This is a genomic window from Streptosporangium album (genome assembly GCF_014203795.1).
In the GTDB taxonomy this organism is placed as follows: Bacteria; Actinomycetota; Actinomycetes; order Streptosporangiales; family Streptosporangiaceae; genus Streptosporangium; species Streptosporangium album.
In genome coordinates this window covers 1-57,671 of sequence record NZ_JACHJU010000005.1, presented here as the reverse complement: position 1 = coordinate 57,671, position 57,671 = coordinate 1, and the positions used below count along the sequence as shown (strand labels likewise).

The following is a 57,671-nucleotide window of genomic DNA, read 5'->3' as shown; positions in this document are numbered from 1 at the left end:
GGCGGGCCGGCGACCGTACTCGTCCGATCCGGGAGAACGCGTGGAAGGCCCGGCCGGGCACATGGCGCCGACTTGATTAATTAGGTTAGGCAAAGCTAAGTTGCCTTGCGACGACATTCCCGAACAAAGGCAGCACGATGACAGCCGTCAGCGAGCGGTCCCCGGAGCTCACCGAGGAGATTCCGGCCTACCGCGCCTTCCAGGTACAGGTCCTGCGGACCGCGCGGCTCAGCCCGAGCTTCGTCCGGGTCACCTTCGGCGGCGAGGAACTGTCCGGTTTCGCCGACAACGGGTTCGACCAGCGGATCAAGCTGGTCCTCCCGCTGCCCGACGGCGGCTTCACCCCGGTCGGGGACGGGGCCGACTGGTACCGGCGGTGGCGGGCGCTGCCGCCGGAACTGCGCAACCCGATCCGCACCTACACCGTGCGCGCCGTACGGCCGTGGCAGCACGAGCTCGACGTCGACTTCGTGCTGCACGGTGACACCGGCCCCGCCTCCCGGTGGGCATCCGCCGTCACCCCCGGCCATCGGGCCGTGGTCATCGGCCCCAACGCCGCTCACCCCGGGCCGATCGGCGGCCAGGAGTGGGCTCCGCCGGCCCAGACGACGCACCTGCTGCTGGCCGGTGACGAGACCGCCGTTCCCGCCGTCACCGCCATCGCCGAAAGCCTCTCCGGGGACGTGCGGGCCAGGGTGCTGCTGGAGGTGCCGGAGGCCGCCGACGCCCTGCCCCTGCGCGTACGGCCGGGTGTGGAGGTCGCCTGGCTGCCCCGCGGGAGCGCCCGGCACGGCGAGCTGCTCGTCCCGGCCGTGCGCGACGTCCTCGGCGAGATCACCCCGGCGGGCGCCGGCTCCGCCGGCCCGCTGGAGGACGTCGACGTCGACACCGAGATCCTGTGGGAGATCCCGCGGGTCACGGACGGCGACGGTCTCTACGCCTGGCTTGCCGGCGAGGCCGGGATGGTCAAGCGGCTCCGCCGCCATCTCGTGCAGGAGGTGGGGATCGACCGCTCGTCGGTGGCGTTCATGGGCTACTGGCGGCTGGGACGTCCGGAGGACTGCTGAGCGGGTGCCACACTGGCGACCTCGCGTAATCGACTGTCGTGTATTCGATGCCGTGAGGACTGCCGACATCACCGAATGTAGCTGTCGACGGAGTTCTGGCCGTGGGTCATCCAGCGCCGGGGCGGCGCTTGCATCCTTCCGGAGTGAAGGTGAAAGTGTCGTGGTGATCGCGATGACCGGGTCGTCGATCTGCTCGGCGGGGATCCACTGCCGTGAGCCGAACAGCGCGTGCCCGGCCCCGCTGCGGATGTAGGCCAGGTGGACGGTGTTGATGCCGTTGTCGATGCCACCCGCGCAGCCCATGTGCCGGCGCTTAACGCCCGCTGTGGCCTGGCCCTTCTTTTCCTGCCCGGACTCGCCCAGAGCGCCGACGGTCATGCTGCCAGGCCGGGCTGCGGCGTCCAGGCCGGTGATGGCGAACCGGCGGATGACGCTCATCGCACCCATGGTGTCCCAGCCGGCCCGATCGAGCAGCCGCCGGGTGGCATCGGGCCTGCGGTCTCCCACCCACTCGGCGATGCTCCAACCATTGCGTTTGGGCAGGTCGGACATGACCGCGCGGACGTACTTGACGGCCTGCAGGCGCGGCTCCACCCGTGCGAACACGGGTGCCGGCGCGGTCATCAGTTCGTTCATGCTCCGCTGGACGCGCTCTGCCTCTACGATGAGCGCAGCAGCCGCTCCCGATCTTGTTCTTCTCATACAGACATGATCACGAGCGGCTGCTCTCGTTGGACCGGATTCCCATCACAAGATCACATCGACCCAGGCGGGTATCTGGCCAGCTCACAAGGCGAATGGCGGCTGCCGTACTAAGCATTTCAAGATCAGTAGTTGGCGGCTGAGGACACGTTCGGGAGGAGGAGGCCGTGCTGCGGTGCTTCGACTGCTGTGGTGCTTCGACCGTCTCAACCAAGAGGGCGCCTGGTGACCACAAAACCCTCTTTGCGACCTGGCGGCTTGGGCAGACCGGGCAGGAAGTCCCAGAGTTCGGCGCCGCACCAGCCGCCGGGGTGGACCAGCCGCCGCCCCAGTTCTGACCTCAGCCAAACCCACCGGGACGGCGCGACTGGCGCCGTCCCGGCCCCAGCAGAGACATCCGATGTAACGAGATCATCTGACGACGCTACGCTTGGTCTTCGGGAGTGCCTCGATCATCGACCTCGGGACGTTGAGCGTATCGGCGCTGACTTGCGGCGGAGTGTTGGCCATCCACTGCATCGCTGAAATGTCCTCGAAGAGCGGATTGCGGAACATCTCGAGGAAGACCAGTGGCTCGTTCCCGAGGTTCTCGATGTAGTGCCCGTAAGCGAACGGCACATAGCCGACGTCACCGGCCTGGAAGTTGAACGTCCGCGCCAGGCCCGAGCTGGCGAACACGCCCATCCGGCCGAACCCGGAGATCCAGTACTGCCACTCGTCGTCGGTCGGGTGCCAGTGCAGCTCACGCAGACCGCCCGGCTCCACCTCCACGAGAGCGGCCGAGATGGTGGTGGCCGCCGCGAAGGTCCTCGAGTCGACGATCCGCACCGTGCCGCCGTCGAACCGGATCGGCTCCTGTGCGTGCATCCGGTGCTTGAACGTCCGCGGCACGTCACCCGTGGGGCTGACCACCCGGTCGGACTCCAGGGGAGGCGGCACCTGGCCCTGGAAAATGTACTTCTCCTTCTCCGGCATGTTCTCCATCTGCTCGAGCGTCCAGCCAAAATTCTTCGCCAGGACGCTCTTCGGCGTGTGCGCGAAGAAGTCACTGATCATAAATGTGGAGTTCTCGGAGAACGATCCGTCATCGAAGACCAGCAGGAACTCCACACCCTCCTCGAGTGCCTGGATGTAGTGCGGCACACCCTTGGGGAAGAACCACAGGTCGCCCTTCTGCACGTCGTCGAGGAAGTTGCAGCCCTCCTGGTCGACGGCGCCGATCCGGCAACCGCCCTCCAGGACGTAGGCCCACTCCGCCTCCTTGTGCCAGTGCAGTTCACGGTAGGCGCCCGGGTTGAGGTGCATGTCGACGCCGGCCAGCGTGGTGGCGATCGGCAATTCGCGCGCGGTGACCTCCCTGGTCCATCCGCCCTCCTCGATCCGGGTGTGCGCCATGGAGAAGGAGAATTTCAGGTTGGGCACGGTGCCGCGGTCGGTGACCGGCGGCGTGAGCAGGTCCGGATTCTGAATGTCCAACTCGATGTTCCGGGGGCCCGTGTCGACGCCTCCCTGGCCGTTTCGTTGGGGCTGCGGAATGTTCTTGTACGTACGATCGCGCATGCGAGCTCATCCTTTGTATCGGTGCGATGGACAAATGACGCGGGTGAATGGCATAGGGGCGACTGGCAGCGACTTCCGTGCTGTTTCGGAAGTGAACGGGGGCTTCAGAAAAGGAGCGTGAACGGCAGGCAGGCGCCGAGCGCGGCCACAATCGCGCCCGTCACCCCGGCAATCCGCGTGGTGAGCGGGGCGTTGACGAGCGGGCCCATCAACGCCCGGTCCCGGCAGAACCAGACGAGGAGGAACAACGCCACCGGTACCCCCAGCGAGATCACCACCTGGCTCGCGATCAACAAGCCGGTGAGGGGCACGCCGATGCTCAACGCCAGCACGGACGGCGCCATCGTCACGATCCTGCGCACGTGGGGGGACACCCGCCAGCCGAGGAATCCGTGCATGACCACATCTCCCGCCAGCGTGCCGACCCCGGCCGACGAGATCCCGGAAGACAGTAGTGCCACGGCGAACGCCAGAGCGGCGAAGCCGCCGACCCGGCCGGCCAGCTCGGAGTGTGCATCGATAAGGTCGCCGGTCCACGTCCCGCCCGTCACGGCACCGAACCCGGCACCCAAGGCGATCATCGACACGTTGACGCCGGTGGCGATGCCTAGGGCGAGCACGCAGTCGAGGCGCAGTGCGCGACGTACGAGCCCGGGCTGCCTGCGGGCGGCGTCGGCCGACATCCCGCGGCCCTGGACCAGCGCGGAGTGCAGATAGACCGCATGCGGCATGACCGTGGCGCCGACGATTCCCATCGCGAGGACCAGCGAGCCCGGGCCGTCAAAGCCCGGGACGAGCCCGGCCGCGAGCCCGGCGGCCGACTGGTGGCCCACCGCGACGATGTCATAGCCGACGCCCGCGCCCACCAGCACGAGTGCGGCCGCGCTCATCAACTCGAACCGGCGGGTACGGCCCTGCCGCCGCAGTTGTAGCAGCAGGAGCGACACCGCGGCCGTCACCGCGGCGGAGAGAGCTGCGGGCATCCCGAACAGCAGCCGCATACCGATCGCCGCGCCGACGAACTCGGCCAAGTCAGTCGCGAGCACGACGATCTCGGCCTGGGCCCACAGGAGTCGGGTCCCCCACCGCGGGAGTCGCTCGCGGCACAGTCGCGGCAGACTCTGGCCGGTCGCCATCCCCAGCTTGGCGGCCTGGAACTGGACGAGGATGGCCACGAGGCTGGCGACCACGACCACCCACACGAGCAAATATCCGTGCGTGGCGCCGGCCGTGAGATTGGTGGCGACGTTGCCTGGGTCGACGTAGGCGATGGCCGCCACGAACGCCGGACCCAATATCGGCGCAATCCGCGAACGACGGCCCTCACCCCCCGAGGCGCTGAAGTCCGCCGAAACGGCCGAGGCGCCCGAGATGGCGTCATGGTCGATGGTATTACGAACGATCACTCGCTTTTCCCGTCCAGGTCGATATCCGATAAACCTGCAATTCGGCTCGTACGCCAGAGATGAGAGCCAGAGGGTTCGAGGCACGAATACCCGCGCCTTCGGATACCGACACGGAAAGCCATCCCACAAGTGAGCAAATAGAAGGCAGCGTAACCAGAAACGGCAAATTCTCTCACAAATCCGAATTTATCATCTGCGCATCCTGAGAAATGAGCACGAATGAGGCTGCACAATTACCGCAAAAGCTGTCGTACTGAACCTTTCCGTGTAACCGCTGGTTGCGGTTCGTGATCGCCTTACACGATCCGTCCGTGCTCCAGCTGGAGCAGGACGAGGGCTGCGGCGGCGATTTGGGTGATCCGGCTCGGGTCGAGGCTGACTCGCCGCAAGGCTTTGAACGTGGTCTTGAGCAGGGTGTTTGCCCGTTCGCCGATCCCATGGATGCCCCGTATGAGCTGGTTGAAAGCGCGCTGAGCCTCGGTGAGTTCGCCGTCCTTAGGCTTCTTGAACGGCATCCTGAACACCTCCCTGGCCCCCTCGTAGCCCAGGTCGGTGAGCGTGATCAGGCCGGTCTCGGTCGCGGTGAGCGACAGGTCCTCCAGCAGGCCGTGGGTGCGGGCGCAGGTCATGTCGTGCTCCCGGCCCGGCCGGACCGCCGACACCCAGATCGGCCAGCCGTCCGGCGTGGAGACGACTTGAACGTTGCCGCCGTGGTGCTTGTGCTTGCCCGACCAGTACAGGTCGGCGCCGTTGGGCCCGGAGGTGGAGATTCGGTCGGTGTAGATCAGCGTGCCGTCCAGGTTGAGATGCGTCAGCCCGGCCTTGGCTGCGCTCTCCAACGCGGTCTTCAGGTCCGGGGCCTGCGCCGCCAGGACATCGATGCCCTCGTGCAGCAGCCGGTAGGCCGTCGATCTACCGATGTGGTTGTCACAGGTCAGCTGCTTGATGCGGGTGCCATTGAGAAACCACCGGAGCACCATCACGGCCTGCTTGAAGCAACTCAGCGCTCGCCGGTTCCTGCGCGTGCCGATCATCTGTCGGTGCTGCTGGAGCAGGTGCGACAGGTGTAGCGCGGTCTCCCGGCGGACGTCGAGCACGGCGGTATAGGTGATACTGGACGGCAAGTGAAGCCTCTCGCTGTGAACTTGATCTCTTCGCAAAGACCAGTTCTAGCAGGGGCTTCACCCATGTCCGGGGCCAGGAGGCGAGAACGATCCAGGGGCTACGCAGCGTGATCGACGATCACCGGGAAAGGTTCACTGTATCGACACCTGCCAGGGGATCCGCTACGCATGCATATCGGTCCTGGAGACCCAGGTCGAGGCCGTGACCGTGGCCATCTTGGGGAACGGCTTTGCGCACCATGTACGCGCCCCCGGGCCTCGGTGGAATCCTGACGGCACGTTCAACGGGAACGTTATGCTCGTCATCCCGAAGTCGAGCCGGCCGTCGTGGGCGTGCCGTGCTCGCCGGTCCCACGATGCGCAACATGCTCGGGCGGTCGCCCCTGATGCGAGCCTCCACGAGTTGCCCTACCTCGTCGCGCGGTCCAACAATCACCGCGCCGGACGGCAGGCGCCATCCCGTACCAGACCGAAACGAGCCCGGCGAGCAGCATTGGAATCGGCCGGCGTCCATTGTCCGTCGCGGGAGAGGTGCAGGATCTCCCCGCTAATTACGCCGGAGTACGCGTGGGCGGTCAGCGAGTGGGTACGTTTGTGTTGATTTATGTCGGCTTAGGTTAAAACTGGACGTATGGCGGGGGCGGTGCGTGTAGTGCGGCCGCCGACCACCGGATGAGAGACGGGGGTGACGGATGAGCACTAGCGATGGGCGGCCGGTATGAAGGCCGTCGTCTTCGCCGGCACCCGCTCGGTCGCGGTCGAGATGGTCAAACCCGGGGACCGGGTGGTGATCCCGACCCACGTGTACTGCGGAGTGTGCGTCAACTGCGCGCGGGGACTGTCGGCCGCCTGCCTGCGGGTGCGCCCGGGTGGCTTCGGCGCGGCGTACGGTTACGCGGGCATGGGGCCTTACCGCGGCGCGCAGGCCGAGCTGCTGAGGGTGCCCTTCGCCGACGCCAACTGCATCCCGGTGCCCGGGGAACCGGGCGACGATCGTGAAGACGATCTGGTGTTGCTGGCCGACGCGTTCGTGACCGGGTGGCATGCGACCGAGTTGGCGCAGGTGACCGCGGGCGCGACGGTCGCGGTGTTCGGCGGGCTGGTGGCCTGGCGCCCGGCTGGTCAACCCGACCGGGCATCTGGGCATCATCGGGCCTGCAGAGGGCTGCCGGTTTCCGGGTGCAGGAAGGCAGATTGAGCTGCGTCACCGGAATCGGTTCGCGGGCCTGGGACCGGCTGTTCGCCGGGCCGCGCCCCGTCGAACTACCCCCTTCCGCGAACTGGCCGGACGCGTCCACCGTGCCGTGGCCACACCAGGTGACCTGCTGTTCCGCATCCGGGCCCGCGGCGGCCGGGTGGACGGGGTGGTCTTCCATATGGGTGATCGCTTCTTGGCGCTAGAGAAAGGGCAACCATGAGTGACATTCCCCTCAGCAAGCAGGTCAGGGTCGTCCACCGCGAAGCCCTCGACAGAAACACGACGCAGACTCCTGGGCTGATCCGCGAAGTAGCCTTCGATGCCCGGAACCCGGACGCAGCACATCTTTCGGCGTTCCTGAGCACGGTCAAGCCCGGCGCGGCAACCGGAGCGCACCATCACGGGGAGCAGGAAACCGTCCTGTACGTCATCAGCGGCACGGCCCGGTACCGGTGGGGGGACCGGCTGGAGAACGTGGCGGAAGCGGGACGCGGTGACTTCGTGTTCGTCCCCGCCCATGTCATTCACCAGGAGATCAATGCCTCCGCCGAGTACGAGACGGTCTGGGCAGTTGTGCGGTCCGGCGTGGACCCGATCGTTGTCAACCTCCCTGAGCTCGACAAATACATCGAGGCGCCGGCGGTCGAGTACACCGTCCCGGAATAGACCACTGAGTGGCTATGAACGTGGCCCCAGTTGAACGCTTGGGTTCTAAAGGTGGTCGCAACACCTGACCCCAAGGGGGCAGCTGTCTTGCGGTGGAAGCATCGGTGTGCTCTTGCCCGCGCGCACGATTGCGGCCCTTCCACGAGGCAACCGGCCCCTTCAAGGACCCGCCCGCGAGTGATCTTGCTGCGGTGCTGTGGCGAGCGCCGACTCGATCCAAGGGGAGCTCCTGGCGCTCCCCCTTGCAGGGGAGGCGCCTCCCTCGCTATGGGGAGTAATGCCCGGTGTGCGGCCTCTACTGTCGCAGTCATGGTTGATTCTGATCGCCCACGACGCTGGCCGGCTTACGCGCTGGCGGTCCTGTTCCTCGGGTACGCCGCGGGGAAGGCCGCCTTCGCCCTGCAGGCCCGGCTCGGGTTCCCGGGCGGCCCGCCCGTGTCGGCTGCCGATACCGGAAGCTACTTCATGGACGCGGCCACCGCACAGTGGCTCGCAACCGCGTCCGGCGTGTTGGGTGCGTGCGTCGCCATCGCCACGGTCACGGCGCTGGGGCGCAGGGTGCCGAGAACGTTGATGCTGCTCGTGCTGGTCGGGATGCTACTGGCCGTCGGCGGCGGCGCGGGGATCATGATCGCGGACGGGTTCGTCGGCATCGGTGTGGGCTGGCAGTGGTACCACGGCGTCCTCGGGATCCTTGTGATCGGGCTGTTCCTGGAGATGATCCGGTCCTACGCGGCGGCGACGAGACGTGTCGCGGGCTGATCGGGCGCGGGTGGGCGCGTATGGGGCGGCGGCGTGCGCCGCGGCCTACGGATCGATGAAGCTCGCCCAGGCGCTGGGGGCCAATGCGCTGGCCGACAAGGACCCGTTGCCTCCACAGCTGCGCGAAATGTTGCTCGCACGTGATCCCTTGTTCGTGGCGAGCCACTGGTTGCTGGCCGGTGCCGCGGTGGTCGGTGTCATCGTCGCGTTGGCCACCGTGCGGCCCTGGGGTGTGACCGTCCCGCGCCGGCTGCTGCTCGCGATCGCCTGGACGCTGGGGGTCTTCATGATCGCCCGGTCGATCGGGGGGCTGGGGTTCGGCTTCGTCGGCGACGCACTGCTGCTGACCGGGGTCCGCCCGGCGCCGGTCGAGCACGCCGCGCTGGCTCGCACCTTGGCGCGCTGGGATCTGCTGCTGTGGTCGCCGTTCTTCCTGCTCTGGGGGATGTGCTGGGCAACGGCCGGATGGCGGCTAGGCAGGCGCGGCTCGCTCGCCAACAACAGGCGGCACTTTCGGTGACTCTTAGCCGACCAGGCCGCGCCACCGATCAGGGGTGCCGGCAGTCCCGGCGAAAAATCCAACAGATATACACCTGAGCTGCGGTGATGCGGGGGTCGCAGCCGGACTGTGAGATCACTTCCGCCATGTTCTGCCTGGGTTGTTTCGGCGTGGCGCGTGTCGTCAGGTTGAGTGCAGGGCAGCGAAATCGGTGTGGGCTTGCTCGGCCTCCTCCTTCGGATGTGGCCGGGTTCGTGTCGGTCGGTCAGGTGGTCGGTTTCGTCGACCAGTTCGATCTCGATGGCCAGGACGGGGACCCGCAGCAGACCAACGCCCTGGCCTGGGCGGCAGCCTCCGCGATCTGCGCGACCCGGCCGCCGGCGTACGGCCGACGATCTCGGCCACTTCGGCGAAGGAGTAGCGGAAGACGGGGATTCGATGCCTTCCTGCTGCTGTCGGGACATGGCGTACCAGCGGGCGTAGGTCTCCTGTACGACATCCTCGGCATCGGCCAGGGAGCCCAGCAGCCGGTAGGCCTCATTCAAGGCCGGCCGCGCCGCCTGATTCAGCACGGAACACCAACCGCAACGACTGGGGCGTGAACTGGAACGCCGCGACCGCTGTCCTGGTCAGTCCCGAAGGTGACGCTGGAGTTCGACGTCGCCGCGAACCGGCTGTCCCTGGAGAACACGCCGTTCTTCAGGGACAGCCGGTCACGTATCACCACGTCAAAACCCTCGCTGGGGTCGCAGGTCCCCGGACGGGCGGTCACACGGACTTTCCTTAACCGGCCGGTGCGGGCGCTAGCCCGGCCGGCTCCGGGTAGTGACCGATGTATGACGGTCAGGGGATTCACCGGGCGGGTCGCGGAGTTCTGGACCCGGGCCCGCCACCGCCACGGCTGGCTGGACCATCTGGTCCGCGCCTGTCTGAGCTACGACCAGGTGGGCGGTGGACGGCTGTCGGCGGCCCTCACCTATTATGCGTTCTTCGCGCTGTTCGCACTTGGACTGCTGGGCTTCTCGATCATCGGACACATCCTGAACAGACCGCAGGTGATAAGCACCGTGCAGCTGTATCTGACCGACAACTTCCCCCGTCTCGACGTACGGGCCCTGCTTGACGCCAGGAGCACGGCAGGGGTGATCGCCTTCATCGGTCTGCCGATCACCGGCCTGTTCTGGATGGACACCCTGCGGTCGGCGATCAGGGCGATCTGGCGGATCGAGGAGTATCCGGGCCGCTTCCTGCTCCGGTCGGCCTGGAGATCCTCAAATCACTCGGTCAGTTCTACCTCGAACTCACCGCGTCCAATCCCGCCTACCAGGTCGTGGCCGGCGCCGTCGCGCTCCTCGTCTTCCTCAAGATCCTCAACCAGCTCATCCTGTTCGCCGCCGCGCTCACCGCCACCGGCACCACCGGTGACATCGTCGACCTGGCCGTACGCCGTACGCCGTCCTCTCCGGCGGCACTGATATGACCCCTCCCCCGGCCCAGGGGTCTCCTGAGGAGTACGGGCGCGTCCCGGCGCTCCGCCCGGCGGAGGGCGACGAGGTCACCGGGGTGATGGCCGAGGTGTCGGCCATCGGGCCGTACTTCGCCATCTCGACGGAGACCGCGGAGAGGGCCGGCCCGGTCTGGCGCCCGCTCACCGAACTCCATACCGACGTCGGCGCCCTGCGCGCCTGGACCGGCCACGTCGGACGGCGGCTGGGCACCGGCGAGACCCGGGTCGCCGCCTCGATCCTGTTCCAGGGGCTGGCCGCCCGGCTCTGGTCGCCGGTCGTCGGCGCGGTCGCCGCCCGCGGACTGCTCGTGGACCTGGCTCCGGCGGACCTCCACTGGCGACCCGTCGAGAGCGGCCCGGTCCCCCTGTGGACGGCCCGCCCGACCGGCTGGGAGGTCGCCGGACCGGACCGGGCCGCCGCGCCGGCCTACCGCACCGTGATGACCGGGCTACTCGAACCGCTGGCGCTGGCCGTACAGGAGGTCACCAAGATCGCGCCACGGCTGCTGTGGGGCAACGCGGCCTCGGCCCTGGCCGGGACCCTGCCGGCCATCGCGTGCGAGAGGCCGGACATCGTCCCACGGGCCGCCTCGCTCATCCGCGAGCTGCTGGCTCTCGGGGTGCTGGAGGGGACCGGCGACCTCGCCGAGGCGGCCCCGGGCCACCACTCCTTCGTCCGGCGCAGTTGCTGCCTCTACTATCGGCTGCCCGGCGGCGGCATGTGCGGGGACTGCGCGCTGCCGGCCCCGAAGGCCCGCCACGGCCAGGGGGCGTGATCTCCGCGGCGGGCCGGAGCGGATCCGTGCCCCCCGGCGGTCCTCGGGCTCCTCCCCCGCGCCGATACTGGAACGGTGTTGAGCAGTCACCGCCTCCGGGTTCTCCTGGAGGTCTTCAGGACAGGGAGCATCGCGGGAGCCGCCCGTAGCCTGCGGCTCTCACCGTCCGCCGTGTCCCACCAGCTCTCCAGACTGGAAGAGGAGGCCGGCGTGGGCCTGGTCGAGCGGGGGGCGCAGAGCCTGCGGCTGACCGCCGCCGGGCGGCGGCTCGCGACCAGGGCGCAGGAGGTCCTCGACATCATCGAGGCCGCGGAGAAGGATCTGCTGGCACAGGCCAGGGCCGACGCCGGGCAGCTGCGGATCGGGTTCTTCGCCTCGGCGGGGTATCGGCTGCTGCCGCTGGCGCTGTCGACCTTCACCGCCCGGCACCCCGCCGTGGAGCTCGACCTGGTGCTCGGCCAGCCACACGAGCTCCTGCCGGACCTGGAGCGCGGCGCGCTCGACATCCTGGTGGTCTTCGAGCACGCACTCGATCCCTGGAAGCCGCCGGAGGGGGTCGAGGTCACCCATCTGTTCGACGAGCCGCAGCTTCTCGTCGTGCCGCCGGGCCATCCGGCGGGGCAGCAGCGGCGCGTACAGCTCTCCGACCTGGCCGACGAACCGTGGATCACCACCTACGGCACCGACACGCCGGTCTCGGTGCTGGAACGGGCCAGCGCGCTGGAGGGGTTCAGCCCGACGATCCGGTGCCGCAGCGACCACTACGAGGTCACGCTCGGCCTGGTCAGGGCCGGGCTGGGGGTGGCCCTGGTGCCCAGCCTCGGCGCGCAGGGCGCCTCGGGCATCCAGGTGTGCCGGTTGGACGGGCCCCGCCTCTACCGCAGGATCGGCGCCGCCACCCGCCCGACCAACCCCAACCCGGCGCTGCGCTCCTTCATCGACTACCTGCGCGACGCCTCGGCCCAGCTCCGCAACGCCCTTCGCTGAGGCCTCGGCGCCCTCAGCGGGGGCCGTCGGGCAGGCCCGCCAGGCGGCCGATGGCCAGGCCGGCCTGCCGTACCCTCTCCACCAGGGTGTGCTCGGCCCCGGCGGGGCCGTTGGCCAGCACGGCGTACCCGATCCGGCGGCCGGCGCCGACCATCACCCCCACGTCGGCCCGCACCCCGGTGTCGGTGCCGGTCTTGTTGGCCGTCCAGACCGTCCCGGCGGGAACGGAGAGGGGCACCTGCCGCTCCTCCGGCTCGTGCGGCAGCAGGGCGGGGACCAGGCTCCGGTCGGTGTTGTGCGCCATCCAGCCGAGCAGGAGCCGCTCCCACTCCCGGCGGCCGTCGAGCCCCGCCGCGAACCGTGCGAGCTCGCCCGCCGTACCGACGGCGAACGTGGGCGGGTGCGCGGGCAGGCGCGGCTCGCGGATCCGGTCGAGGATGCGTGTGCGTACGAACCCGAGTTCGGCGGCTCCCTCGGCCACCCGGTCCAGGCCGAGCCGGCGGAGCAGCGCGTTGGTGGCGGTGTTGTCGCTCACCGACGCAGTGAGCACGGCGAGGTCCCCGATGGCCCAGTGGCGGCCGGAAAGGATGCCGAGGAGGCCGGAACCACCGCAGCGGTCGTCCTGCAGCAGCTCCACGGTCTCGGCGGGATCGAGCGTCCCCGCGGCGATCTCCCGCGCCACCACGGCGAGCAGCAGCAGCTTGCCGGTGCTCGCCAGGGTCAGCTCGACGTCTTCGTGGAGAGAGATCAGCCCCGGCACCGAAACGGCCACCGTGCACGCGCCGCCCTCGCCTCGCGCGTTGAGTTCTGTCATCGCCGCATCCTCCCAGAGGCCGCGATCACGGCCGATCGCGGGATCGTCGTTCACGTGCGCAGCACCGTCCCCGGCCGGGCGCCGGTCGCGGCTCCGTCCCTGACCACGGTCTCGCCGGCGACGATCACCGAGTGGATCCCCGACGGGGGGACCAGCGGGTCGGCGAAGGTCGCGCCGTCGGTGATCGAGCCGGGGTCGAAGACGACCAGGTCGGCGTGGGCGCCGTCCCTGATCACACCCCGTCCGGCGAGCCCGAACCTGGCCGCGGCCATGCCGGTCATCTTGTGCACCGCCGTCTCCAGGCTCAGCAGGCCCAGCTCCCTGACGTAGCGCCCGAGGACACGGGGGAACGTCCCCGCCCAACGGGGGTGGGGACGGCCGCCGGGCTTGGGCACGCCGTCGGAGCCGATCATCGAGTAGGGCGCGGCCAGTACCCGCCGCACATCGTCCTCGATCATGGAGTGGCTGATGATCGTCACCTCACCACGCTCGGCGACGAGCAGGGCCGCGGCCACGTCGAGGGGGTCCTGCCCGCGCTCGGCGGCCAGCTCGGCGACCGTGCGCCCCTCCGTCTCGGGGTGACGTGGCGCGCAGGCGATGGAGATGCGGTCCCAGCCGCCGTTGCCGACGGTGTTCTCCCAGCCGGGGACGCCTTCGGCGATGGCCCTGCGCATCCGATCGCGCTGGTCCGGGTCGGCCAGCCGCGCCGTCAGCGCCGAGACCCCGCCGTCCGAGGCCCAGGGCGGGAGCATCGCGCCCAGCGCCGTGCTTCCGGCGGTGTAGGGGTAGACGTCACAGGTCACGTCCATGCCCTCGGCGCGTAGGGCGGCGATCCTGGGCAGGGTGCGCTCGGTGCGCCCCCAGGCGTACTTGCCCGCCGTCTTGTGGTGGGAGACGTGCAGCGGGGCGCCGCTCCTGCGTGCGATCTCCACGGCCTCCTCCAGCGCCTCCTGCACGCGGGACATCTCGTCACGCAGGTGGGTGACGTACGGCTTGCCGTGCCGGGCCGCGACGGCCGCCAGCGCGACGACCTCGTCGGTGCCCGCGTAGGTGCCGGGGGTGTAGATGAGCCCGGTCGAGAGCCCTGCCGCGCCCGCCGACAGCGCCCGGTCCAGCAGCGCGCACATGGTGTCCAGCTCGCCGGGGGTGGCGGCGCGGTCGACGGGGCCGATCACCCCGGCGCGGAGCGTGCCGTGCCCGACCAGGGAGGTGAGGTGGTTGGCGCGGGGCACGGCGGCGTGCGCGGCGGCGAACTCGGCGAAGCCCTCGTACATTCCGACGTCTCCGCCGAAGGAGATCCGGCTCTCCGCGCGCATCTCGGCCAGCCGTTCCGGCTGCGCGGGGAAGAGGCTGGAACCGCAGTTCCCGCAGATCTCCGTGGTGACCCCCTGCAGGACGGCGGCCCGGACCAGGTCTCCGCCCCGTTCGCCGTCGATCAGGGTGACACCGTCGGAGTGGGTGTGCACGTCGATGAAGCCGGGGGTGACGGCGAGGCCGGCCAGGTCGGCGGTCTCGCGCGCGACGGCGGGGGCTCCCGGGGACAGGAGGGTGAGACGGCCGGCGAGGACGCCGACGTCGGCGTGGCGGGAAGCGCCGGGGCCCGCGGTGCCGTCGACCACCAGGCCGCCCCGGAGCAGCAGGTCGAAGTGGGTCACAGGACCTGCCCGAGGAAGGCGCGGAAGCGTCCGTGGCGCGGGTTGGCGAGCACGTCACGGGGGTGTCCCTGCTCGACGATCACCCCGCCGTCGATGAAGACCAGGTGGTCGCCGACCTCGCGTGCGAAGCCCATCTCGTGAGTCACCACCATCATCGTCATGCCGCTGGCGGCGAGGTCCCGCATGACGGCGAGCACCTCCTGGACCAGCTCGGGGTCGAGCGCGCTGGTCGGCTCGTCGAAGAGCATCAGCTTGGGGTCCATCGCCAGGCTGCGGGCGATCGCGACACGCTGCTGCTGGCCTCCGGAGAGCTGGGCGGGATAGTGGCCGGCGCGGTCCGCCAGGCCCACGCGCTCCAGCAGGCGCAGCGCCCTCTTCCTGGCCTCGCCCCTGGAGACGCCCTTGACGACGACCGGGCCCTCCATGACGTTCTCCAGCGCGGTGCGGTGCGGGAAGAGGTTGAAGCGCTGGAACACCATGCCGATGTCCTGCCGCTGGCGGCAGAGCCGGGCGGGGCTCAGGTGGTGGAGCCGGTCTCCCTGTTCGGCGTAGCCGATCAGGTCACCGTCCACCCAGATGCGGCCCGAGTCGATGGTCTCCAGCCGGTTGACGCAGCGCAGCAGCGTCGACTTACCGGACCCGGACGGGCCGACGACGCAGATCACGCCGCCTTCCGGCACGTCCAGGCTGATGCCCTTGAGCACCTCGACGGAGCCGAAGCACTTGCGCACCGAGCGGATCCTCACCATGGGTTCGGCCATCACACGTTCCCCCTGCTGAACGGCCGCAGGTTGCGGCGGACCCTGACCTGCAGCGCGTGGTGTCCGCGCTCGAACCGCTTCTCGACGAAGTGCTGGCCGACGCTCGCGACGGTGGTGAGCACGATGTACCAGATGGAGGCGACGATCAGCATCGCGATCACTTCGAAGTTGCCGAGATAGATGCGCTGGGACACGGTCAGCAGCTCGGCTCCGGCGATGACCGAGACCATCGAGGTGGTCTTGAGCATCGAGATGAACTGGTTGCCGGTGGGTGGGATGATCACCCGCATCGCCTGGGGCAGCACCACCCGGCGGAGCACCTGCCGGTGCGACATGCCGATCGCCTCGGCCGCCTCGCGCTGGCCCGGGTCCACCGAGCGGATGCCGGCGCGGACGATCTCGGCCATGTAGGCGCCTTCGTTGATCGCCAGGCCGAGCAGGGCCGCGGTGAAGGGGGTGATCAGCTCGTTGGCCTGCCATTCGACCAGCTTGGGGCCGTCGAACGGCACGCCGATGCCGAAGGTGGGGAAGACCAGCCCGATGTTGAACCAGAAGATCAGCTGGACCAGCAGCGGGGTGCCGCGGAAGAACCAGGTGTAGAGCCCGGAGGCGCCCCGCAGCACGGGGCTTCCGGACAGCTGCATCACCGCGGCGAGGACTCCCAGTGCCAGGCCGATCACCATCGACAGCACGGTGAGCTGGATCGTGACCCACAGGCCGCCGAGGACTCTGCCGTCCGTCAGATATTCGGCGATGACGTCCCAGTGCAGGTTCTCGTTGACGATGACCGTGTACGCCAGCCAGACGAGGACGGCTCCGGCGGCCGTGGCCACGATCCACCGGCCGGGCCGGGGCGGGCGGACGGCGTCGATGGGAAGCTCCGGGGCCTCGACGGCCCCGGGGTCCTTGGTCACTTCCATGGCGTGGTGTTCACCGTCACCTCGGGCACCGCGTTGCTCGCCACGCCGTACTTCTCCAGGACCGCCTTGTATCCGCCGTCGGCCGCCAGTTCCTGCACGGCCTTGGCCACGGCGTCGCGCAGCGCGGTATTGCGGCGGTCGACCGCGATGCCCCAGGGGCCGGCGTCGTACTGCTCGGGCAGCACGTCGTATTTCCCGGTGTCCTTGGCGTACATCGCCGCGACGGGTGAGTCGACGATGGTGGCGACGGCGCGTCCGGAGTCGATGCTCAGCAGGCCGGTCGGCGCGTCCTCGCTCTGCATGATCTGCATCTTCTTGGCGCACTTCTCGTCCTGCCGCTGCCCGATCGCGAGGTTCGAGCTGCCCTTGGCCAGCACGACGGCGCGGCCGCACAGGTCCTGGAGGGTCTTGATGCCTTCGGGGTTGCCCTTCTTGACCATGATGGCGCCGCCGGCGTTGAAGTAGTCGACGAAGTCGACGGCCGCGCGGCGCTCCTCGGTGTCGCTCATCGAGGACATCACCACGTCCCACCGGCCTGCCTGCAGGCCGGGGATCAGACCGTCGAAGGCCGCATTGGTAATCTTCACCTTCAGGCCGAGCTTGGCGGCGATGGCGGCGGCGAGGTCCGGGTCGACGCCGGTGAGGTCCTGGGTGCCCGGCTTGTACATCTCCATGGGCGGGTAGCCCTCCGAGGTCGCCATCCGGAGTTCGCCCGTCTTCCGTACGGCCTCGGGCACCAGGTCCTTGGCGGACTTGCCCTGCGCGGCGGCGGCGCCCGCGCCGGCGTCGGTTCCCGACGAGGAGCGCCCGCAGCCACCGGCGAACGCCGAGACCGCCAGCGCGACAGCAAGGACCGAATACAGGCGCTTTGTCATAGAACCTCCCGGTTTGCGAATGATGAGCTCATGGTTTCGGGAGGAGGTAACAGCCCCAACGCACGTGAATGCTTGCGAGTCTCAGCCTCGAAAACTTTGACGCTAAGACTGGACAAAAGCCATCAAGCTCTACCTTCGACCCCATGAACCTGGTGATCGAGAACGGCTGGCCGCGCACCACGACGTGGACCGGCGGGGAACTGCGCATCGGCGGCGTCGGCGTGCGGGAGCTGGCCGCCGAATTCGGTACGCCCGCCTACGTGCTCGATGAGGAGGAGTTCCACAGCCGCTGCGCCGAGTGGCGCGACGCGCTTCCCGGCGGGGAGGTGCACTACGGCGGGAAGGCCTTCCTCTGCTCCGAGGTGGTGCGCTGGCTGGACGCGGCCGGGCTCTGCCTCGACGTGTGCACCGGGGGCGAGCTGGCCGTGGCGATGGCCGGGGGCATGGACCCGGGGCGGGTGGTCTTCCACGGCAACAACAAGTCGGTCGCCGAGCTGCGCCGCGCCGTCGCCTGGGGCGTCGGCTGCGTGGTCGTGGACTCCTTCGCCGAGATCGAGCGCCTGACCACCGTGGCGGCCGAGGCGGGGGTACGGCAGCGCGTGATGGTCCGGGTGACTCCCGGGGTGGAGGCGCACACCCACGAGTTCATCGCCACCGGGGGCGACGACTCGAAGTTCGGGTTCTCGCTCGCCGCCGGACTGGCGGCCGAGGCGGTCCGCCGGGTCCTGGAGGCCGCTTCCCTGGAGCTGGTCGGGCTGCACTCCCACATCGGCTCCCAGATCACCGACCTGGGCGGCTTCACCCTGGCCGCCCGCCGGATGGCCGGGTTCCTGCGGGCCTGCGAACACGAGCACGGCGTGACGATCCCCAAACTCGACCTCGGCGGCGGCCTGGGCATCGTCTACCGGCCGGGTGACCCGGTGCCGCCGAGCCCTGCCGAGGTGGTCGCGGCGCTGCGCGAGGTCGTGCCGGCCCGCCTGCGGCTCGCCGTGGAACCGGGCCGCTCGATCGCCGGGCCCACCGCCGTCGCCCTCTACGAGGTGGGCACCGTCAAGGAGATCCCCGGCGTCAACACCTACGTCAGCGTGGACGGCGGGATGAGCGACAACCCGCGCCCCGCGATGTACGGCGCCGCCTACACGGGCCTTCTGGCCTCGCGCGTCTCGGATGCCCCGCTCCGTGAGGTCACCGTGGTCGGCAGGCACTGCGAGAGTGGTGACGTGCTCGTCCGCGACCTGCCGCTACCCGCCGACGTACGGCCCGGAGACCTGCTGGCGGTGCCCGCCTCAGGCGCCTACCAGCGATCGATGGCGAGCAACTACAACCATGTGACGCGGCCGCCGGTGGTCGCCGTCCGCGACGGATCGGCCCGCGTGATCGTACGCAGGGAGACCGAGGAGGACCTGCTCCGTCTCTACGTCTGAGCTCTGCGTCTGAGCTCTGCGTCTGAGCTCTGCGTCTGAGCTCTACGTCTGAGCTCTACGTCTGAGTGCCGCGGGCCGGCATGGGGAGGCGGCCCGCGAGAGAACTTCCGGGCTGCCGCACCGCCCTGCCCGGCGGCGCGGCGCGGAGAATCACACTCCGTACTCGACCGTGAGCACCGCGCGGGCCAGCGCGTGGTAGTTGACCGTCCCGCTGAAGACCGCGGCCGTCTGGTCCGGGGTGACCTCGATGCTTCCGACGCCGAGGGCGTGGACGGCGAAGACGTAACGGTGGGGCGGCCCGGGAGGCGGCGCCGCCCCCCCGAAGTCGAAGGTGCCGTAGTCGTTGCGGCCGTGCAGCGCCCCCTTGGGGAGCCCCTCCATCGTGCCGCTCCCGGCGCCGCGCGGCAGCTCGGTCACCTCGGCGGGGATGTCGACCAGCAACCAGTGCCACCAGCCGCTGCCGGTGGGCGCGTCGGGGTCGAAGCAGGTGACCGCGTAGGCCTCCGTCCCCTCCGGGGCACCTGACCAGCGCAGATGCGGGGAGAGGTTGCCCGCTTCATAGACGTGCGCGTCAGGCAGGACGCCACCGTCGGCGAGATCCTCGCTTATGACGGTGAACGCCGGAACCTGGCGCAGGTAGTCGTAGGGCAGCGGTGCGCGCTCAGCCATCATTCCCCCGGATTGTCGATCGGGAACCACTCATCCCCTCCGGGAGGTATCCCGGCAGCAGTGGATCATGATGCCTTTCCCATTCCCTGTCAAGGGTTGACGCTGAGTCATTGTCAGCAACCGGCGTTCACGCTGGGTGACAGCTGCTTGTGAGCTTGCTCCCGGTGGAAGAGGACGAGCGCCGCGGCGACGATACCGCCGATCTTCCAAGGGCACTTGCTGACGTTCCGCAGTGCCTTGAACCGCATCTTGAGCTGGGCGTTCGCTCGTTCGGCGAGGGCTCGGAGCGCACCGTGGACCTTGTTGTACTGGATCTGATCGTCGGTGAGTGTGCCACCCCGAGACCTCTTGTACGGCAGGCGAAACCCCATACCCGCATCGACGTAGCCGAGGTCGGCCAACGTGATCAGCCCGTCCTCGGCGGCCTTGGCCAGCGGGTCGAGGAGGCCGTGCAGGCGGGCACAGGTGAGATCGTGTTCACGGCCGGGCCGTACCTCAGAAGTCCACAGCGGGTCGCCGCCGGGGCTGGACAGGACCTGAATGTTGCCGCCGTGCTGCTTGTGTTTTCCACTCCACCACAGGTCGGCGCCGTTCGGGCCCAGGGCGCGGCAGCGGTCGGTTTCGATCAGCGTGCCATCCAGATGCAGGTGGGTGTAGCCGGCGGCCTTCGCCGCCGTGAGCGCCTCCTGTAGCGTCGGCGCCTGGGCCTTCAATACGGTGACCCCTTCTTCGACGTACCGATCACAGGTCGCGTGCGAGATGGCGTTATCGGCGGCCGGCCGGGCGATCCGAGCGCCGTCCACCAGCCAGCGGATGATCAGAACGGCCTGCTTGAACTCGCCCAGCGCCCGAGTGCCCGCGCGGGTGCGGCGCCGTACCCGCTCGGCGCGCAACAGCCCGGCCAGAAACAGCACAACCTCGCGCGGCATGTCCAACTCGGCTGTGTAGGTGATACTGGAGGTCACGTGAAGCCCTTGTGTGCGGTGCGGTGGATCCTTCGACAAGACCCACCCCTACCAGGGGCTTCACGCTTTTCTCTACTTGATCACTCCCACGCCCGCCGTGATCGGCTACACACGGTCATCGACCGTTGCTGACAACGTCTCAATGCGAACTGGACCGACATGCGTCCCCGCAGCCTCCCGATGCCCTGAACGGCCCCGGAGCCCCCCGCACGCGCAGACGCCGCCTCCTTCGCGAGCCGCGTTCACAGCATGTCGCTTTTCTGCCTGGCTGAGCAGAATGGCCTTCATCGGTTCTTTTATCATATTGTTGTGCCCTGAATCTGGAGATTCCGTGAACCCGCTTTCCTTCAGAAACAACCTGGCCGAACTGTTCGAGGCGAGGGTGGCGGCGGCTCCAGACGCCGAAGCGGTGGTCAGCGGCCAGACCCGACTCACCGCCGCCGAACTGAACGGACGAGCCAACGCCCTGGCCCGCAGACTGACAGCCGCCGGCGTCGGACCCGAAACCCCGGTCATGGCACTCCTGCAACGATCAGCCGACGTGATGGTCACCCTGCTCGCGGTCATCAAAGCCGGCGGCACCTACGTCCCCCTCCACCCCGACCTACCCCTGAGCAGAATGCGCTGGATCGCCGAAAAGACCGGCGCCCCCGTCATCGTCACCGACACCACCCACACCACCCACGACCTGATGCACCACCTCCAGGCCGAGACCGGGGGAACCGACACCACCCACACCACCCACGACCTGATGCACCACCTCCACACCATGGTCGTCGGGACCGAAAGCGACCCCGAGAACCTGAACCTGGACATCGACCCACACCGGCTGGCATACACGATGTTCACCTCCGGCTCCACCGGAGAACCCAAAGGCGTCGCCGTCACCCACCGCAACGTCGCCTCCTTCGCCGCCGACCACCTGTGGAACAGCCCCCACCAGCAACGCGTCCTGTTCCACACCGCCCCTCCTTCGACGTCTCCATGTACGAACTATGGGTCCCCCTCCTCAACGGCGGAACCATCGTCGTAGCCCCACCCGGCGTGGTCGACACCTCCGTCATCCAATGGGCACTGAAAGACGAACAGGTCACCGCGATCTTCCTGACCACCGGCCTGTTCAACGTCCTGGCGGAGGACTCCCCCGCCGCACTCGCGAAGATCCCGGAGCTGTGGATCGCCGGCGAAGCCGCCTCTCCTGCCACCGTCGAACGCGTCCTGCTCGCGGGCGGCAACATCCACAACGGCTACGGCCCCACCGAGACCACCATCTACGTCACCGCCCACCACATCACCGAACCCGGACCCCTCGTCCCGATCGGCCGCCCCCTCGACAACACCCGCGCCTACATCCTCGACCAACACCTCCGCCCCGTCCCCCAAGGCGCCCCCGGCGAGCTCTACATCGCCGGCGACCATCTGGCCCGCGGCTACCTCGGCCGCCCCGACCTCACCGCCGAACGCTTCGTCGCCTGCCCCTACGACGAACCCGGCTCACGCATGTACCGCACCGGCGACCTCGCCCGATGGCTCCCCAACGGCCTCATCGACTACCTCGGCCGCGCCGACGACCAAGTCAAAATCCGCGGCATCCGCATCGAACTCGGCGAAATCGACACCAACCTCGCCCGCCACCCCGCCCTCGCCCAGAACACCACCCTCGTCAGAGAAGACCAACCCGGCGACAAACGCCTCGTCACCTATGTGGTCCCACACCGGCCCGCAGATGACGCCACCACGAACACCGACCTCACCGCACAGCTACGACGATTCGCCGAAGAGACACTGCCCGCCTACATGGTCCCCTCCGCCTTCGTCGTCCTGGACGCACTACCCCTCAACCACAACGGCAAGATCGACCGGCGCGCCCTGCCCGCACCCGCATGGCAGGAACCCACCACCGCGCGACAGGAGCCCCACACCGAAGCCGAGGAACTGGTCGCCGAGATCTGGACCGAAGTGCTCGGCCTGGACCGGATCGGCGTACACGACGACTTCTTCGCCCTCGGCGGCAACTCACTGCTGGCCATCAGGGTCGTCTCCCGGATCAGAGCGGCCGTGGACCTGCAGATCCCGGTGGACGCGGTCTTCACCAACCCCACAGTCGAAAGGCTGGCCGACGCCGTCGAGGCCCTGCTGATCGCGGACATCGAAGAACAGACCTCCTGACCTCCTGAGCAGAGCCGATAATCCCCTAGGAAGGAAAAGCCTCGGATGACCGAGCAGCTGTCAGAACGGGCCGTCGCCCTCCCGGCGGACAAACGCGCACTCCTGTCGCAGCGACTGCGTGGCCGGGCCGCGAGCGCCACCGTTCAGCAACGCCCTGAGGGGACCGATCCGCCGCCGTCCAGCGGGCAGGAACGGCTGTGGTTCATGGAGCAGCTGGCTCCAGGGAACACCGCCTACACGATCCCGCTGACCGTGCGCCTCACGGGTCCGCTGGACACCGCCCTCCTGCAGGAGGCGCTGACGGCGCTGACCGCCAGGCATGAGGCCCTGCGGATGCGGTTCCCCACCACCCAGGACGGGCAGCCGAGGGTCGTCGTCGACGGGCCGGGGCCCGCCGTGCTGAAGGTCATCGAAGCGGACGGCGCCGAGCGGGCCTCGGAGCTCGTCGGCGAGGAGCTGAGCCGCCCCTTCGACCTGGCGACCGACACGCTGCTGCGGGCGGTCCTGGTCCGCGTCGGACCCGACGACCACGTGCTCCTGCTCGCCGTCCACCACATCGTGAGCGACGGCCAGTCCCTGGAGATCATGCTCGGTGAGCTGCTCAGGCTGTACGGCGGGCTCCGTGAGGGCACGACGGCGACGCTGCCCGAGCAGACCGTCCAGTTCGGCGACTTCGCCGTGTGGGAGCGGGAACGGCTGGCGGGACCCGACGTCGAGCCCGACGTCGCCTTCTGGCGCGAGCAGCTGGCCGGGCTGTCCGACCTGGAGCTGCCGACCGACCATCCGCGCCCGGCCGAACAGCGCTTCGACGGCGCGGTCCACACCTTCGCCTGGGACGCCGAACTGATCGAGGCCGTGCGCGAGCTCGGCAGGGCGCACGGCGCCACCCTCTACATGACCCTGCTCTCGGCCTACCAGGCGGTGCTCGCCCGGCACGCGGGCCAGGACGACTTCGCGGTGGGCTCGCCGGTGGCCGGACGGCCCTACCGCGAGCTGGAGGACGTGGTCGGATCCTTCGTCAACATGGTGACCCTGCGCAGCCGTACCGGTGACGACCCGACCGTCGCCGAGCACCTGCTCCGCACCAGGGAGACCGTGCTCGGCGCGCTCGCCCACCAGGGCTATCCCTTCCACCAGCTCGTCAACGACCTGCGTGTGGAACGGGACCCCGGCCGCTCGGCGATCTTCCAGGCGACCTTCACGCTCACCAACCTGGTGGAGCGTGAGGAGTTCCTCGGCGGGCTGGGCGTCGGCCCGTTCGATCCGCCGCTCGCGATCACCCAGTTCGACCTCGCGCTCTACCTCACCGAGACCGACGAGGGGGTGGACGGCCTCTTCACCTACCGCACCGACCTGTTCGAGCCCGCGTCGATCGAGCGGATCGAACGCTCGATGCTGCGGTTCCTCCAGGAGGCCGTCTCCGACCGCGACCGCCGTCTGTCGGAGGTGTCGCTGCTCGGCGACGGGGAGCGCGAGTCGCTGCTGGGCGCCTGGGCGGGCACCCGCATCTGGCGGCCCGCGCACCGCACGCTCGGAGAGATGGCCGAGGCCCAGGCGGCACGGACCCCGGACGCGCTCGCCCTCGTCGCCGGGGAGCGGTCGCTCACCTTCGCCGAGCTGCACCGCCGGGCGAACCGGCTGGCCAGGCGTCTACGGGATTCCGGCGTCGGCCCCGACTCGCGCGTCGCGATCTGCCTGGACGGGACCGTGGACGCCGCCGTCGCGATCCTCGCGGTGCTCAAGGCGGGCGGCGCCTACCTGCCGCTCGACCCCGAGCAGCCCCGTGACCGGCTGGACTTCCTGCTCGCCGACTCGTCGGCCGTCGTGCTGGTCACCGACTCGGCGCTGCGGGACCGGACCGAGGGTTTCACCGGTCCGACCGTCGAGCTGGACCGGCTGGACGAGGGCGACGACACGCCGCTGGAACCGCTCGCGGGCCCCGGTGACCTCGCCTATGTGATCTACACCTCCGGCACCACCGGGCGGCCCAAGGGCGTCGGTGTGCAGCACCGGCACATCGTGGCCTACCTGGAGTACATCCGCGAGGAGTACGACATCGTGCCCGGTGCCGCCTTCGGGTTGCTCCAGTCGCTCGCCTTCGACTTCAGCATGCTGATGTTCTATCTGCCGCTCACCGGGGGCGGCACCCTTCACCAGCTGCCCCGCCGCGGCTCGGGACCCGAGCTGGCCGAGGCCCTGCAGGACCTCGACTACCTGAAGATGCCCCCCTCCCACCTCGCCGCGCTGGGCGCGGAGGTGGAGCCCGAGCGGCTGCTGCCACGCCGCGCGCTCGTCCTGGCGGGCGAGGCGTCGCCGACCGCCTGGGTCCGTGACCTGGCCTCCCGTGCGGGCTGCGCGATCTTCAACAGCTACGGCCCGACCGAGACGGTCGTCGCGGTGACCACCGAGCGGGTGGACCCCGCCGCGCCCGCGCCCGGTACGGCCTGGCCCATCGGCCGGCCGCTGCCCGACGTCCGCGTCTACGTGCTGGACCAGGCGCTCCGTCTGGTCCCGCCGGGCGTCGCGGGAGAGCTCTACATCGGCGGCGACACCCTGGCCCGCGGCTACCTCGGCCGTCCGGCGTTGACCGCCGAGCGTTTCGTCGCCGACCCGTACGGCGCGCCGGGAACGCGGATGTACCGTACGGGCGACCTGGTCCGCAGGCTCGACGACGGGCGGCTGGAGTTTCTCGGCCGCACCGACCACCAGGTGAAGATCCGCGGCTACCGGGTGGAGCTCGGCGAGGTCGAGGCGGCGCTCGGCACGCTCCCCGGGGTCGTCCAGGGCGTCGTGGACCTGCGCGACGACCGCCTCATCGCCTGGCTGGAGAAGGAGCCGGGCGCGGAGGAGAGCCCGGTGGCGGAGCTGCGGGCGCACCTGCTGGAGTTGCTCCCCGAGTACATGGTCCCCGGCCGGTTCGCCTGGCTCGACCGTTTCCCGCTCCAGGCCCACGGCAAGGTCGACCGGAAGGCGCTGCCGGACCCCGAGCCCGAGCGTCTGGACCAACGGCCCGGTCACATCGCGCCGGACGGTCCGATCGAGGAGGCCATCGCCGGCATCTGGGCGGGTGTCCTCGACCTCGAAAGGGTCGGCACCGGCGACAACTTCTTCGACCTGGGCGGTCACTCGCTCCTGGCCACCCAGGTCGTGGCGAGGATGCGCAAGGCCTTCCCCGAGAGCAAGCCGCCGATCGGCGTGCTGGAGATGTTCAAGCATCCCACGCTCGCCGAGCTCGCCGAGCTCGTCACCGAGCGCCGGGGCGACACGGTCGTGCAGCGCCGGATGCTGGCCGAGCTGACCCGCCCGATCGAGGCCAAGGACCGCGTCGGCTCCATCATCTGCGTGCCGTACGGCGGCGCCAACGCGGTCGTCTACCAGACGCTCGCCGACGCGATGCCCGCCGGATACTCCCTCTACGCGGTCGCCGCCCCCGGGCGCGAGCCGGGTGACGAGGAGCAGCTTCCCTACGCGGAGGTGGCGAGGCGCTGCGTCGAGGAGATCGCCGAACACATCAGAGGCCCGATCGTGGTCTACGGGCACTGCGCCCCCGGCAGCGCGCTGGCCGTGGAGCTGGCCCAGCGCATCGAGGCGTCCGGACGGGAGCTGGACGCCCTCTACCTGGGTGGCATCTTCCCGTTCGCCAAGCCCAAGGGCCGCTTCCTCGGCTCGCTCAGCGATCTGGTCAACGACCGCCTGCACGGCACCCGCACCATCGCGGCCGAGCTGCGCGCGCTCGGCGGCGACATGTCGGGGCTGGACGAGGAGCAGGCGGCCTTCACCGTCGAGCTGATGCGCCAGGACGGCCGGATGGCCGAGGAGCACTTCACCAGACTCCTGTCGACCGAGCAGCGGCCGCTGAAGGCGCCGATCATCTCGGTCGTCGGCGAGCGCGACCCGAGCACCGAGTTCTACCAGGAGCGCTTCAAGGAGTGGTGCTTCCTGTCCGGCTCGTCGTCGCTGGTCGTCATCGACGAAGCGGGCCACTTCTTCCCCAAGTACCGTGCCGACGAGCTCGCGGCGATCCTCACGGGCACCCACACCGCCGACGAGGCCTGGCGCCGGGAGCACTCGCGCGAGGCGGGTGGCACCTGGTGGCTCCAGGACAGCGTGGAGCGGCAGGCCGTGCACCAGGAGCGCGAGCCGAGCATGCGCCGGTTCCTGCCCGTCGCGCTGGGGCAGCTGATCTCGCTCACCGGGTCGGCCCTCACCGAGTTCGCGGTGCCGATCTGGATCTACACCATCACCGGATCACTGGCTCACTTCGGGCTCATCGCCCTGCTCGCTCTGGTCCCGGGCATCATCGTGGCCCCGCTGGCGGGCGCCGTGGTCGACCGCTACGACCGGCGGCGGGTGATGATCGCCGGTGACCTGGTGTCGGGTGTGACGCAGGCGGTGATGCTCGGCCTGCTGCTGACCGACCGGCTCTCGGTCGGCCCGCTCTACGTGCTGATAGCTTTCGTCTCGGTCTCCGTGACGTTCCAGCGACTCGCCTACCAGGCGTCGATCCCCCAGTTGGTGCCCAAACGCTATCTCGGGCACGCCACCGGCATCGTGCAGCTGGCGATCGGCACCGCCCAGTTCCTGGTACCGCTCATCGCGGTCGGCCTGCTCGCCGCGGTCGGGCTGAAGGGCATCCTGACCATCCAGGTGGCCGCCTACGCGTTCGCCGTCATCGTGGTCCTGCTCGTCAAGTTCCCCACCACGCTGGGGCTGCGCCGCCGCGAGCCGATCTCGGTGGAGATCGCGAACGGCTTCCGGTTCTCGCTGGGGCACCGGAGCTTCCGCAGCATGCTGTTCTTCTTCGCCGGGGTGAACCTCTTCCTCGCGCCCATGTTCGTCATGATCTCGCCGCTCGTCCTCTCCTTCGCCTCGCTCCAGGCGGCCGGGGCGGTCGCGGTCGCGGCCGGCGCGGGCGCGGTCACCGGCGGTGTCGTCATGAGCCTGTGGGGCGGCCCGACCCACCGCAGGCTGCGCGGCGCGATCGCCGCGACGATGCTGATGTCGGTCGCGGGCCTGCTGACCGGCCTGCAGGCCAACCTCTGGCTGATCGGCGTCGGCGCCTTCGGCATGTCCTTCGCGCTGGCTCTGATCAACGGCACGATCATGACGATCATCCTGGTGAAGGTGCCGCAGCGCTTCCAGGGCCGGATCATCGCGGTCAACACCATGATCGCTGCTGCTACCGTCCCGATCGGCTTCGGCGTCATCGCCCCGCTCGCCGGCCCGCTCCTGGACCCGTTGCTGGCCACCGGCGGCCCGCTCGCGAGCACCGTCGGCGCGATCATCGGCACCGGGCCGGGGCGCGGGATCGGACTGCTCTACCTGCTGTGCGGCCTCGGCATGGCCCTGCTGGTATTCGCCGGCCTCCGGATCCGGACCCTGGCGCGCTTCGACGACGAGGTGCCCGACGCGAAGCCCGACGACCTCATCGGCATCGAAACGCTGGAAAGGACCCACGCATCTTGAACACCGCCACCATCGCCTGGGAGATCAGGGACGGCCGTCCCGCCGCGGCCGACGCCCAGGGCGGGGATCTGGGCGAGACCTGCGACTGGCTGCGGGAGAACCGCGACGCCATCCGCGCGGGTCTGGACGAGCACGGCGCCCTCTATCTCCGGGGGCTGCCCGTGAAGGGCGTGGAGGACTTCGCCGAGGTACGCGACGCCCTGATCTCCAAGCTCGCCGGATACGTCGAGAAAGCCACTCCGCGCAGCCACTTCGGCAAGGACGTCTACTCGTCCACCGACCTGCCGCCGTCGCAGACGATCCGCCCGCACAACGAGAACAGTTACGCGCTCAGCTTCCCCGGGCTGCTGATGTTCGGCTGCCTGATCGCTCCCGACGAGGGCGGCGCGACCCCGGTGACCGACATGCGCAAGAGGTCGCCGCCTACTGCGCGGCCAACCACATCGCCCACGAGTGGGTGGGCGCTGACCAGCTCCGCACCGTGCAGCGCCGCTCGGCGACCATCCGCCACCCCGGTACCGGTGAGGAGGTCTGGTTCAACCACACGGTCTTCTGGAACGAGTGGTCGCTCGATGAGGAGATCCGCGAGGTGTTCGTGGAGGATCTCGGTCACGAGAATCTGCCCTTCAACACCGCCTACGGCGACGGCGAGCCGATCTCCAAGGAGGACGTCGAGGCCATCGACGAGGCCTACCGGCAGGCGACGGTGAGAGAAACGTGGCGTCCGGGTGACATTCTGATCGTCGACAACATCCTCTCCGCCCACGCCCGCGAGTCGTTCAAGGGCCCCCGCAAGATCGTGGTGACCATGGGTGACCCGGTCCCCCTGGACGCCTGCGAGCCGACCGTCCAGCCGCAGGCGGGCTTCGCCAGGGCCACGGCAGCGGCCGGCGGGGAGGCGGCCACGCCCGCCAAGGCTCGCCGCTGGTTCGGCCGCCGCTCCTGACAAGCCGCTTCTGACAAGCCGCTTCTGACAACGGGAGGCACCCCGGGCACGGGCCCGGGGTGCCTCCCGTTCTCTGTGCCGGTCAGGTCGGCGCCCGCTCACTCCCCGCGAGCCGGCGAGCTCCGCCAGCGCGGTCATGTCACGGCCGAGTCCGACCACGTCTCGCCAGATCTTCGAAGGAGAAGGCGAGCTCGACCTCGGGCACCCGACCGTCTGGCACGTGGCAGGACCGCCGCCTGGCGGAGGCGCGATTAGGGTCAGGCGCCGTCTTCGAGGTCTCCCTCCGTCTTGAGATAGACCTCCTGGAGACCGCGCAGGACGTCGGGGTCGGGGTGCTCCCACATGCCCCGCTCCACCGCCTCCAGCAGGCGTTCGGCGATGCCGTGCAGCGCCCAGGGGTTGGACTCGGTCAGGAATGCCTGGTTCTCCGGGTCCAGCACGTAGGTCGCGGCCAGTCTGTCGTACATCCAGTCGGCGACCACGCCGGTGGTGGCGTCGTAGCCGAACAGGTAGTCGACGGTGGCGGCCAGCTCGAAGGCGCCCTTGTAACCGTGCCTGCGCATGGCGGCCAGCCAGCGGGGGTTGACCACCCGGGCACGGAAGATCCTGGAGGTCTCCTCCGAGAGGGTCCGGGTGCGGACCGCGTCCGGACGGGTGCTGTCGCCGACGTAGGCGGCCGGCGCCTTGCCGGTGAGGGCGCGGACGGTGGCGATCATGCCGCCGTGGTACTGGAAGTAGTCGTCGGAGTCGGCGATGTCGTGCTCGCGGGTGTCGACGTTCTTGGCCGCCACCGCGATCCGCCGGTAGGCGCTCTCCATGTCCTGCCGAGCCGGGACCCCGTCGACGCCGCGACCGTAGGCGAAACCGCCCCACACCGCGTAGACCTCGGCGAGGTCGGCGTCGTCGCGCCAGTTGCGGCTGTCGATGAGCGGCAGCAGCCCGGCGCCGTAGGCCCCCGGCCGGGACCCGAAGATCCGCATGGTGGCCCGGCGCTCGTCGCCGTGGCTCTCCCTGTCGGCCAGCACGTGCGCCCGGACGTAGTTGAGCTCCACAGGCTCGTCCAGACCGGCGGCCAGCCGTACCGCGTCGTCGAGCATGGCCACCACGTGCGGGAACGCGTCCCGGAAGAACCCGCTGATCCGGACCGTGACGTCCACCCGCGGACGCCCCAGTTCCCCGGCCGGGATCGGCTCCAGCCCGGTGACCCGCCGCGACGCCTCGTCCCACACCGGCCGCACGCCGAGCAGCGCGAGCACCTCGGCCACGTCGTCCCCGGCGGTGCGCATGGCGCTGGTCCCCCACACCGACAGCCCGACCGAGCGCGGCCAGTCGCCGGTGTCGGCCCGGTAGCGTTCCAGGAGGGAGTCGGCCATCGCCTGCCCGGTCTCCCAGGCCAGCCTGCTCGGCACCGCCTTGGGGTCGACCGAGTAGAAGTTGCGGCCGGTGGGGAGCACGTTGATCAGGCCGCGCAGCGGCGACCCGCTCGGCCCCGCCGGGACGTAGCCGCCGTCGAGGGCGTGCAGGATCGCGTCGATCTCGTCGGTGGTCCGCGCCAGCCGGGGCACGATCTCGGTGGCCGCGAACCTCAGGATCCGCTCCACCAGACCGGGGTCCGCCGCGGCGGCCGGCCTCGGCTCCGTCTCGGAGGCGGTGACCGCATCAGCCGGAGCCGAGGACCGGGCCGAATCGACGCCCAGGACCGCGGCGACCGCACCGGCGGCGGCCGCCGGATCCCAGGACCGCTCCTCCATGGCCTCGACCAGCGCCCGTGCCAGTGTCTCCGCCTCGTCGGTGCCGGTACGGCCGGCCGTGCCGTCCTCGTTCAGGCCCAGGGCTTCGCGCAGTCCCGGAAGGGCCTCGCCGCCCGCCCACATCTGACGGGCGCGGAGCATCGCGAGCACCAGGTCGACGCGGGTCCCCCCGGTCGGAGCGGCGCCCAGCACGTGCAGGCCGTCGCGGATCTGGACGTCCTTGACCTCGCACAGCCAGCCGTCGACGTGCAGCAGGAAGTCGTCGAACTCGGCGTCGTGCGGCCGGTCGCCGATGCCCAGGTCGTGGTCGAGCCGGGCGGCCTGGATCAGGGTCCAGATCTGGGCGCGGATCGCGGGGAGCTTCGCCGGGTCCATCGCGGCGATGGAGGCGTGCTCGTCGAGCAACTGCTCCAGCCGGGCCATGTCCCCGTAGGTGTCGGCGCGGGCCATCGGCGGGACGAGGTGGTCGACCAGGGTGGCGTGGGCGCGGCGCTTGGCCTGGGTGCCCTCGCCGGGGTCGTTGACCAGGAACGGGTAGATCAGCGGCAGGTCGCCGAGCGCGGCGTCGGGTCCGCAGGAGGCCGACAGCCCGGTGGACTTGCCGGGCAGCCACTCCAGGTTGCCGTGCTTGCCCACGTGCACCACGGCGTGCGCGCCGAAACCGTCGGCCAGCCAGCGGTAGGCCGCCAGGTAGTGGTGGCTGGGGGGCAGGTCGGGGTCGTGGTAGATCGCGATGGGGTTCTCGCCGAAGCCTCTGGGCGGCTGCACCATGACCACGACGTTCCCGGCGCGCAGCGCGGCCAGCACGATCTCGCCGTCCGGGTGGTGCGTCCTGTCGACGAACAGCTCGCCCGGCGCGGGCCCCCAGTGCTCCTCCATCCGGGCGCGCAGGTCCGCCGGCAGCGTGCCGTACCAGCCGGTGTACCGGCTCGCCGCGATGCGCACCGGATTGCCGGCGAGCTGCTCCTCGGTGAGCCACTGCTCGTCCTGGCCGCCCGCCGCGATCAGCGCGTGGATCAGCGCGTCGCCGTCCTGCCCGGTCACGCCCGGCAGCTCTCCCTCGGCGCCGATGTCATAGCCCCGCTCGCGCATCACGGCCAGCAGCCTGACCAGGCTCGCGGGGGTGTCCAGGCCGACGGCGTTGCCGATCCGGGAGTGCTTGGTGGGGTAGGCCGACAGCATCAGCGCGATCCGCCGTTCGCCGGCCGGGACGTGCCGGAGCATGGCATGCCGTACGGCGATGCCCGCCACCCGGCGGGCCCGCTCCGGGTCGGCCACGTAGACGGTCAGCCCGTCCTCGTCGATCTCCTTGAAGGAGAACGGCACCGTGATGATCCGGCCGTCGAATTCGGGGATCGCGACCTGGGTGGCCGCGTCGAGCGGGGACAGGCCGTCGTCGTTCTCCTCCCAGGACGCCCGGCTGCTCGTCAGGCAGAGACCCTGCAGGATCGGCACGTCCAGCTCGGCGAGCGCGCCGACGTCCCAGGCCTCGTCGTCCCCGCCGGCGGACGCGGTGGCCGGGCGGGTGCCGCCGGCCGCGAGCACGGTCACCACCAGGGCGTCCACCGTACGGAGGACCTCCAGCAGGCCGGGCTCCGCGCTGCGCAGGGAGGCGCAGTAGACGGGCAGTGCCCGGCCGCCCGCGTCCTCGACCGCCGAGCAGAGGGCCTCGACGAAGGCGGTGTTGCCCGCGACGTGGTGGGCCCGGTAGTAGAGCACGCCGACGACCGGCCCGTCCGCGCGGCGCGGCTCGCGCTGCAGCACGCCCCAGCCGGGGGTGGGGGCGGGGGCGGCGAACCCGTGCCCGGTCAGCAGCAGGGTGTCGGACAGGAACCGGTGCAGCTCGACGAGGTTGGCCGGACCGCCGTGGGCGAGGTAGGCGTGCGCCTCGGCGCAGACCCCGCCGGGCACGGTGGACAGCTCCATCAGCTCGGCGTCGGGCGCCTGCTCGCCGCCGAGCACGACGACGGGCCGGGGCCCGGCGAGCAGGGCGTCCAGGCCCTCCTCCCAGGCGCGGCGCCCGCCCAGCAGCCGGACCACCACCAGGTCGGCGCCCTCCAGCAGGGGCGGCAGGTCCGCGGCGGCGAGCCGGGCGGGGTTGGCCGGCCGGTAGTCCGCCCCGCTCGCACGGGCGCTGAGCAGGTCGGTGTCGGAGGTCGACAGCAGGAGGATCACGCGCCACGCTCCGGCCGGGCGATGGGGCTCGCCGGTGACAGGGGACCGCGCGGGAACGGCGGATGAGGCCCGGCGGCGGGGCACGGCGGTGCCACGAGCTGCTGCGGGAACGGCGAAGAACGCACGGAGCTTCCTCCCTCGGGGTCCTCGCCCCGGGTCGTCGTCGGCTACGACGGCTGGAGTCTCCTGGCTCCCGGATCGGTGCTCCCCCCGGCCTTCCCGTCCGTCGCCGGACCGTGGCCTGGGTGGGGTTCGCTCCCCGGTTACAGTGGCGGGACCGCGCCGGATTCTCACCGGCTTCCTCCCTTGCCGTCGCCACCGATGAGACTACGGCACCCGTTCTCCGCAGGAAACTGGCGTTAGCATCCTCGGCGTGGTCATTAGTGACTTTTCTGGACGATCGCGACCCGATGCCTGTCCCGGGGCGCTCCAGATGCACGCCGCGGCCGACGGCGGGCTGGCGCGGATCCGGGTCCCCGGCGGCCGGCTGACGGCCCCCCAGCTGCGCGGACTCGCCGGCGCCGCGTCCGCTTGGGGGACCGGCGTCATCGAGCTGACCTCCCGCGCGAACGTCCAGGTGCGCGGGCTCGGCGCCGGGAGCGCACCGGCGGGCCGGGACGGAACAGCGGAGACCTCGGGGCGGACCGGGGCGGCGGACCGGTTCGCCGCGCGCATGGCGGAGGCCGGGCTGCTGCCGTCGCCCACCCACGAGCGGGTCCGTAACGTCCTCGCCTCGCCGCTGACCGGCTGCGACGCCGGAGGGACCCTGGACGCCGGCCCGCTGGTCTCCGAGCTGGACCGGCGGCTGTGCGCCCGGGCCGCCCTCGCCGGGCTGCCGGGACGTTTCCTGTTCGCCCTCGACGACGGCAGGGGCGACGTGGCCTGGCTCGGCCCCGACGCGGGAATCCTCCCGACCCGCGCGGACGGAGCGGCCCTGATCCTCGCGGGCGCCGACAGCGGCCTGCGCGTTCCGGTGACCTCGGCGGTCACCGCCCTGCTCGCCGCCGCCGAGGCGTTCCTGGCCGAACCGGCCGTGCGGGAAGGGCGCGCCTGGCGGATCGGCGAGCTGCCCGGCGGTGCCGGACGGGTCGCGGCCCGGGTCCGCGCCACCCTGGAGACCGGCGCCGCCGATCCGGTACGGCTACGCCCACCGGCGGAGCGGTTGCGGGCCGGTCCGCCCTCCGCGGCGGGCGGACCGATCGGGGCGGTCGAGCAGCCCGACGGCCGGGTGGCCCTCGGCGTCGCGGTGCCGCTGGGGCGGCTGACCTCCGCCCAGGCGGAGCTGCTGGCCGCTCTGGCGTCCGGCGGCGAGGTACGGCTGACGCCGTGGCGGGGGGTGGTCCTGCCCGGCCTGGCCCGTGCCGGGCTCGCGCGGACGCTCACCAGACTGGCGGACGCCGGCCTGGTCACCGATGCCGGCTCGCCGTGGATCGGCGTGACGGCCTGCACCGGGCGTCCCGGCTGCGCCAAGTCCCTGGCCGACGTGCGGGCCGACGCCGCCCGCGCCACGGTCTCGGGCCCCGGGATCGCCCCGCCTGTCGCGGACTCCCCGCGCACCGGTACGCTCCCCGTGCACTGGGCGGGCTGCGAGCGGCGCTGCGGCCGTCCCAGGGGACGGGTCGCGGACGTGGTCGCCACCGGCGACGGCTACCGTGTCGACCTCGACGGCCGGAGCCTGGCCTGTGCGGACATCGAAGAGACCACGGCCGTGGTGACGGCCGCCAGAGGGGAAACGTGACCGACTACGTCCGCGACGGCGCGGAGATCTATCGCCGTTCCTTCGCCACCATCCGCGCCGAGAGCGATCTGAGCGGCCTGCCCCCGGACCTCGCCCAGGTGGCGGTCCGCATGATCCACGCCTGCGGGATGGTCGACCTGGTCGCCGACCTCGGGTGGTCGCCCGGCGTCGTGGCGTCGGCGCGGGCGGCCCTGCGCGGGGGCGCGCCGGTGTTGTGCGACGCGATGATGGTCGCCTCCGGGGTGACCCGCCGCCGCCTGCCCGCCGGCAACGAGGTGATCTGCACGCTGGGCGAGCCGGGCGTGCCGGAGCTTGCGGAACGGCTGGGCACCACCCGCAGCGCCGCCGCGCTGGAGCTGTGGCGCGACCGGCTGGAGGGCTCGGTGGTCGCGATCGGCAACGCGCCGACCGCGCTGTTCCGGCTGCTGGAGATGGTCGAGGAGGGCGCGGGCCGCCCGGCCGCCGTGCTGGGCGTCCCGGTCGGCTTCATCGGCGCCGCCGAGTCCAAGCAGGCCCTCGCCGGACACCCGGCGGGACTGGAACACCTGGTCGTGCACGGCCGCAGGGGTGGAAGTGCGATGGCCGCCGCCGCGGTCAACGCGATCGCGAATGAGGACGAATGAATGACGACATGGTGACCGGACGGCTCTGGGGAGTGGGGCTGGGGCCCGGGGACCCGGAGCTGGTGACCGTCAAGGCCGCCCGGCTCGTCGGCGAGGCGGACGTGATCGCCTTCCACAGCGCCCGTCACGGCCGGAGCATCGCCCGTTCGGTCGCCGCGCCGTACCTGCGTGAGGGCCAGATCGAGGAAGCCCTGATCTACCCGCTCACCACGGAGACCACCGACCATCCCGGCGGCTACCAGGGTGCCATCGACGACTTCTACGCCGCCTGCGCGGCCCGGCTGGCCGCTCATCTGGACGCCGGCCGCGACGTGGTGGTGCTGTGTGAGGGCGACCCGCTCTTCTACGGCTCGTACATGCACATGCACAAGCGCCTGTCCCACCGCTACGTCACCGAGGTGGTTCCCGGCGTGACCTCCGTGAGCGGCGCCGCGGCGGTGCTCGGACGGCCACTGGTCGAGCGGGACGAGACGCTGACCGTGCTGCCCGGGACGCTTCCGGCCGAGGTCCTGGCCGAACGCCTGGCCGCCACCGACTCGGCGGCGATCCTCAAGCTCGGCCGGACGTTCACCAAGGTGCGCGACGCGCTGGCCGAGGCCGGGCGGCTCGACGAGGCCTGGTACGTGGAGCGGGCCACCACCGGCGGGCAGCGGCTGGCGCCGCTCGCGGAGGTGGACCCGGACAGCGTGCCGTACTTCTCGCTGGCGCTGATCCCGAGCCCGGTCAACGCCGCGCGGGCGGAACCGGCGCGGGAGGCGGAGCCCGCGGCCGTGACCGGCGGCCCGGGCGAGGTGGTCGTGGTGGGTCTCGGCCCCGCCGGGCGGCCGTGGCTGACCCCGGAGGCCCAGGACGCGCTGGCCGCGGCCGACGAGCTCATCGGTTACGGCCCCTACCTGGACCGGATCCCACCGAACCCGCGCCAGCGCCGCCACGCCACGGACAACCGGGTCGAGGCCGAGCGGGCCGCGCACGCGTTGGAGCTGGCCGCGGCCGGGTCCCGGGTCGCCGTGGTCTCCTCGGGCGATCCGGGGGTGTTCGCGATGGCCAGCGCGGTGCTGGAGGTGGCGTGCGAGCCCCGGTTCGCCGACGTGCCGGTGCGGGTGCTGCCGGGGCTGACCGCCGCGCACGCGGTGGCGAGCCGGGCCGGCGCGCCGCTCGGGCACGACTACTGCGTGCTGTCGCTGTCGGACCTGCTCAAACCCTGGGAGGTCGTCGCGGACCGGATCAGCGCCGCCGCGCGGGCCGACCTGGTCCTGGCGATCTACAACCCCGCGTCGAAGAGCCGCACCTGGCAGGTGGCCGCCGCGCGGGACCTGCTCCTGGAGCACCGCGCGCCGCAGACGCCCGTGGTGATCGGCCGGGACGTCGGCGGGGCCGGGGAGACCATGACCGTCACCACCCTCGCCGAGCTCGACCCCGCCATGGTCGACATGCGCTGCCTGCTGCTTGTGGGCTCCTCCACCACCCGGACGGTCAAGCGGGGCGACGGCGGCCAGGTGGTGTTCACCCCCCGCCGCTACCCCGCGTGACCGGCCTCGCGCGGACCCGGCCCGGTGACCCCGCTCTCACCGGGGCCGCCGGCCGGCCGCGCCCGCCGGCCCGCTCAGCCCTGCCAGGCGGGCCCCGCCGTGGTCTCCAGCCAGGTGAGCGCCTCCTCGACCGTCCCCACGGCGGGGACGCCCGCGGGATGCGGCGGCCGCCGTACGACCACGACCGGGAGCCCGAGCTCTCGGGCCGCGAGCAACTTGGCGGTGGTCATCTGGCCACCGCTGTCCTTGGTGACCAGCACGTCGACCCGGTGGTCGCGCATGAGGGCCAGCTCGCCCTCCACGGTGAACGGGCCCCGGCTGAGCAGCACCTCCAGACGGCGTGGGGCGGGCGGCTGCGGCGGATCGACCGAACGGGCGAGGAACCACAGGCCGTCGAGACCGGCGAAGACCGGCAGGCTCCGGCGTCCCGTGGTCAGGAACACCCGCTCCCCCACCTCGGGCAGGAGCTCCGCGGCCGCCGCGAGCGACGGCACCCAGCGCCAGTCGTCGCCGGGGGCCGCCTGCCAGCCCGGCCGCCGCAGGATCAGCAGCGGCACCCCGGCCCGGCCGGTCGCCTCGACCGCCGAGGCGGTCATCCGGGCGGCGAACGGGTGCGTGGCGTCCACGACGACGTCGATCCGGTGCTCGCCGATCCAGGCCCGCAGCCCGGCGGGACCACCGAAGCCGCCCTCGCGCACCTCCCCCACCGGGAGCCTGGGATCGCGCACCCGGCCCGCCAGGGAGGACACCACGTGTGTCCCCGCACGTCCGGCGAGCGCGGCGGCCAGCCGCCTGGCCTCGTCCGTGCCGCCCAGCACCAGGATGTTCAGCACCTCGTCACCTTTCCTCCGTCGTGGGACATCGCATGGCCGTACCGGCCGATGCCCGGATCATGAGCGCGCCCCTGCGCCATGGCTGGACCACCGGCGCGTGCGCGACCGCGGCGACCGCGGCCGCCTACACCGCCCTGCTGACCGGCGACTTCCCCGACCCGGTGGAGATCGTCCTGCCCAAGGGGCAGCGGCCCGCCTTCGCGCTGGCCATGGAGGAGCTCACGGACGGCGCGGCCATGGCCGCGGTGGTCAAGGACGCCGGTGACGACCCCGACGTGACGCACGGCGCGCTGATCTCCGCGACGGTACGGCACGGCGCCCCCGGCACCGGCGTGACCTTCGCGGCCGGGCCCGGGGTCGGCACCGTCACCAAGCCGGGACTCCCGCTGGAGGTGGGTGAGCCGGCGATCAACCCGGTCCCCCGGCGGATGATGTGCGAGCACGTCGCCGAGGTGGCCGCCCGGCACGGCGGGACCGGCGACGTGGCCGTGGAGATCTCCGTGGAGCACGGCGAGGAGCTGGCGAGGAAGACCTGGAACCCCCGGCTGGGCATCCTGGGCGGCCTGTCCATCCTCGGCACGACGGGCATCGTGGTGCCGTACTCCTGCTCGGCCTGGATCGACAGCATCCGGCGCGGCATCGACGTGGCCAGGGCCGCGGGCCGCGGACATGTCGCCGGGTGCACCGGGAGCACGTCGGAGAAGGTCGCGGCCGAGCTGTACGGGCTGCCGCAGGACGCGCTGCTGGACATGGGCGACTTCGCCGGAGCCGTGCTGAAGTATCTGCGCAGGCACCCGGTGCCCCGCCTGACCGTCGCCGGGGGCGTCGGCAAGCTCTCCAAGCTCGCCGACGGCCATCTGGACCTTCACTCGGGCCGCTCGCAGGTCAACCCGGAGATGCTCGCCGGGCTCGTCCGCTCGGCGGGCGGGGACGAGGCGCTGGCCGGGCGGGTGCTGGCGGCCAACACCGCCCTGCACGCGCTCCGGCTCTGCCAGGAGGCGGGCCTGCCGCTGGGCGACCTGGTCGCCGAGCGTGCCCGCCTGACGGCCGCCGGCGTACTGCGCGGGGCGCCCGTGGCGGTGGACGTGGTGGTCATCGACCGGGCGGGCGTGATCGTCGGCCGCGCGGGCTGACGCGGCCGGAACCGGCGGCCGGGGGCGGTGGGACGGGGCGCCCCCGGCGCGGGGGACACCCGGTTCAGTCACGGCAGCGTGCGGCGGAGTACAGGTGGCTGTCGGGGAACTCCGAGGCGGTCAGCACGCGGCCGACCACGATCACCGCGGTGCGGACGACCCCGGCGGCGCGGACCTTGTCGGCGATGTCGGCCAAGGTGCCGCGCAGGATCACCTCGTCGTCCCGGCTGGCCCGGGCCACCACGGCGACCGGGCAGTCGGCGCCGTAGTTGGGGACGAGCTCTCCGGCCACCGCCTCGACGCGCTGCACGGCCAGATGGAGGACCATCGTGGCGCGGCTGCGGCCGAGCGTGTCCAGGTCCTCCCCCTCGGGCATGGGGGTGGCGCGCACCGAGGTCCGGGTCAGCACGACCGTCTGGCCCACCCCCGGCACAGTGAGCTCGCGCTTCAGCGACGCCGCGGCCGCGGCGAACGCGGGCACTCCGGGGATCACCTCGTAGGGCACGCCGGCCGCGTCCAGCCGCCGCATCTGCTCGGCCATCGCGCTGAACACCGACGGGTCGCCGGAGTGCAGCCGGGCCACGTCGTGACCTGCCCTGTGGGCGGCGAGCATCTCCGCCACGATCTCCTCCAGCGCCATCGAGGCGGTGTCGACCAGCCGCGCCTCCGGCGGGCAGCACTCCAGCAGCTCGGCCGGGACCAGGGAACCGGCGTACAGGCACACCGGCGAGGACGCGACCGCCCGCTGCCCCCGCAGGGTGATCAGGTCGGCGGCGCCGGGCCCCGCCCCGATGAAACGCACCGTCATCGTCCACTCTCCACGGGAACAGGCTTGGTCGCCGTCCAGATCGTCACCGGCATCATGGGCCGCCAGCCGGTGAAGCCGCCGACCGGCGCCGCCCTGCTGACCGCCAGCCGGACCAGGTCGCCGCCGAGCCGGCCGTACCAGGAGGCCAGTACGGCCTCCGACTCCACCGTCACCGCGTTGGCGACCAGCCTGCCGCCGGGACGCAGTGCCTCCCAGCAACCCTCCAGCACGCCGGGGACGGTGGCTCCGCCGCCGGCGAAGACGGCGTCGGGTGGTTCGAGCCCGGCGAGCGCGGCCGGTGCCGTGCCGGCCACGACGTTCAGTCCGGGCACGCCCAGGTCCGTGGCGTTGCGGGAGATCCGGGCGGCCCGCTCGGGGTGGCTCTCCACCGCGACCGCCCGGTTGGCCCGGTGGCCGCGCATCCACTCGATCGCGACGCTGCCCGCTCCCGCGCCGACGTCCCACAACAGCTCGCCGGGGACGGGCGCGAGACGGGACAGGGTCACGGCGCGCACCTCCCTCTTGGTGAGCTGGCCGTCGTGCTCGAACGCCTCGTCGGGCAGGCCGGGCAGGCATGGCAGCCCGGCGGTCCCGGCGGTGGCGCGGCACTCCACCGCGACGACGTTGAGGTCGTGGGCCACCGGCAGGGACCAGTCTTCCGCCGTGCCGGAGACCGTGCGCTCCTCTGCTCCGCCGAGCCGCTCCAGCACGGTCATCGGGCTCGCGCCGTATCCGCGCCGGGCGAGCAGGGCGGCGATCCGGGCGGGGGTGCGGCCGTCGGCGCTGAGGACCAGCACCCGGCGGCCGTCGTGGACGGCGGTGTGCACCGACTCGACCGGCCGGGTCACCACGCTGACCACCTCGACCTGGTCGGCTGCCCAGCCGAGCCTGGCGCAGGCCAGCGAGACCGACGACGGGTGGGGCAGCACCCTGACCCGGTCCGGTCCGAGCAGCCGGACCAGCGTCGTGCCGATGCCGTGGAACATGGGGTCGCCACTGGCCAGCACGCACACCCGGCGGCCCTCGTGGGAGGCGATCAACGCGGGAAGGGCGGCGAGCAGGGGAGAGGGCCAGACCACGCGTTCGGCGGCCGGCTCGGGGACCAGGGCGAGCTGCCGGGCGCTGCCCATCAGGACCTGCGCGGCGCGCAGCTCACGCCGCGCCGCCGCCGACAGGCCCGCCCAGCCGTCGGCTCCGACGCCGACGACCGTGACGGGGTCAGACATTGCCGAGCACGCGGGTGACGCGGATCTCGATCACGACGCGGGCCGGGTTCTCGCGGGGCTGCCGGTAACGCTCGGCATAGCGGCGTTCGGCGTCGGCGACCGACCCGGGGTCCTCGCGGATCACCGCGCGCCCCTCCAGGGTCGACCAGCGTCGCCCGTCCACCTGGCAGACGGCGACCGCGGCGCCCTCCTGCCCGGCGGCGCGCACCAGCCGCACCTTGTTCGAACCGCCCGAGGTGATCACCCGGGCGGTCCCGGAGCCGGCGTCCAGCGTCACCCCCACCGGGACGACGTGCGGTGTGCCGTCGGCCCGCACCGTGGTGAGCGTGGCCAGGTGGCGCTCCCGCCAGAACGCGTGGAACCCTTCTCCGAGATCCTTCACCGCTCGCGTCCCCCCGATGTCCTGTCGTGCCTGGTACCGGGCGACATGGTAGCCGTGCGCCGGATCCGGCGAGGGGGCGCCTCCGCCGGATCCGCGCTGCCGGGCGGTCGTTCAGCCGCCCGCGTTGTAGATCACCTGGTCGGGGCGGATCCGCACCGTGATGCGCTGCTCGCCCGGCTGCCGGTAGGGGTAGCTGTCCACCCCGAGGTATTTGTGCGCGAGGCGGTCGATGACCGTGTCGGCGCCCTCCAGCTCCAACTCCGCGGTGCCGGAGACGCTGACCAGGTGGAAGGCGTCCTTGGGGTCCAGGACGCTCACCGACACGCGGGGGTCGTTGCGCAGATGGCGCTCCTTGGCGCGGCCGACGGCCGTGTTGAAGACGACGTCGTCTCCGTCGACGTCCACCCAGACGACGGTGCTGTGCAGCGAGCCGTCAGGCCGGACGGTCGTCACCCAGGCGTGAACCGGCTGGTTGAGCAGTTCCTTGGCGTCTTCGTTCAGTTTTCCCACGGGTACCTCCACGATCAACGGTATGTCTATGAACACTTGAAGCGCTCCCCACGGCTAAAGCCGGGGGATTCCAGCCAGCCCAGACGCCACTGTTGCGGTGGTCTGCGCTGCTGTTGCTTGGCGGTTGGCCTTCCGGCCCACGCGGTTGCGTGGTTTGCGCGCCCCAGCCCGCACACCCTGTCTGGGCTGTGCGAACTCCGCCCTCCCGGCGGTGAGTACGTCCTTGGCGGCGTTCACGTCGGCGTGTTCGGTGTGGCCGCAAGAGGTGCACCGGAAGACCGCTTGGCTCTCGCGGGACTTCCGATCCACCACCTTGCACACGTTACACGTCTGACTCGCGTACGCCGGGTTGACAGTGATCACGCAGGTGCCCGTGTACCGGGCCCTGCTACGGGTGGCCAGCTCGATCCGGTGCCAGCCCTTGTCCAAGATGGACCGGTTCGGTACGGCCTTCGGTGGCCTTGACCGGCTTGTGGATCCCGAACCGGGGGTCCACCTCGACCAGTGGGTGAACGTGGTCGGGCATGACGTCGAGCTCCGCCGGCTACGCCCCCTTCTCCTCGATCGCCTCACGGATCAACCGGTTGAGCCGTTCTCCGATCCGACCGCTCAGAACCCGCCGCCGGTACGTGGGGCACGGGGATCACCGGGAGAACGGCGCCGAGCAGCAGCGCGGTAACGACGACCATGAGGGCGCACGCTTCGAGAGGGCGGAGATCACGCTCTCCGCGATGGACGCGGCTCCCCGTGAACAGGGCGAAGAAGGACCGCATCACCGTCATCCCGTTGACACCGACGGCCCCGATCAGCGCGGGCCACAGCAGCGGGAACTCGCCTGCCGAGCCGTGGACGAGCAGATGCCCGCCGGCGAATCCGAGCGACGGCGGGAACCCGACCGCGGCAAGCCCGCACAGCAGGAAGGCAGCGGCCAGCCGCGGGGTCCGGGCGAAGTTCCCGCCGGGCGCCGCCAGGGACAGCGTGCCTCTCCGCGCCTCCAGCGCGGCGAGGGCCATGGCGGTCCCCGACAGGGCGAGCGCCGACGCCTGCCAGGTCAGCACCGCCCCGGACACCGCGACCGGCGAGCCGTTGCCGAGCCCGAACGCGATCAGTCCGCTCTGGCTCATGGCCAGGAAGGCCAGTGCCCGTCTGGCGCTGTTCTGCACGACCCCGAACACCGCCGCCGCGACGGCGGTCAGACCACCGATCAGGGCGACCTCGTGCGCGAGCGCACCCGGTGACCGTGCCGACAGCAGCTCAAGCTGGGTGAGCACGCCGAGGGGCGCGGCGCCGAAGGCGACCACCACCCCCAGCGGAGCCCGCTCCACGAACCTGGGATACCAGCCGTGCACGGGTATGACCGCGGACCGGATCACGGTCCCGAGGACGACGAGGGCCGTTCCGGTCTCCGGTGACCCGGCCGCCGTCAGCGCGGTACCCACGCCGAAGAACAGGACGCTGGGCACGTGATACATGGCGAACAGGCGATCGAGCCCGTCGCCGCTGTCGCGGCGGCGCAGTTCGGCCCAGACGAGCCAGGCGGACAGCGCCCACAGCACCGCGGCCACTCCCCCGTCCCGGACGACCACGGACCCGGACGAGATCGCCAGCAGCCGTAATATCCCGGCCAGGGTCGCCGGTGGGTGGGAGGCGATCGGGCTCATCGCGACCACCAGCAGGCCGACCACGCAGGTCACGGTGGCCACGGGCCGGGCGGCGCCGTCCGGTAGGGCCACCATGACCAGGTCCGCCGTCCGCGCCCCGGCGAACGGGGCATATCTGCAGACAAGAGGCAGCACGATCGACAGCGCCGTGGCGGCCGCGGCGAAGGACACCGCGGCACGGCGCGCGAGACGCCCATCGGCGATCCGCGTGACGGTGGAGGACCCGGCCAGGAGAAGACCCGCCACCAGCAGGGGGACCAGTGCGATCATGGCTTCGGCCCTCCACGCTCCGTGGCCGGCGGTCCCCCCCGCGCGGCGGTCACGGGCCCCCGCCGATCCGCGACGCCGGTACGGCGCACTGGAACCCATCCGGTGCTCAGCCACCCCGCCCAGTGGTCGTCCAGCGAGTCCGCCCGCCGGATCAGGCGTACCAGCCCGCCTGCCGCGTGATCACTCAGCCACGCGTCGAGGTAGCCCCGTTCCAGGGCATACCGGTACAGCCACGCCTGTGCCGGCCCGGGGAGCAGACGGCCCAGGTGCGTCCCGGTGGGAGGCAACGGCCGGCGCGTCACCTGCTCCAGGTGACGGTGATCGTGGATCAGGCTCGGCGACCGCAGGATCTGGGCGCTGCGCGACACGGCGTGCGCGACCAGGTGGACCAGCGCGAGACAGCGCAGACCGAGCCCGACCTCGACCATGATCACGCCGATCTGGGTCATCGAGGCGTAGGCCAGCGCGCTCTTGGCGTCCGTCTGGACGCGTCCGACCAGGGTGGCGTGGAGGGCGGTCAGCGCGCCGACGACGACGATCGCGATCCGCACCGTCGACGCCTGCGCCCAGACCGACTCCGTGCGCAGCAGCAGATACGGCCCCAGGCTGACGGAGATCGCCCCGTAGAAGACGGCGCTCGACGGAGTGGGCCCCTCCATGGCACGGGGCAGCCATCCACCGAGGGGCACCTGCGCGGACTTGCCCATCGACGCCCACAGCAGTGCGAGCCCGGCAAGGACCGCGTCCCCGGCGGCGGCCGGCACCGCGAACCCCGCCCATCCGCCGCCGGCCGCGACTCCGGTGACGGTGGAGCCGCCGGTGGTGTGGTGCAGCCACACGACGGCGACCGGCAGCCCCACGTCGCATGCCCGGTAGGTCAGGAACGCGCGCAACGCGTGCTCCACGGGTCTTCTCCGCTCGTGGAAGAACGCGATCAGCAGCGCCGAGGCCAGGCCGGCCAGTTCCCATCCCGCGAAGGCGAGCTCCAGCGCACCGGCCAGCGTGACGATCTCGACGCCCGCGCCGAACAGGGCCAGGAGCATGAAGAACCGGAGGTATCCCGGTTCCCTGTGCAGGTAGCGCCGGGAGAAGACTCCGACGAGGCACGTCAGCAGAGCGGTGACGGCGGCGAAGGGCAGCGAGAGCCGGTCACCCACGAGCAGCAGGGGAAACGCGCACTCCCCCGCGCCGAACCAGGTGCCCAGGGACACCGTCAGGTCCCGCTCACCGTGGCCCGCGGTGATCCCGGCGAGCACGAGGGCGGACACCGTCGCGGACGCGAAGGCCAGCGTGACGACCGTCGAGATGATCCGCTCGGCCCGTCTCCGGCCCCACCACGCGAGGAGCGCGAGGACCGCGGACGCGCCGAGGGGCAGCCCGGCGATCGACATCAGCAGATATCGCTGCATCACGTCGCTCACGCCCGCCCCTGGATCCGCGCCGCGGGAGCCGCCGTCTCGGAGGCGGCCACCACGTGCGCGCAGCCCAGATGCCCACGCCTGCCGGCGTAGAACTGCGCGGAGCGGTCCACGGCCGGGAAGCCGGTGGTCTCCGGGATGTAGGGCCGGAACGCGTCGTGGCGGAACAGGTGCATCGCGCCGGAGCCGGGGTTCCACGCCACGAGCTGGATCCAGCCGTTCACCACGAGCCGGTTCAGACCGGAATGCGCGCGCAGGATCGCCGTCAGGCGCTCCGGTTCCGCCTCGACGACCAGCAGCAGCCGCACCGGCTCGTGGATCTCGACCATCTGCCAGGGCAGCCCGGTCCGCAGATCGGAGGCGTGCCCGTCCATCACGCCGAGGAGTCCCGCGATGTTGTGCGGGAGCTTCGTCCCGCATCCGTAGCCGACCGGATCCACGTGGCTGAAGTAGTACTCAAGGTTGATGCCGGCGCACACCGGTCCGACCGCGAGGAGCAGACCGGCCAGGAGGTCGCCCTCGGGATCGCCGACCGGATCGTAGGAGACGAGGAAGGCGCGCCGGTCGAGGAAGAGCCCTCGGGTCCGCGAGCGCCGTCCCACCACGCACGCCGCGTTCGTGGCGTGGCCGTACTCGGGCCGGGGCTGGCCGAGGTCGACGGTACGGGTCGCGACATGGGTGAGAGCGCGACCGGGCCGAAGGCCCGAGGGGGCGGCCTCGAACCGGCGGCACCGCTCGTGCGCGGCCAGGACACAGGCGGCGGCCATGGCCGCTTTCGCCCGCTCCATCGCCGGACGGCACCGCTCGGGTGTCAGGTCGTCGTCGTAGTAGGTCATCGAGTCGTCGCAGGTGTCGTGGTAGGCGCCCAGGAACCAGGTGTTTTCGGGGATGTCGACCCCCTGGCCGCGGAGGCTCGCGCGCACCCCCGGGTGGTTGGCCATGGCGGCGAAGGCGCGCGCGTTCGGGCCACCGCGCCCACCGCCGGTGGCGCCGCAGTCGTGCGCCGACTCGTGCGGGTTGTTGAGGCTGGACGAACCGTGGCCGACGACCAGCACCAGGGGGCAGAGGCTCCGGGCGAGTCCCGCGGTCCGCAGGACGGCCGACACCAGGTCGGCCATCTCCGGTACGGAGTATCCCCGGAGCGGGCCGTCACCGTGCTCCGCGGCCGGAACCCGTTCGATGGCCAGCCGGGTGACGGGGCGGGCGGCGGCGCCGTGGCCGAAGCGCCGGGACCAGCGGTGGAACGCCAGGGGCAGGAGACATCGACCGGCCAGGACGACGACGTAGGCGAGCCCCAGACCCAGGGTGAGCACGCTTGCGCGCACGAGGGTCCTGCTGCCCACCGCGACCAGCCGGCTCCAGGCGCCCCTGCGGTGTGACACCGTGCGCGGGCCGGGCCGGGCCGTACTCACCGGCTCCTCCACGACCAGGTGCCGGGGGGTGACGCCGACCGGGCACAGGGGACGCGCGCGTACCTCGTCCAGCCCCTGGTAGGTCATGGCGACTCCGAAGAAACCGGCGCATCCGAAGGTCTCGGCCCGCGGATCGTGCTCCTCCAGGTGCCGGCGGAGAGACTCCTCCCGCTCGTCGATGCAGAACACCGCCTGGAACAGGGGGCGCGGGGTCGGCCACGGTGCGACCCGCTGGTGCGCGGCGAGAGCGTCGAGCACCCCGACCCGGTGGCGCCGCTCGTAGGCCAGGTGCAGCAGGCGGCGCCGTTCGAGGGCGTCGCAGGACATCACCGCCGCCAGCCAGGCGGTCGCGTGCCCGGCGTCGGCGAACACCGCTGTGTCGACCGGCATCACCTGGGCCAGGACGAACGCCTCGTACACCAGTTCCAGGTCGGGCCGGGCCGGGGCGGCCGGTTCCCCGTCCGGGCACAGGGGCCGGACGAGGTCTGCGACCTTGGCATGACCGCCGAGGTGCTCCGCCACCGTGTACCGGGCCGCGTACAGGTCGAGGGTGAGCTGTACGGCCAGGTAGTCGATCAGCCGGGCCGGACGGGCCTCGACCGGCGCGCGGTCGGGCCGCTGCTCGAACTGGCGCATCATGCCCGCCCAGCCGCGGAGCGACAGCAGGGTCGCCTGGATGGCGGCCGCCCGGTCACGTCCGGGCACGGCCAGCTCCGTGAGGGCCCACGCGACGGTCCGCTCGGCCGTCCAGGACTCGGCCTCCTGACGCCTCAGTTCGGGGGCCAGGCCGCGGAGGAACCGGTCAGGCGGGCCACCGGCCCGGCCGTAGAGCCGCCGGAAGGCGCGCAGGAACCCTCTCTCCCGCTCCGGCATCGGCCAGTAGGCGATCCCCTGGTCCAGGAACGCCGCCGAGAGCCGGATCAGCAGCGGGTGGACGAGTTCGTCGGTGTCGGCGGCGGTGACGGCGAGGATCCGGTCACGGGGGCGCGGCGGCGGGTGCCCGGTGTCCCGGACGCGCGGCACCGCTCGCTGCAGCCTGTCCCAGAGCCGGCCCAGCAACTGCCCCTGGAGGGCCCGCGCATCCGGTTCGGGCGACACCGGCCCGGCCCAGTCGCGCCGCGCCTGCTCCAGCAGCTCGGTACGGCGCCGCGCGCCGAGGCGGGCGGCGAACCGGGCCCGCTGGTCCGTCTCGTGGAGCAGCCAGCTCAGCGCGGGGCCTCGTGGAACCTCGAACAGATGCTGGAGCCGGAGAGCGTGGAACCGGCGGAGTGTCGGGCCGCCCGGCACGAGAGGGACGTCGCCGCCGTCGCCCACCGGTTCGGTGACCGCCTCGAGATCCTCCGGCCGGATCCGCCCCGAGTCGAGGAAGGCGGAGAAGGCGGCCTCGCTCGGGAAGGGCTCGGCACCGAACAGCCGCGCCGCGCCGACGACGGCGTCGTCGAAGGGGAGGTGTTCGAACGCGTGCAGGGTGTTGTGGTGGACGAACGTCTGCAGGGGCGCCTGCTCGGGCAGCAGCCGCGCCGCCCGCTCCACCAGGTCGGGTATATCCGCGCACCGGTCCTGGTCCGGCCGTCGCGCGACCGTGTTCACGGGGGTCATGCCCGCCCCCTCCGCCGGGTGGCGTGCGGGTGGGGGGAGGCCGGCGTGCCGCCGATGATCGCCGTCTGGGCACCGCCGGCCGGCTGGAATCCACCGGCCGGCACGGTTCCCCGGCAGAGCGGGAGAGCGATCGGACAGACCGGGGATCCGGATGTGACATCGGCTTTCAGAAAAACGCGGAAACGTGTGGTCGATAAGCCGTCATAAGCGTTCGGTTCGCTCGGTTCGGACATCAGCGGGATCCTCACAGGGGCTGGAATGGTCCACTCCGGCCGAATCCGGCCAGAGGCGGTGCGGATGGGAAACGCCGGAAAAAAGGCGTTCGGTACGCATCGGCGGACCACGGGCCGTGCCCGCTTTCGGACTTGTCTGAGATGGCCTGAGCGGATGGAAAGCGACGGTGGCATCCGGCGCCGGATGAGAGAAACCGCGTATCTCGGCACCCGAAAGGCCGTCCACGTCATCAGGAGAGACGTCCTCGAAAGCGCGGAGCTCCTCGCCGGAGGCCGCGGCCGACCAGTGATCGGCCGATGGAGCACCCGTGCACCGCGCCTTACCGGGCGGTGCGGACGGCTCCGCCGCCCGGGACACCTCGGAGACGGGCGTGCTCGCACGGGCGGCGGAGCCGTCTCGACCGGAGCGGGCGGACCCCGCGGCCACCAGCGACAGCGCCACCGCGGCCGCCAGCGCCACCCTGGCCGCACGGCGCAGCCTTCCGCGCATGCCGCCCGCGAGGGCTTGAGGACACGGGGATCCACTGGGTGATGACATCACTCTGGCTCCAGGCCAAGAATCCTGATGGGCGGGAGCCGGACAGAGCCCCGCGGTCGACCGGAAACAACGAGACGGTCAGGATGTGCGGGACGCGATTCATCGGCGCCGATATTCGATTCGGCGATTATCGGCGACCGCCCTCAGGCCGGATTGCCTCGGGCGGTGCTCCATTTGTTCCAGTGACCGTCATACAACTTTCCACAGGCGGCACAGGCCGGCAATAGTCAAGCGTTATCTAAAAGTTATCAACTTTTGCCGACCCGCAACGGCTTGCGTGCCATTTAAATAGCCATTTACCGTGGGCGGCACCATTAGGCCCGGAAAATTACTTGATATGCAAGTTCGACGCATCCCTTTACGGCGGTGAGGCCGACGTCGCTCCCCCGCGCCCACGCCGCGGTCCGTCGCCGTCAGCTCACCGACGGAGCCGGCCCGGCCTTGGCGGTACCGTGCCGGCTCCACCGAAGATCATGTGGCCGCCGGACCGGAACCCGGCACCACAGTGCCCGAAACACCCCTAAAATGCTGAGCTTCCTGATAAACACGTGGCTTGGGGGAAAAGAAGTGACAACGCTCAGCCGACGGAATCTGCTCAGGGCAAGCGCCGGCCTCGTACCCGCCGTCGCGTTGGGCGCCCGTCCCGCTCAGGCCGTGCTCGCACCGGTTGTGACCACCTCGGGGACCGCTCCCGCGGCCCTGGCCGGATTCGACAATGTCATGAAGACCTTCGTGACGGAACGCAACATCTCCTGCGCGCAGCTCGCGATCGCCAAGAAGGGCAAGATCCTCCTGGCCCGCGGGTACAGGTATTCGGACGGGTCGCAGGCCCTCCCCTCGGTGACCCCGACCTCGCTGTTCCGCATCGCCAGCCTGAGCAAGCACATCACCGCCGCCGCGATCATGCGTCTGGTCCAGGACGGCAAGCTCAGCCTGTCCACGCCGGTCACCACGCTGCTGGGGCTGTCCGCGACGGCCGACCCCCGGCTGAAGCAGGTGACCGTGCTCCGCCTGATACACCACCTGGGCGGCTGGGACCGCGACAAGTCCAAGGACCCGCTCTGGCTGGACCACACGATCTCCGCCTCGCTGGACGTCCCGCTGCCGATCAGCCAGGACGACATCGTCCGCTACGTCACCGCCCGGCCGCTCGACCACGACCCCGGCTCGAAGATGGTCTACAGCAACTACGGTTACATGCTCCTCGGTAAGATCATCGAGAAGGTCTCGGGGATGAGCTACGAGTCCTATGTCAAGCAGAAGCTCTTCGCGCCGGTCGGCATCACCCGGATGCGGATCGGCCACAGCCTCAGGTCGGAGGCGGAGGCGACCGAGGTCGTCTACTCCTCGCAGTACACCCAGAAGTCGGTCATGGACGACTCCGGCAGCACGGTGCCCTACCAGTACGGCGGCTTCAACATGCCCAACCAGGGGGCGAACGGCGGCTGGCTGGCCTCCGCCGTCGACCTCGTCAGGTTCTCCCGCGTCTTCGACGCCGCGGGCCCGGTGCTCAACGCGGCGTCGATCACGAAGATCCTCGCCAAGCCGGAGATCGGCATCAGCGCGGACGGCTCGTGGTACGGCGGCGGCTGGTACGTGCGCCAGGTTCCCGGGAACCTCAACACCTGGCACGCCGGCGGGATGCCGGGCACCTACACCTACCTCGCCCGGCTGCAGAACGGTTTCACCTACGCGGCCCTGTTCAACCGGCGGGAGGAGCAGGGCACCCTCGACTACGACGTGCTCAGCCCTCTGATGAACGCCCAGATCGGCAAGGTCACCACCTGGCCGACCACCGACCTCACCTCGAAGTACTTCTGACCGGGGCGAGACCGATCTGACGCGCGGCGGCGGGCGAGGCGGTGAGGCATCCGGCGTCGGACCTAGGCTTAGGCCGAAGGCCCGATGCCGGATGCGGGCTCCGGCCGTAATGTCAGAAGTGCAAGGCCACTTCGAGACTGACCACCCTGGAGGTCCCGTGCCCGCACAGCTCAACCACACGATCATGCACAGCAGCGACCGTTTCGCCTCCGCCCGTTTCCTCACCGACCTGCTCGGCGCGCCCGAGCCCAAGGCTTACGGGCCGTTCGCCGCCGTCCCGCTCGCCAACGGCGTGACCGTCGACTACGCGGACTCCATCGTCACCCCGGACCGGATCGTCATGCAGCATCTGGCGTTCCTGGTCTCCGAGGACGAGTTCGACGAGATCCACGCCCGGATCACCGAGCGCGGGCTGCCCTACTGGGGCGATCCGGCCCATCGGGAGCCCCAGCAGATCAACCATCGCCACAACGGCCGGGGCGTGTACGTCGACGACCCCGACGGACACGCCATCGAGTTCCTCACGCACCCGTACGTCACGGACCACTGAGCGCACCCGCGCCTGTCCGGGCGACGGCGGAGTGCCGCGACCGATACGAGACGCCTCCCCGCCCCGAGACCACCCCGGGCACCCGCGAGTCCGCCCTCCACGGGCTGATGCTGACCGAGGCGGGCGTCCCGGTCGTGCTGGGATGTTCTGTGAGGTCAACGCCGGGGTCCTGGCGACCGCCTACAGCGCGGCCGCCGCGCACGAGGCCACCGCCGCGTGGGCGGCGGCCGCCGCCACGTTGCGCGGCATCCGGCCGAAGATCAGGCTGTGGAAGGGCGAGATCGACCACCAGTAGAGGTGCCCGGCCAGCCCCCGGGGATGGAAGATCGCCCGCTGGTGGTACACCGTCCCGTCCCGGTCGCGGCGCACGCTCAGCTCCAGCCAGGCCAGGCCGGGCAGGCGCATCTCCGCGCGCAGCCGGAGCAGGTGACCGGGCTCGACCTCCTCGACCCGCCAGAAGTCGACCGAGTCGCCCACACGGAGCCGCCGCGGGTCGCGACGGCCCCGGCGCAGGCCCACCCCTCCGACGAGGCGGTCGAGGACACCCCGGGCGCGCCAGGCGACGGGCAGGGAGTACCAGCCGTTCTCGCCGCCGATCGACTCGATCACCGCCCAGACTGCCTGTGGGGACGCCTCGACGCGGCGGGCCCGCCTGTCGACGTAGAGACTGCCGCCCGCCCAGTCGGGGTCGGTGGGCAGCGGATCGCTCGGCGCGCCGGGCGTCGAGGCGGAGGACCAGCGGGTGACGACCTTCGCCTCCTTGATCCGCTGCAGGGCAAGGACGACGGCCGCCCGGCCGCCTCGGCTTAGACGCGCATCATGTCGGCGTAGGTCAGCACATCCGGGCCGCCGATGTCGAAGGAGCGGTTCACCTCCCCCTTGATGGCCGCCCAGCCCACGAGGTAGCGCAGGACGTCGCGGATCGCGATGGGCTGCGTCCTGGTGCGCACCCATCGCGGCGTCGTCATCACCGGCAGCCGCTCCGTGAGATAGCGCAGCATCTCGAAGGAGACCGAGCCCGATCCGATGATGGCGGCCGCCCGCAGCACCACGGCCGGCACCTCGCCACGCAGGAAGATCTCCTCCACCTCCGTGCGAGAGCGCATGTGCGGCGAGAGTTTCTCGTGCGGCGCGAGACCGCCGAGGTAGACGACACGGCGCACCCCCGCGTCCCTGGCCGCGGCGGCGAACGTCAGGGCCGCGCGCCGGTCGGCCTCGGCGAAGTCCGCTCCCCCTCCCATCGTGTGGATGAGGTAGTAGGCCACGTCGACGCCGTCGAGCGCCTTCCTCGTCTGACCGGCGTCGGTGGCGTCCGCCTGGGCGATCTCCACCCTGGAGGCCCACGGCTGATCACGCAGGCGGCTCACCGAGCGCACCATGCAGCGCACGTCGTGACCGGCGTCGAGCAGCTCCGGCACCAGCCGCCCGCCGATGTATCCCGTCGCTCCGGTAACGAGGCATCTCATTCATCTATCTTCGTACGGCACCGCGAGAAAGTTGCGCGCCCCCTGCCCTACGCCCTGCCCGCCAGCTCCTCGCGGATGCCGATGAGGATCTCCCGCGTGCGCGAGACCGGCTCGGCCTCGATGCACAGGCGTTCCATCACCTCGAGGTAGCGGTCCACGTCGTCGCGCTTGTCAAGGTAGACCGCGCTGGTGAGCTGCTCCATGTAGACCACGTCGGGCAGGTCGGGCTGGGAGAACCTCAGGATGCTGAAGGGGCCACCGGCCGCCGCGTGCCCGCCGACGCTGAAGGGCACGATCTGGACGGTCACGTTGGGCAGGTCGAGCTGCTGGAGGATGTGGTCGATCTGGTCGCACATCACCTCGGCCCCGCCGAGCGGGCGGCGCAGCACCGCCTCGTCCAGAACCGCCCACAGATGGGGCGGCTCCTCACCGCGCAGAAGCCGTTGCCGTGCCATCCGCAGCCGCACCCGCCGCTCCACCTCCTCCTCGGAGGCGGAGGCTGCGGGGAACCCCAGCCGGACGACGGCCCGCGCGTAGCCCTCGCTCTGGAGCAGGCCGGGCACGAACTGGACCTCGTAGTTACGGATGCCGGTGGCCGACTCCTCCAGGCCCACATAGGTCTCGAACCAGCTCGGCAGGATGTCGTTGTAGTTGTGCCACCAGCCGGTGACGTTGGCCCGCTGGACGAGGGCCAGCAGGGCCTGCCGGTCGTCCTCGTCCGTCACGCCGTACAGCGTGAGCAGGTCGGCCACGTCCCTGACCCGGAAGCCGACCCTGCCGAGCTCCATACGGCTGATCTTGGAGTGCGAGGCGCGGATGGCGTGCCCGGCCTCCTCCAGGGTGATGTGGCACTGCTCGCGGAGCCGGCGGAGCTGCGCGCCCAGCACGATCCTCAGCACCGTCGAGCTGCCTCGGGGCAGAGCCAGGGGGGTCGGAAGGACCGGCTCGCCTCCGGTGTGAGGTTTGATCATCTTCAGTCCTTCGAGCGCGGAACGCGAGCCCCCGCCCACTCTTTGTGGCCGTCGCGAGCCTTTACGGTACCCCCGTGACGCCTTTACGGCCAGATAGAATTTTATTCTTCAATCAATTTGGGCGGCCAGATCGTCGAACTGACCGCTTTTGACGCCCCGGACGAAGGCGTCGAGTTCGAGACGGGTGTAGATCAGCACGGGCCCCTCGGGGTCCCGCGAGTTACGCATCGCGACCTCGCCACCCGGCAACGCGGCCAGTTCGACGCAGTTACCGCTGGGATTGCTGAAATGGCTCTTGCGCCAGCCGATCCCGCCCAGCAGGGTCGCCGGCATGCCGTTGTACAGCGGATTCATCCTCGCCTCTCACTGATTTGGGGAGGGAAACACCATGGCCATCATAGAGCTTTGTGCAGATGCACGTGCATCTGTACTTGCTTATGCACATCGCCCCAGGCAAGATGACTGGACGGATCGCCCTCGTTGTGCGATAACCCCCGCCTCCCCAAGGTCGCCGATGACTGGTCACCAAAGCCATCACAGCCGGGCCACACCCATCCGGACAGAGATCGACGGATGGGAACGGTGGCTGTCAATGCTCGATCACGTGCTTCCACCTGGAGGGTTACCGCCCTGGAGCAGCGGCGACAGCCATGTCGAACATCTCCAGCTGACCGTACGGAGCCTGCGCCACGACCCCCGCGCCGCGCGGACCGCCCGCGACTTCACCTCCGCCGCGCTGTGCACCTGGGAGCTGGACTCGCTGGTCGACGACACCGGCGTGGTCGTCTCCGAGCTGGTGACCAACGCCGTGCGCCACGGCATCCACGGCGGAGGCGGCCTCCACTCCGTCCAGGACATCAAGATCGTCCTCTGCCACACCGGGAGCTCGCTGCTGTGCGCGGTCACCGATCCCAGCGACCAGGGGCCCAGCCTGCGTGAGCCCGACGACGAGGCCGAGAGCGGCCGCGGGCTGCAGCTGGTGCAGGGAGTCAGTCAGACGTGGGGCTGGGCCCCCCTGCAGAGCCGGGGCAAGGCCGTGTGGGCGGCGTTCGCCCTTCCCTCCAGGACGGCCCGCCATCTGGAGGCATGCCACTGACGGACGGGATTACCGCCTAGAAGTAGCTATTTATACGAAGATGTCTCATGTTCGAATAAAAGTGAAAGTTGTCCCATTTGGGCACGTGCTGACCGTAAAGAGCGGCCACCCGCGGAATAATTGCCGCATTTCTCATATTGGTCGCAGCTTGCCACCTACCCATGGACGCCGCGCTTCTTTAGTCTCGCAGGCAACCAAGGAGAGGTGACACATGAGCGACGCGGCCCCGCGGCCACCGGTGCATCTGGACACGAGCGTGCCGAACGTCGCCCGGATGAACGACTACTTCCTGGGTGGCAAGGACAACTTCGCGGCCGACCGCCAGGCCGCCGAAGAGGTGCTCGCCATCGCCCCGGAGATCAGGACGATCTCCAAGGAGATCCAGGCCTTCCTTGGCCGGGCTGTGCGCCATCTCATCGATCAGGGCGTCACGCAGTTCCTCGCCGTCGAACCGGGGCTTCCCACCCAGCGCAACGTCCACCAGGTCGCCCAGGCCATCGAGCCCGCCGCCCGCGTGGCCTACGTCGCCGACGACCCGGTCGTGCTCTCGCACGCCCAGGCCATCCTCGCCACGGATCCCCGCACCATCGTCGTCAGGGGCGACGTGCTCCACCCGGATGACCTGCTCGCCGAGCCGGAGCTCCGGCGGTTCCTCGACCTGGACCAGCCGGTGGCCGTCGTGATCCCCAGCGCCCTCCATTTCATCCCGGACGAGGACGACCCGTTCAAGAACGTGGCCCTGCTGCGCGACGCGTTGCCGGTCGGCAGCTACCTCGCCCTCGCTCATGTCGTCTTCGACACCCGTCCCGAGGCGGCGGGCCCCCTCGGCGACATCTACCGGAAGATCCTCAACCGCAGCGAGGACGTCTCCCGCACGCGCCGGCAGGTGCTGCGCTTCTTCGACGGGCTGGAGCTCGTCGAACCCGGCCTGGTGTACGTCCGTCAGTGGCGCCCCGACAGCGCGCTCGCCTCCCACCGCCCGGAGAAGGCGTGGAGCGTGGCCGGGGTCGCCCGCAAGACCGACGGTTGAGGCGAGCTCGGCCCCGGCTGCTGTGCCGTACCTTGGCGTGCGGAGCGGCGGACCTCCAGGTCGAGGTTGGGCCGGTCGAAGCCCCGCCCGCACCGATTCGAGAGGAGGCCGCGGCGCCGGACTGCGCGGAGTTGACCGCGACCGCCCCGCCCGCGTCGGCCTCCCGCAGGTCGGCCACCTGGTCGCGCTGGAGCGCGATCAACGGCGAGACGACCACCGTCGGCCCATCCAGCATCAGGGCCGGCACCTGTTGAACTCCTCCCCGGCCTGAGGGCCGGAGTTTCTCCCGTCGTGTCGCGGTTAAGCGGCGTGCGGGGGTTGACGCTTCGCAGACCGGGTAACCCCGAGGTCTCCACGTCCTGACACCGGCATTCCGACGGCGTTCTTGATATTGATCGCGGCGTTGGTGTCGGCATGCCCGACCCAACCGCACGCGGGATTGGCGCAGGCGTACCTTATCCCGTCCCGGGCCGCCGGGTCACGGTGGCCGCACCGGTGACAGGTCTGCGAGGTCCCCCGCGCCGGGACCCTCACGACGTGGCCGCCCCGGTCGGAGGTCTTGTATTCCAGCAAGGCGGCCGTCCGGCCCCACGCCTCCCCAGCGATCGAGCGGTTCAGCCCGGCCTCCTGCGCGATGTTCACACCGGGGTTGCCGACCGTGCCCGTGGCCGAACGGACCATGTTCGTAATCTTCAGGTCTTCCACCACGACCACGCTGAAGGCGGCGACGAGTTCGGTGGTGGTCTGGTGCTGCCAGTCGACGGCTCGGCGCTTGGCCCTCGCGCGGAGCCGGGCTATCCGGTCGTAGGTGCGGGCCGGCCGATGCGAGGTCGGCTCGCCACGATGCCGGGTGCGCCGCCGGCGGGCCGACGTCTTCTCCAGCCGGCGCAGGTGTTCTTTCTCCCCAGGCGTGAGCCAGGGGGCGTGCTCACGCATCGTGCCGTCCGACAGGGCCGGCGCGACGGTGACCCCCCGGTCGATCCCCACCGTGTGGCCCGGGTGCACGGCAGGGACCGGCGCGAGCAGGGTTTGGGTGCGGAACACGACCTGCCGGCCGTGGGCATCCTTGACCAGCCGCGCTCCCGTGATCCGCCCGGCAGCACCGCCCCTGGTGAGGCCGGGCAGGTCCTTGGTCCACCGAAACCGCACCCGCCCGACCTTGGGCAGATTGATCGCGCCGTGTTCGTCGAGATGCTCTCCGAACTTGCTTCCACCGCTTGATACCGCCGTCCCATCCAGTCGATCTCGCGGCGGGCTGCCCGGATCGCCTCGTCGCAGTCCTTCAACGTCGCGAACCGGCCCTGGCGGAAGGTGAAGTACTCATGCAGCAGGTTCCACAGCGCGCGGGCGGTGTGCGCCTGGCCGTCCAGCACAGCCACCTGGGCCGCGCCGAGGTCGAGTCGCGCCACGTGCGCACGAGCCTGCCTCGCCAACTCCACACCGTGATCGTATCATTTGGTTTATGTCACCGCGATGGAATCCAAACCCCGATGTACGCACTGGTCGCCATGTTGTCTACAACCTCCACGTACATTTGGTGTTCGTGACGAAGTACCGGCGTGGGGTGTTCACCGACCCGATGCTGGTCCGCTGCGAGGAACTCATGCGCGAGGTCTGCGCCGACTTCGAGGCCGAACTTCGCGAGTTCAACGGCGAACACGACCACGTCCACCTGCTGGTCCATTACCCGCCGAAGGTCGCCTTGTCCAAGCTCGTCAACTCACTGAAGGGCGTCTCGGCGCGGATGCTCGGCAAGGAATACAGCGCTCACGTCCGCCAGTACCTGTGGGGCGGGCATTTCTGGTCCGGCTCCTACTTCGCCGCAAGCGTGGGCGGCGCACCGCTCACGGTCCTCAGGCAGTACATCGAACAGCAGAAACGACCCGTGTGAGCCGGCCTGCTCACGGGCGCGGAAGGCCAGGGCACGCCCGCACCTAAGGGGCACTCCCGCGTGGGCCTTCACCCCCGGCGTGAACGCCG

General features: G+C 70.9%; 47 protein-coding genes, 7 pseudogenes and 1 riboswitch (1 of these 55 running past the window's edge). Of the genes and pseudogenes, 27 read left to right on the top strand and 27 right to left on the bottom strand.

Annotated elements, in window-relative coordinates; translation table 11 throughout:
* Nucleotides 1-76, top strand: the 3' end of a protein-coding gene (locus FHR32_RS36545; protein ID WP_184759092.1) for a CHAP domain-containing protein. It extends 986 nt beyond the left edge of the window; only the last 76 of its 1,062 coding nucleotides appear in the window; its start codon lies beyond the left edge, outside the window; the stop codon is at nt 74-76.
* A gap of 61 nt (nt 77-137) precedes the next feature.
* Nucleotides 138-1,067, top strand: coding sequence for a siderophore-interacting protein (locus FHR32_RS36540; RefSeq protein ID WP_184759091.1), 930 nt, complete (start codon nt 138-140; stop codon nt 1,065-1,067).
* 240 nt (nt 1,068-1,307) lie between these two features.
* On the opposite strand, the pseudogene FHR32_RS47480 reads toward FHR32_RS36540, so the two are convergent.
* The 4 genes and pseudogenes from FHR32_RS47480 to FHR32_RS36520 form a co-directional block, all read right to left on the bottom strand.
* A pseudogene (locus FHR32_RS47480) lies at nt 1,308-1,619 on the bottom strand (IS701 family transposase); the annotation flags it as partial.
* A 561-nt stretch (nt 1,620-2,180) separates the two neighbouring features.
* On the bottom strand, nt 2,181-3,329 hold the full coding sequence (locus tag FHR32_RS36530) for an oxalate decarboxylase family bicupin (RefSeq protein WP_184759090.1): 1,149 nt from the start codon (nt 3,327-3,329) through the stop codon (nt 2,181-2,183).
* 104 nt (nt 3,330-3,433) lie between these two features.
* Complete coding sequence (locus tag FHR32_RS36525) at nt 3,434-4,735, bottom strand: Nramp family divalent metal transporter (protein WP_221466731.1); 1,302 nt, start codon at nt 4,733-4,735, stop codon at nt 3,434-3,436.
* A gap of 296 nt (nt 4,736-5,031) precedes the next feature.
* Nucleotides 5,032-5,832 carry an HARBI1 family protein gene (locus tag FHR32_RS36520; protein WP_376773379.1) on the bottom strand — a complete coding sequence of 267 codons (801 nt, stop codon included), beginning with the start codon at nt 5,830-5,832 and terminating at the stop codon, nt 5,032-5,034.
* A 745-nt stretch (nt 5,833-6,577) separates the two neighbouring features.
* Between FHR32_RS36520 and FHR32_RS36515 the strand changes: the two genes are divergently transcribed.
* The 5 genes from FHR32_RS36515 to FHR32_RS36500 all read left to right on the top strand — a co-directional run bounded on the left by FHR32_RS36515 (nt 6,578) and on the right by FHR32_RS36500 (nt 9,005).
* The gene (locus tag FHR32_RS36515; RefSeq protein WP_221466730.1) at nt 6,578-7,057 is read left to right on the top strand and encodes an alcohol dehydrogenase catalytic domain-containing protein; all 480 of its coding nucleotides are present in this window, start codon (nt 6,578-6,580) and stop codon (nt 7,055-7,057) included.
* Nucleotides 7,039-7,260 (top strand): Dyp-type peroxidase domain-containing protein, encoded by a 222-nt coding sequence (locus FHR32_RS47475; protein WP_345006166.1) that lies wholly within the window; start codon nt 7,039-7,041, stop codon nt 7,258-7,260. The genes FHR32_RS36515 and FHR32_RS47475 overlap by 19 nt, the downstream gene beginning before the upstream one ends.
* Nucleotides 7,261-7,273: 13 nt before the next feature.
* Nucleotides 7,274-7,723: a cupin domain-containing protein gene (locus tag FHR32_RS36510; RefSeq protein ID WP_184759089.1), complete on the top strand. Its 450-nt coding sequence runs from the start codon at nt 7,274-7,276 to the stop codon at nt 7,721-7,723.
* A gap of 309 nt (nt 7,724-8,032) precedes the next feature.
* Nucleotides 8,033-8,485, top strand: a complete 453-nt coding sequence (locus FHR32_RS36505; protein WP_184759088.1) for a hypothetical protein — start codon at nt 8,033-8,035, stop codon at nt 8,483-8,485.
* Complete coding sequence (locus tag FHR32_RS36500; RefSeq protein WP_184759087.1) at nt 8,472-9,005, top strand: DUF3995 domain-containing protein; 534 nt, start codon at nt 8,472-8,474, stop codon at nt 9,003-9,005. The genes FHR32_RS36505 and FHR32_RS36500 overlap by 14 nt, the downstream gene beginning before the upstream one ends.
* A 434-nt stretch (nt 9,006-9,439) precedes the next feature.
* Here FHR32_RS36500 and FHR32_RS46350 read toward each other — a convergent pair.
* Nucleotides 9,440-9,556: pseudogene (locus FHR32_RS46350) on the bottom strand (sigma factor); the annotation flags it as partial.
* Nucleotides 9,557-9,820: 264 nt separating this feature from the next.
* Between FHR32_RS46350 and FHR32_RS47470 the strand changes: the two are divergent.
* The 4 genes and pseudogenes from FHR32_RS47470 to FHR32_RS36480 all read left to right on the top strand — a co-directional run.
* Nucleotides 9,821-10,186, top strand: a pseudogene (locus tag FHR32_RS47470) (YhjD/YihY/BrkB family envelope integrity protein); the annotation flags it as partial.
* Between the two features lie 128 nt (nt 10,187-10,314).
* Nucleotides 10,315-10,464 carry a hypothetical protein gene (locus FHR32_RS45260; RefSeq protein ID WP_246468393.1) on the top strand — a complete coding sequence of 50 codons (150 nt, stop codon included), beginning with the start codon at nt 10,315-10,317 and terminating at the stop codon, nt 10,462-10,464.
* Complete coding sequence (locus tag FHR32_RS36485; protein WP_184759086.1) at nt 10,461-11,267, top strand: (2Fe-2S)-binding protein; 807 nt, start codon at nt 10,461-10,463, stop codon at nt 11,265-11,267. The genes FHR32_RS45260 and FHR32_RS36485 overlap by 4 nt, the downstream gene beginning before the upstream one ends.
* A gap of 75 nt (nt 11,268-11,342) precedes the next feature.
* On the top strand, nt 11,343-12,254 hold the full coding sequence (locus tag FHR32_RS36480) for a LysR family transcriptional regulator (protein ID WP_184759085.1): 912 nt from the start codon (nt 11,343-11,345) through the stop codon (nt 12,252-12,254).
* 13 nt (nt 12,255-12,267) lie between these two features.
* On the opposite strand, the gene FHR32_RS36475 is transcribed toward FHR32_RS36480, so the two are convergent.
* From FHR32_RS36475 to FHR32_RS36455, 5 genes are read right to left on the bottom strand one after another with little or no spacing between them, the layout of a single operon-like run.
* Nucleotides 12,268-13,068, bottom strand: a complete 801-nt coding sequence (locus FHR32_RS36475) for a serine hydrolase (protein WP_184759084.1) — start codon at nt 13,066-13,068, stop codon at nt 12,268-12,270.
* A gap of 50 nt (nt 13,069-13,118) precedes the next feature.
* On the bottom strand, nt 13,119-14,723 hold the full coding sequence (locus tag FHR32_RS36470; protein ID WP_184759083.1) for an N-acyl-D-amino-acid deacylase family protein: 1,605 nt from the start codon (nt 14,721-14,723) through the stop codon (nt 13,119-13,121).
* Nucleotides 14,720-15,484, bottom strand: a complete 765-nt coding sequence (locus FHR32_RS36465) for an amino acid ABC transporter ATP-binding protein (protein ID WP_281391174.1) — start codon at nt 15,482-15,484, stop codon at nt 14,720-14,722. Before FHR32_RS36465 ends, FHR32_RS36470 begins: the two co-directional genes overlap by 4 nt.
* Nucleotides 15,484-16,404, bottom strand: coding sequence for an amino acid ABC transporter permease (locus tag FHR32_RS36460; RefSeq protein WP_184759082.1), 921 nt, complete (start codon nt 16,402-16,404; stop codon nt 15,484-15,486). The genes FHR32_RS36465 and FHR32_RS36460 overlap by 1 nt, the downstream gene beginning before the upstream one ends.
* Nucleotides 16,395-17,279 (bottom strand): ABC transporter substrate-binding protein, encoded by an 885-nt coding sequence (locus tag FHR32_RS36455; protein WP_184759081.1) that lies wholly within the window; start codon nt 17,277-17,279, stop codon nt 16,395-16,397. Before FHR32_RS36455 ends, FHR32_RS36460 begins: the two co-directional genes overlap by 10 nt.
* 143 nt (nt 17,280-17,422) lie before the next feature.
* Between FHR32_RS36455 and lysA the strand changes: the two genes are divergently transcribed.
* Nucleotides 17,423-18,703: a diaminopimelate decarboxylase gene (lysA, locus tag FHR32_RS36450; protein ID WP_246468392.1), complete on the top strand. Its 1,281-nt coding sequence runs from the start codon at nt 17,423-17,425 to the stop codon at nt 18,701-18,703.
* Between the two features lie 150 nt (nt 18,704-18,853).
* On the opposite strand, the gene FHR32_RS36445 is transcribed toward lysA, so the two are convergent.
* Nucleotides 18,854-19,375: a YbhB/YbcL family Raf kinase inhibitor-like protein gene (locus FHR32_RS36445; RefSeq protein WP_221466727.1), complete on the bottom strand. Its 522-nt coding sequence runs from the start codon at nt 19,373-19,375 to the stop codon at nt 18,854-18,856.
* A 110-nt stretch (nt 19,376-19,485) separates the two neighbouring features.
* The gene (locus FHR32_RS36440) at nt 19,486-20,301 is read right to left on the bottom strand and encodes an HARBI1 family protein (RefSeq protein WP_184757841.1); all 816 of its coding nucleotides are present in this window, start codon (nt 20,299-20,301) and stop codon (nt 19,486-19,488) included.
* Between the two features lie 178 nt (nt 20,302-20,479).
* Here FHR32_RS36440 and FHR32_RS47465 point away from each other — a divergent pair.
* The 4 genes and pseudogenes from FHR32_RS47465 to FHR32_RS36420 form a co-directional block, all read left to right on the top strand.
* Nucleotides 20,480-21,714, top strand: a pseudogene (locus FHR32_RS47465) (AMP-binding protein); the annotation flags it as partial.
* 123 nt (nt 21,715-21,837) lie between these two features.
* Nucleotides 21,838-22,506, top strand: coding sequence for a phosphopantetheine-binding protein (locus tag FHR32_RS47460; protein WP_345005697.1), 669 nt, complete (start codon nt 21,838-21,840; stop codon nt 22,504-22,506).
* A gap of 45 nt (nt 22,507-22,551) precedes the next feature.
* Nucleotides 22,552-27,972 carry a non-ribosomal peptide synthetase/MFS transporter gene (locus FHR32_RS36425; RefSeq protein WP_184759077.1) on the top strand — a complete coding sequence of 1,807 codons (5,421 nt, stop codon included), beginning with the start codon at nt 22,552-22,554 and terminating at the stop codon, nt 27,970-27,972.
* Nucleotides 27,969-28,918: pseudogene (locus FHR32_RS36420) on the top strand (TauD/TfdA family dioxygenase). Before FHR32_RS36425 ends, FHR32_RS36420 begins: the two are co-directional and overlap by 4 nt.
* A 257-nt stretch (nt 28,919-29,175) precedes the next feature.
* Here the strand turns inward: FHR32_RS36420 and cobN are convergent.
* Nucleotides 29,176-32,844, bottom strand: a complete 3,669-nt coding sequence (gene cobN / locus FHR32_RS36415; protein WP_184759076.1) for a cobaltochelatase subunit CobN — start codon at nt 32,842-32,844, stop codon at nt 29,176-29,178.
* A 160-nt stretch (nt 32,845-33,004) separates the two neighbouring features.
* A riboswitch (cobalamin riboswitch) is annotated at nt 33,005-33,197 on the bottom strand.
* An 80-nt stretch (nt 33,198-33,277) separates the two neighbouring features.
* Between cobN and FHR32_RS36410 the strand changes: the two genes are divergently transcribed.
* From FHR32_RS36410 to FHR32_RS36400, 3 genes are read left to right on the top strand one after another with little or no spacing between them, the layout of a single operon-like run.
* A complete protein-coding gene (locus tag FHR32_RS36410) occupies nt 33,278-34,582 on the top strand; it encodes a ferredoxin-like domain-containing protein (protein WP_184759075.1) in 1,305 nt (434 codons plus the stop codon).
* The gene (locus tag FHR32_RS36405; protein ID WP_184759074.1) at nt 34,579-35,205 is read left to right on the top strand and encodes a precorrin-8X methylmutase; all 627 of its coding nucleotides are present in this window, start codon (nt 34,579-34,581) and stop codon (nt 35,203-35,205) included. Before FHR32_RS36410 ends, FHR32_RS36405 begins: the two co-directional genes overlap by 4 nt.
* A complete protein-coding gene (locus tag FHR32_RS36400) occupies nt 35,202-36,734 on the top strand; it encodes a precorrin-2 C(20)-methyltransferase (protein ID WP_221466726.1) in 1,533 nt (510 codons plus the stop codon). Before FHR32_RS36405 ends, FHR32_RS36400 begins: the two co-directional genes overlap by 4 nt.
* 74 nt (nt 36,735-36,808) lie before the next feature.
* Here the strand turns inward: FHR32_RS36400 and FHR32_RS36395 are convergent, their stop codons facing one another.
* On the bottom strand, nt 36,809-37,567 hold the full coding sequence (locus FHR32_RS36395; protein ID WP_184759073.1) for a cobalt-precorrin-6A reductase: 759 nt from the start codon (nt 37,565-37,567) through the stop codon (nt 36,809-36,811).
* Nucleotides 37,568-37,626: 59 nt separating this feature from the next.
* On the opposite strand from FHR32_RS36395, the gene FHR32_RS36390 reads away from it, so the two are divergent.
* On the top strand, nt 37,627-38,700 hold the full coding sequence (locus tag FHR32_RS36390) for a cobalt-precorrin-5B (C(1))-methyltransferase (protein ID WP_184759072.1): 1,074 nt from the start codon (nt 37,627-37,629) through the stop codon (nt 38,698-38,700).
* A 64-nt stretch (nt 38,701-38,764) separates the two neighbouring features.
* Here the strand turns inward: FHR32_RS36390 and cobM are convergent, their stop codons facing one another.
* The 9 genes and pseudogenes from cobM to FHR32_RS36345 all read right to left on the bottom strand — a co-directional run bounded on the left by cobM (nt 38,765) and on the right by FHR32_RS36345 (nt 47,986).
* Complete coding sequence (cobM, locus tag FHR32_RS36385; protein WP_184759071.1) at nt 38,765-39,508, bottom strand: precorrin-4 C(11)-methyltransferase; 744 nt, start codon at nt 39,506-39,508, stop codon at nt 38,765-38,767.
* The gene (gene cbiE / locus FHR32_RS36380; RefSeq protein WP_184759070.1) at nt 39,505-40,734 is read right to left on the bottom strand and encodes a precorrin-6y C5,15-methyltransferase (decarboxylating) subunit CbiE; all 1,230 of its coding nucleotides are present in this window, start codon (nt 40,732-40,734) and stop codon (nt 39,505-39,507) included. The genes cobM and cbiE overlap by 4 nt, the downstream gene beginning before the upstream one ends.
* Nucleotides 40,727-41,116, bottom strand: coding sequence for a pyridoxamine 5'-phosphate oxidase family protein (locus FHR32_RS36375; RefSeq protein ID WP_312882867.1), 390 nt, complete (start codon nt 41,114-41,116; stop codon nt 40,727-40,729). Before FHR32_RS36375 ends, cbiE begins: the two co-directional genes overlap by 8 nt.
* A 111-nt stretch (nt 41,117-41,227) precedes the next feature.
* On the bottom strand, nt 41,228-41,626 hold the full coding sequence (locus FHR32_RS36370) for a PPOX class F420-dependent oxidoreductase (protein WP_184759069.1): 399 nt from the start codon (nt 41,624-41,626) through the stop codon (nt 41,228-41,230).
* 54 nt (nt 41,627-41,680) lie between these two features.
* Nucleotides 41,681-42,055, bottom strand: a complete 375-nt coding sequence (locus FHR32_RS36365) for a zinc ribbon domain-containing protein (RefSeq protein WP_246468390.1) — start codon at nt 42,053-42,055, stop codon at nt 41,681-41,683.
* Between the two features lie 4 nt (nt 42,056-42,059).
* Nucleotides 42,060-42,263, bottom strand: a pseudogene (locus FHR32_RS36360) (transposase); the annotation flags it as partial.
* Nucleotides 42,196-43,098 carry a proton-conducting transporter transmembrane domain-containing protein gene (locus FHR32_RS36355; protein WP_246468421.1) on the bottom strand — a complete coding sequence of 301 codons (903 nt, stop codon included), beginning with the start codon at nt 43,096-43,098 and terminating at the stop codon, nt 42,196-42,198. The gene FHR32_RS36355 and the pseudogene FHR32_RS36360, both read right to left, overlap by 68 nt.
* A 455-nt stretch (nt 43,099-43,553) precedes the next feature.
* Nucleotides 43,554-44,978 (bottom strand): proton-conducting transporter transmembrane domain-containing protein, encoded by a 1,425-nt coding sequence (locus FHR32_RS36350; protein WP_312882866.1) that lies wholly within the window; start codon nt 44,976-44,978, stop codon nt 43,554-43,556.
* Nucleotides 44,975-47,986, bottom strand: a complete 3,012-nt coding sequence (locus FHR32_RS36345; RefSeq protein ID WP_184759067.1) for a YbcC family protein — start codon at nt 47,984-47,986, stop codon at nt 44,975-44,977. Before FHR32_RS36345 ends, FHR32_RS36350 begins: the two co-directional genes overlap by 4 nt.
* A 541-nt stretch (nt 47,987-48,527) precedes the next feature.
* On the opposite strand from FHR32_RS36345, the gene FHR32_RS36340 reads away from it, so the two are divergent.
* The 3 genes from FHR32_RS36340 to FHR32_RS36330 all read left to right on the top strand — a co-directional run bounded on the left by FHR32_RS36340 (nt 48,528) and on the right by FHR32_RS36330 (nt 51,128).
* Nucleotides 48,528-48,728, top strand: a complete 201-nt coding sequence (locus FHR32_RS36340) for a hypothetical protein (protein ID WP_184759066.1) — start codon at nt 48,528-48,530, stop codon at nt 48,726-48,728.
* 596 nt (nt 48,729-49,324) lie between these two features.
* Nucleotides 49,325-50,578, top strand: coding sequence for a serine hydrolase domain-containing protein (locus tag FHR32_RS36335; RefSeq protein WP_184759065.1), 1,254 nt, complete (start codon nt 49,325-49,327; stop codon nt 50,576-50,578).
* A gap of 157 nt (nt 50,579-50,735) precedes the next feature.
* Complete coding sequence (locus tag FHR32_RS36330; RefSeq protein WP_184759064.1) at nt 50,736-51,128, top strand: VOC family protein; 393 nt, start codon at nt 50,736-50,738, stop codon at nt 51,126-51,128.
* Nucleotides 51,129-51,308: 180 nt separating this feature from the next.
* On the opposite strand, the pseudogene FHR32_RS36325 reads toward FHR32_RS36330, so the two are convergent.
* From FHR32_RS36325 to FHR32_RS36315, 3 genes and pseudogenes are all read right to left on the bottom strand, one after another.
* A pseudogene (locus FHR32_RS36325) lies at nt 51,309-52,594 on the bottom strand (SDR family oxidoreductase).
* A 47-nt stretch (nt 52,595-52,641) separates the two neighbouring features.
* Complete coding sequence (locus tag FHR32_RS36320; protein ID WP_184759063.1) at nt 52,642-53,565, bottom strand: Sco1979 family transcriptional regulator; 924 nt, start codon at nt 53,563-53,565, stop codon at nt 52,642-52,644.
* A gap of 108 nt (nt 53,566-53,673) precedes the next feature.
* Nucleotides 53,674-53,919, bottom strand: a complete 246-nt coding sequence (locus tag FHR32_RS36315; RefSeq protein ID WP_184759062.1) for a DUF397 domain-containing protein — start codon at nt 53,917-53,919, stop codon at nt 53,674-53,676.
* A 250-nt stretch (nt 53,920-54,169) separates the two neighbouring features.
* Here FHR32_RS36315 and FHR32_RS36310 point away from each other — a divergent pair, with 250 nt between their 5' ends.
* The 3 genes from FHR32_RS36310 to FHR32_RS36300 all read left to right on the top strand — a co-directional run bounded on the left by FHR32_RS36310 (nt 54,170) and on the right by FHR32_RS36300 (nt 55,945).
* The gene (locus FHR32_RS36310; RefSeq protein ID WP_184759061.1) at nt 54,170-54,661 is read left to right on the top strand and encodes an ATP-binding protein; all 492 of its coding nucleotides are present in this window, start codon (nt 54,170-54,172) and stop codon (nt 54,659-54,661) included.
* Nucleotides 54,662-54,872: 211 nt separating this feature from the next.
* Nucleotides 54,873-55,691, top strand: a complete 819-nt coding sequence (locus tag FHR32_RS36305; protein WP_184759060.1) for an SAM-dependent methyltransferase — start codon at nt 54,873-54,875, stop codon at nt 55,689-55,691.
* Complete coding sequence (locus FHR32_RS36300; RefSeq protein ID WP_184759059.1) at nt 55,688-55,945, top strand: hypothetical protein; 258 nt, start codon at nt 55,688-55,690, stop codon at nt 55,943-55,945. Before FHR32_RS36305 ends, FHR32_RS36300 begins: the two co-directional genes overlap by 4 nt.
* Nucleotides 55,946-55,991: 46 nt before the next feature.
* On the opposite strand, the gene FHR32_RS36295 is transcribed toward FHR32_RS36300, so the two are convergent.
* Complete coding sequence (locus FHR32_RS36295; RefSeq protein ID WP_184759058.1) at nt 55,992-56,840, bottom strand: RNA-guided endonuclease InsQ/TnpB family protein; 849 nt, start codon at nt 56,838-56,840, stop codon at nt 55,992-55,994.
* 313 nt (nt 56,841-57,153) lie between these two features.
* On the opposite strand from FHR32_RS36295, the gene tnpA reads away from it, so the two are divergent.
* On the top strand, nt 57,154-57,582 hold the full coding sequence (gene tnpA / locus FHR32_RS36290; RefSeq protein WP_184759057.1) for an IS200/IS605 family transposase: 429 nt from the start codon (nt 57,154-57,156) through the stop codon (nt 57,580-57,582).
* Nucleotides 57,583-57,671: the final 89 nt, after the last annotated feature.

Coding starts and splice junctions, on each gene's coding strand:
- cobM (WP_184759071.1), bottom strand. CDS start 39,508: ATGACGGTGCGTTTCATCGGGGCGGGGCCCGGCGCCGCCGACCTGATC.
- FHR32_RS36475 (WP_184759084.1), bottom strand. CDS start 13,068: ATGACAGAACTCAACGCGCGAGGCGAGGGCGGCGCGTGCACGGTGGCC.
- FHR32_RS36345 (WP_184759067.1), bottom strand. CDS start 47,986: ATGACCCCCGTGAACACGGTCGCGCGACGGCCGGACCAGGACCGGTGC.
- FHR32_RS47460 (WP_345005697.1), top strand. CDS start 21,838: ATGTACCGCACCGGCGACCTCGCCCGATGGCTCCCCAACGGCCTCATC.
- FHR32_RS36510 (WP_184759089.1), top strand. CDS start 7,274: ATGAGTGACATTCCCCTCAGCAAGCAGGTCAGGGTCGTCCACCGCGAA.
- FHR32_RS36465 (WP_281391174.1), bottom strand. CDS start 15,484: ATGGCCGAACCCATGGTGAGGATCCGCTCGGTGCGCAAGTGCTTCGGC.
- FHR32_RS36305 (WP_184759060.1), top strand. CDS start 54,873: ATGAGCGACGCGGCCCCGCGGCCACCGGTGCATCTGGACACGAGCGTG.
- FHR32_RS36460 (WP_184759082.1), bottom strand. CDS start 16,404: ATGGAAGTGACCAAGGACCCCGGGGCCGTCGAGGCCCCGGAGCTTCCC.
- FHR32_RS36530 (WP_184759090.1), bottom strand. CDS start 3,329: ATGCGCGATCGTACGTACAAGAACATTCCGCAGCCCCAACGAAACGGC.
- FHR32_RS36320 (WP_184759063.1), bottom strand. CDS start 53,565: ATGATCAAACCTCACACCGGAGGCGAGCCGGTCCTTCCGACCCCCCTG.
- FHR32_RS36485 (WP_184759086.1), top strand. CDS start 10,461: ATGACCCCTCCCCCGGCCCAGGGGTCTCCTGAGGAGTACGGGCGCGTC.
- FHR32_RS36355 (WP_246468421.1), bottom strand. CDS start 43,098: ATGTATCACGTGCCCAGCGTCCTGTTCTTCGGCGTGGGTACCGCGCTG.
- FHR32_RS36315 (WP_184759062.1), bottom strand. CDS start 53,919: ATGAATCCGCTGTACAACGGCATGCCGGCGACCCTGCTGGGCGGGATC.
- FHR32_RS36455 (WP_184759081.1), bottom strand. CDS start 17,279: ATGACAAAGCGCCTGTATTCGGTCCTTGCTGTCGCGCTGGCGGTCTCG.
- FHR32_RS36425 (WP_184759077.1), top strand. CDS start 22,552: ATGACCGAGCAGCTGTCAGAACGGGCCGTCGCCCTCCCGGCGGACAAA.
- FHR32_RS36400 (WP_221466726.1), top strand. CDS start 35,202: ATGAATGACGACATGGTGACCGGACGGCTCTGGGGAGTGGGGCTGGGG.
- tnpA (WP_184759057.1), top strand. CDS start 57,154: ATGTCACCGCGATGGAATCCAAACCCCGATGTACGCACTGGTCGCCAT.
- FHR32_RS36515 (WP_221466730.1), top strand. CDS start 6,578: ATGAAGGCCGTCGTCTTCGCCGGCACCCGCTCGGTCGCGGTCGAGATG.
- FHR32_RS36540 (WP_184759091.1), top strand. CDS start 138: ATGACAGCCGTCAGCGAGCGGTCCCCGGAGCTCACCGAGGAGATTCCG.
- FHR32_RS36440 (WP_184757841.1), bottom strand. CDS start 20,301: ATGCCGCGCGAGGTTGTGCTGTTTCTGGCCGGGCTGTTGCGCGCCGAG.
- FHR32_RS36505 (WP_184759088.1), top strand. CDS start 8,033: ATGGTTGATTCTGATCGCCCACGACGCTGGCCGGCTTACGCGCTGGCG.
- lysA (WP_246468392.1), top strand. CDS start 17,423: ATGAACCTGGTGATCGAGAACGGCTGGCCGCGCACCACGACGTGGACC.
- FHR32_RS36390 (WP_184759072.1), top strand. CDS start 37,627: ATGAGCGCGCCCCTGCGCCATGGCTGGACCACCGGCGCGTGCGCGACC.
- FHR32_RS36445 (WP_221466727.1), bottom strand. CDS start 19,375: ATGATGGCTGAGCGCGCACCGCTGCCCTACGACTACCTGCGCCAGGTT.
- FHR32_RS36410 (WP_184759075.1), top strand. CDS start 33,278: ATGCACGCCGCGGCCGACGGCGGGCTGGCGCGGATCCGGGTCCCCGGC.
- cbiE (WP_184759070.1), bottom strand. CDS start 40,734: ATGTCTGACCCCGTCACGGTCGTCGGCGTCGGAGCCGACGGCTGGGCG.